The sequence below is a fragment of the Prevotella multiformis DSM 16608 genome (genome assembly GCF_000191065.1).
Lineage (GTDB): Bacteria > Bacteroidota > Bacteroidia > Bacteroidales > Bacteroidaceae > Prevotella > Prevotella multiformis.
The window spans coordinates 1,360,497-1,415,048 of record NZ_GL872283.1 but is presented as its reverse complement, the minus strand read 5'-3'; the positions used below and the strand labels follow the sequence as shown (position 1 = coordinate 1,415,048).

Annotated in this window: 66 protein-coding genes and 3 tRNA genes (1 of these 69 cut by a window edge); 51 read left to right on the top strand and 18 right to left on the bottom strand. The window is 50.0% G+C overall.

The genetic code is table 11. The features are described from left to right. From rplD to HMPREF9141_RS11095, 30 genes are all read left to right on the top strand, one after another. Nucleotides 1-235, top strand: the end of a protein-coding gene (gene rplD / locus HMPREF9141_RS11240) for a 50S ribosomal protein L4 (protein ID WP_007368880.1). It extends 395 nt beyond the left edge of the window; the window shows 235 of its 630 coding nt (coding positions 396-630); its start codon lies off the left edge, out of view; its stop codon occupies nt 233-235. Between the two features lie 22 nt (nt 236-257). Beyond that, on the top strand, nt 258-602 hold the full coding sequence (gene rplW / locus HMPREF9141_RS11235) for a 50S ribosomal protein L23 (protein WP_007368879.1): 345 nt from the start codon (nt 258-260) through the stop codon (nt 600-602). 7 nt (nt 603-609) lie between these two features. After that, nucleotides 610-1,437, top strand: a complete 828-nt coding sequence (gene rplB / locus HMPREF9141_RS11230) for a 50S ribosomal protein L2 (RefSeq protein WP_007368878.1) — start codon at nt 610-612, stop codon at nt 1,435-1,437. A 22-nt stretch (nt 1,438-1,459) separates the two neighbouring features. Continuing rightward, entirely contained in the window at nt 1,460-1,729 is a 270-nt protein-coding gene (gene rpsS / locus HMPREF9141_RS11225) for a 30S ribosomal protein S19 (RefSeq protein ID WP_007368877.1), read from the top strand. A gap of 36 nt (nt 1,730-1,765) precedes the next feature. Then, nucleotides 1,766-2,179, top strand: coding sequence for a 50S ribosomal protein L22 (gene rplV / locus HMPREF9141_RS11220; protein ID WP_004352772.1), 414 nt, complete (start codon nt 1,766-1,768; stop codon nt 2,177-2,179). A gap of 8 nt (nt 2,180-2,187) precedes the next feature. After that, nucleotides 2,188-2,916: a 30S ribosomal protein S3 gene (rpsC, locus tag HMPREF9141_RS11215; protein ID WP_007368876.1), complete on the top strand. Its 729-nt coding sequence runs from the start codon at nt 2,188-2,190 to the stop codon at nt 2,914-2,916. Nucleotides 2,917-2,930: 14 nt separating this feature from the next. Beyond that, the gene (gene rplP, locus HMPREF9141_RS11210) at nt 2,931-3,359 is read left to right on the top strand and encodes a 50S ribosomal protein L16 (RefSeq protein WP_004335808.1); all 429 of its coding nucleotides are present in this window, start codon (nt 2,931-2,933) and stop codon (nt 3,357-3,359) included. Nucleotides 3,360-3,364: 5 nt separating this feature from the next. Further along, complete coding sequence (gene rpmC, locus HMPREF9141_RS11205; RefSeq protein WP_007368875.1) at nt 3,365-3,559, top strand: 50S ribosomal protein L29; 195 nt, start codon at nt 3,365-3,367, stop codon at nt 3,557-3,559. 2 nt (nt 3,560-3,561) lie between these two features. After that, entirely contained in the window at nt 3,562-3,828 is a 267-nt protein-coding gene (gene rpsQ / locus HMPREF9141_RS11200; RefSeq protein WP_004361615.1) for a 30S ribosomal protein S17, read from the top strand. Nucleotides 3,829-3,830: 2 nt separating this feature from the next. After that, entirely contained in the window at nt 3,831-4,196 is a 366-nt protein-coding gene (rplN, locus tag HMPREF9141_RS11195) for a 50S ribosomal protein L14 (RefSeq protein ID WP_004352833.1), read from the top strand. Nucleotides 4,197-4,217: 21 nt separating this feature from the next. Further along, nucleotides 4,218-4,535, top strand: a complete 318-nt coding sequence (gene rplX, locus HMPREF9141_RS11190; RefSeq protein WP_040554868.1) for a 50S ribosomal protein L24 — start codon at nt 4,218-4,220, stop codon at nt 4,533-4,535. Further along, a complete protein-coding gene (gene rplE / locus HMPREF9141_RS11185; RefSeq protein WP_007368873.1) occupies nt 4,535-5,089 on the top strand; it encodes a 50S ribosomal protein L5 in 555 nt (184 codons plus the stop codon). Before rplX ends, rplE begins: the two co-directional genes overlap by 1 nt. A 5-nt stretch (nt 5,090-5,094) precedes the next feature. After that, the gene (rpsN, locus tag HMPREF9141_RS11180; protein ID WP_007368872.1) at nt 5,095-5,397 is read left to right on the top strand and encodes a 30S ribosomal protein S14; all 303 of its coding nucleotides are present in this window, start codon (nt 5,095-5,097) and stop codon (nt 5,395-5,397) included. A gap of 124 nt (nt 5,398-5,521) precedes the next feature. Beyond that, nucleotides 5,522-5,917, top strand: coding sequence for a 30S ribosomal protein S8 (gene rpsH / locus HMPREF9141_RS11175; protein WP_007368871.1), 396 nt, complete (start codon nt 5,522-5,524; stop codon nt 5,915-5,917). 14 nt (nt 5,918-5,931) lie between these two features. Then, entirely contained in the window at nt 5,932-6,498 is a 567-nt protein-coding gene (gene rplF, locus HMPREF9141_RS11170; protein ID WP_007368870.1) for a 50S ribosomal protein L6, read from the top strand. Nucleotides 6,499-6,519: 21 nt separating this feature from the next. Continuing rightward, on the top strand, nt 6,520-6,864 hold the full coding sequence (gene rplR / locus HMPREF9141_RS11165; protein WP_007368869.1) for a 50S ribosomal protein L18: 345 nt from the start codon (nt 6,520-6,522) through the stop codon (nt 6,862-6,864). Nucleotides 6,865-6,870: 6 nt separating this feature from the next. Next, nucleotides 6,871-7,383, top strand: a complete 513-nt coding sequence (rpsE, locus tag HMPREF9141_RS11160; protein ID WP_007368868.1) for a 30S ribosomal protein S5 — start codon at nt 6,871-6,873, stop codon at nt 7,381-7,383. Between the two features lie 19 nt (nt 7,384-7,402). Then, nucleotides 7,403-7,579 carry a 50S ribosomal protein L30 gene (gene rpmD, locus HMPREF9141_RS11155; RefSeq protein ID WP_007368867.1) on the top strand — a complete coding sequence of 59 codons (177 nt, stop codon included), beginning with the start codon at nt 7,403-7,405 and terminating at the stop codon, nt 7,577-7,579. Nucleotides 7,580-7,606: 27 nt separating this feature from the next. Further along, nucleotides 7,607-8,053 (top strand): 50S ribosomal protein L15, encoded by a 447-nt coding sequence (gene rplO, locus HMPREF9141_RS11150; protein ID WP_007368866.1) that lies wholly within the window; start codon nt 7,607-7,609, stop codon nt 8,051-8,053. 4 nt (nt 8,054-8,057) lie between these two features. Beyond that, nucleotides 8,058-9,398 (top strand): preprotein translocase subunit SecY, encoded by a 1,341-nt coding sequence (gene secY, locus HMPREF9141_RS11145; protein ID WP_007368865.1) that lies wholly within the window; start codon nt 8,058-8,060, stop codon nt 9,396-9,398. A gap of 16 nt (nt 9,399-9,414) precedes the next feature. Beyond that, the gene (gene map, locus HMPREF9141_RS11140; RefSeq protein WP_007368864.1) at nt 9,415-10,215 is read left to right on the top strand and encodes a type I methionyl aminopeptidase; all 801 of its coding nucleotides are present in this window, start codon (nt 9,415-9,417) and stop codon (nt 10,213-10,215) included. 9 nt (nt 10,216-10,224) lie between these two features. Then, nucleotides 10,225-10,443 (top strand): translation initiation factor IF-1, encoded by a 219-nt coding sequence (gene infA / locus HMPREF9141_RS11135; RefSeq protein WP_004352768.1) that lies wholly within the window; start codon nt 10,225-10,227, stop codon nt 10,441-10,443. Nucleotides 10,444-10,456: 13 nt separating this feature from the next. Beyond that, the gene (gene rpmJ, locus HMPREF9141_RS11130) at nt 10,457-10,573 is read left to right on the top strand and encodes a 50S ribosomal protein L36 (RefSeq protein ID WP_007368863.1); all 117 of its coding nucleotides are present in this window, start codon (nt 10,457-10,459) and stop codon (nt 10,571-10,573) included. A 97-nt stretch (nt 10,574-10,670) separates the two neighbouring features. Next, entirely contained in the window at nt 10,671-11,051 is a 381-nt protein-coding gene (gene rpsM, locus HMPREF9141_RS11125) for a 30S ribosomal protein S13 (RefSeq protein WP_025067926.1), read from the top strand. Between the two features lie 20 nt (nt 11,052-11,071). Beyond that, nucleotides 11,072-11,461 carry a 30S ribosomal protein S11 gene (gene rpsK, locus HMPREF9141_RS11120; protein WP_007368862.1) on the top strand — a complete coding sequence of 130 codons (390 nt, stop codon included), beginning with the start codon at nt 11,072-11,074 and terminating at the stop codon, nt 11,459-11,461. A 36-nt stretch (nt 11,462-11,497) separates the two neighbouring features. Then, nucleotides 11,498-12,106: a 30S ribosomal protein S4 gene (gene rpsD / locus HMPREF9141_RS11115; protein ID WP_007368861.1), complete on the top strand. Its 609-nt coding sequence runs from the start codon at nt 11,498-11,500 to the stop codon at nt 12,104-12,106. Between the two features lie 13 nt (nt 12,107-12,119). Further along, nucleotides 12,120-13,118 carry a DNA-directed RNA polymerase subunit alpha gene (locus tag HMPREF9141_RS11110; protein WP_004383889.1) on the top strand — a complete coding sequence of 333 codons (999 nt, stop codon included), beginning with the start codon at nt 12,120-12,122 and terminating at the stop codon, nt 13,116-13,118. A 50-nt stretch (nt 13,119-13,168) separates the two neighbouring features. Beyond that, a complete protein-coding gene (gene rplQ / locus HMPREF9141_RS11105; protein WP_007368860.1) occupies nt 13,169-13,678 on the top strand; it encodes a 50S ribosomal protein L17 in 510 nt (169 codons plus the stop codon). A gap of 240 nt (nt 13,679-13,918) precedes the next feature. Beyond that, nucleotides 13,919-14,788: a hypothetical protein gene (locus HMPREF9141_RS11100; protein WP_040554862.1), complete on the top strand. Its 870-nt coding sequence runs from the start codon at nt 13,919-13,921 to the stop codon at nt 14,786-14,788. A 12-nt stretch (nt 14,789-14,800) separates the two neighbouring features. After that, on the top strand, nt 14,801-15,082 hold the full coding sequence (locus HMPREF9141_RS11095; RefSeq protein ID WP_007368858.1) for an STAS-like domain-containing protein: 282 nt from the start codon (nt 14,801-14,803) through the stop codon (nt 15,080-15,082). Nucleotides 15,083-15,461: 379 nt separating this feature from the next. On the opposite strand, the gene HMPREF9141_RS11090 is transcribed toward HMPREF9141_RS11095, so the two are convergent. From HMPREF9141_RS11090 to HMPREF9141_RS11065, 7 genes are all read right to left on the bottom strand, one after another. Next, a complete protein-coding gene (locus HMPREF9141_RS11090; protein ID WP_007368857.1) occupies nt 15,462-17,654 on the bottom strand; it encodes a DUF2357 domain-containing protein in 2,193 nt (730 codons plus the stop codon). 10 nt (nt 17,655-17,664) lie between these two features. Further along, nucleotides 17,665-19,386: an McrB family protein gene (locus HMPREF9141_RS11085; RefSeq protein WP_156792455.1), complete on the bottom strand. Its 1,722-nt coding sequence runs from the start codon at nt 19,384-19,386 to the stop codon at nt 17,665-17,667. Beyond that, nucleotides 19,379-20,560, bottom strand: a complete 1,182-nt coding sequence (locus tag HMPREF9141_RS11080; RefSeq protein WP_007368855.1) for a DNA cytosine methyltransferase — start codon at nt 20,558-20,560, stop codon at nt 19,379-19,381. Before HMPREF9141_RS11080 ends, HMPREF9141_RS11085 begins: the two co-directional genes overlap by 8 nt. Then, a complete protein-coding gene (locus tag HMPREF9141_RS11075; protein WP_007368854.1) occupies nt 20,553-21,719 on the bottom strand; it encodes a DNA cytosine methyltransferase in 1,167 nt (388 codons plus the stop codon). The genes HMPREF9141_RS11080 and HMPREF9141_RS11075 overlap by 8 nt, the downstream gene beginning before the upstream one ends. 2 nt (nt 21,720-21,721) lie before the next feature. Beyond that, nucleotides 21,722-21,880, bottom strand: a complete 159-nt coding sequence (locus HMPREF9141_RS13610; RefSeq protein WP_007368853.1) for a hypothetical protein — start codon at nt 21,878-21,880, stop codon at nt 21,722-21,724. Continuing rightward, a complete protein-coding gene (locus HMPREF9141_RS11070) occupies nt 21,867-22,094 on the bottom strand; it encodes a helix-turn-helix transcriptional regulator (protein WP_007368852.1) in 228 nt (75 codons plus the stop codon). Before HMPREF9141_RS11070 ends, HMPREF9141_RS13610 begins: the two co-directional genes overlap by 14 nt. Nucleotides 22,095-22,219: 125 nt before the next feature. Beyond that, nucleotides 22,220-22,417 (bottom strand): hypothetical protein, encoded by a 198-nt coding sequence (locus HMPREF9141_RS11065; protein WP_007368851.1) that lies wholly within the window; start codon nt 22,415-22,417, stop codon nt 22,220-22,222. A 17-nt stretch (nt 22,418-22,434) separates the two neighbouring features. On the opposite strand from HMPREF9141_RS11065, the gene HMPREF9141_RS11060 reads away from it, so the two are divergent. Next, a complete protein-coding gene (locus tag HMPREF9141_RS11060) occupies nt 22,435-23,283 on the top strand; it encodes a YMGG-like glycine zipper-containing protein (RefSeq protein ID WP_007368850.1) in 849 nt (282 codons plus the stop codon). Between the two features lie 211 nt (nt 23,284-23,494). Here the strand turns inward: HMPREF9141_RS11060 and HMPREF9141_RS11055 are convergent, their stop codons facing one another. Beyond that, the gene (locus tag HMPREF9141_RS11055) at nt 23,495-24,616 is read right to left on the bottom strand and encodes a 5-methyltetrahydropteroyltriglutamate--homocysteine S-methyltransferase (RefSeq protein WP_007368849.1); all 1,122 of its coding nucleotides are present in this window, start codon (nt 24,614-24,616) and stop codon (nt 23,495-23,497) included. A gap of 161 nt (nt 24,617-24,777) precedes the next feature. Between HMPREF9141_RS11055 and HMPREF9141_RS11050 the strand changes: the two genes are divergently transcribed. The 14 genes from HMPREF9141_RS11050 to HMPREF9141_RS10990 all read left to right on the top strand — a co-directional run bounded on the left by HMPREF9141_RS11050 (nt 24,778) and on the right by HMPREF9141_RS10990 (nt 32,664). Next, nucleotides 24,778-25,251: an Lrp/AsnC family transcriptional regulator gene (locus tag HMPREF9141_RS11050; RefSeq protein ID WP_040554860.1), complete on the top strand. Its 474-nt coding sequence runs from the start codon at nt 24,778-24,780 to the stop codon at nt 25,249-25,251. A gap of 216 nt (nt 25,252-25,467) precedes the next feature. Next, entirely contained in the window at nt 25,468-26,268 is an 801-nt protein-coding gene (locus tag HMPREF9141_RS11045; protein ID WP_007368847.1) for a MotA/TolQ/ExbB proton channel family protein, read from the top strand. 52 nt (nt 26,269-26,320) lie between these two features. Continuing rightward, nucleotides 26,321-26,836, top strand: a complete 516-nt coding sequence (locus HMPREF9141_RS11040) for a hypothetical protein (RefSeq protein ID WP_007368846.1) — start codon at nt 26,321-26,323, stop codon at nt 26,834-26,836. Continuing rightward, nucleotides 26,833-27,375 (top strand): ExbD/TolR family protein, encoded by a 543-nt coding sequence (locus HMPREF9141_RS11035; protein ID WP_007368845.1) that lies wholly within the window; start codon nt 26,833-26,835, stop codon nt 27,373-27,375. The genes HMPREF9141_RS11040 and HMPREF9141_RS11035 overlap by 4 nt, the downstream gene beginning before the upstream one ends. Further along, complete coding sequence (locus tag HMPREF9141_RS11030) at nt 27,372-27,848, top strand: ExbD/TolR family protein (RefSeq protein ID WP_007368844.1); 477 nt, start codon at nt 27,372-27,374, stop codon at nt 27,846-27,848. The genes HMPREF9141_RS11035 and HMPREF9141_RS11030 overlap by 4 nt, the downstream gene beginning before the upstream one ends. Before the next feature lie 141 nt (nt 27,849-27,989). Then, a complete protein-coding gene (locus tag HMPREF9141_RS11025) occupies nt 27,990-28,496 on the top strand; it encodes an Lrp/AsnC family transcriptional regulator (protein WP_007368843.1) in 507 nt (168 codons plus the stop codon). Between the two features lie 81 nt (nt 28,497-28,577). After that, nucleotides 28,578-28,730 carry a hypothetical protein gene (locus tag HMPREF9141_RS13465; RefSeq protein ID WP_156792454.1) on the top strand — a complete coding sequence of 51 codons (153 nt, stop codon included), beginning with the start codon at nt 28,578-28,580 and terminating at the stop codon, nt 28,728-28,730. A 265-nt stretch (nt 28,731-28,995) separates the two neighbouring features. Then, nucleotides 28,996-29,490: an outer membrane beta-barrel protein gene (locus HMPREF9141_RS11020; protein ID WP_169309947.1), complete on the top strand. Its 495-nt coding sequence runs from the start codon at nt 28,996-28,998 to the stop codon at nt 29,488-29,490. A gap of 116 nt (nt 29,491-29,606) precedes the next feature. Next, nucleotides 29,607-30,215, top strand: a complete 609-nt coding sequence (recR, locus tag HMPREF9141_RS11015; protein WP_007368840.1) for a recombination mediator RecR — start codon at nt 29,607-29,609, stop codon at nt 30,213-30,215. An 8-nt stretch (nt 30,216-30,223) separates the two neighbouring features. Beyond that, complete coding sequence (locus HMPREF9141_RS11010; RefSeq protein WP_007368839.1) at nt 30,224-30,682, top strand: hypothetical protein; 459 nt, start codon at nt 30,224-30,226, stop codon at nt 30,680-30,682. Further along, nucleotides 30,679-31,884 carry a glycosyltransferase family 2 protein gene (locus tag HMPREF9141_RS11005; RefSeq protein ID WP_007368838.1) on the top strand — a complete coding sequence of 402 codons (1,206 nt, stop codon included), beginning with the start codon at nt 30,679-30,681 and terminating at the stop codon, nt 31,882-31,884. Before HMPREF9141_RS11010 ends, HMPREF9141_RS11005 begins: the two co-directional genes overlap by 4 nt. Before the next feature lies 1 nt (nt 31,885). Then, the gene (locus tag HMPREF9141_RS11000; RefSeq protein ID WP_007368837.1) at nt 31,886-32,404 is read left to right on the top strand and encodes a GNAT family N-acetyltransferase; all 519 of its coding nucleotides are present in this window, start codon (nt 31,886-31,888) and stop codon (nt 32,402-32,404) included. 89 nt (nt 32,405-32,493) lie between these two features. After that, nucleotides 32,494-32,567, top strand: a tRNA-Asp gene (locus HMPREF9141_RS10995). A 23-nt stretch (nt 32,568-32,590) separates the two neighbouring features. Beyond that, nucleotides 32,591-32,664: transfer RNA gene (locus HMPREF9141_RS10990), tRNA-Asp, on the top strand. A 289-nt stretch (nt 32,665-32,953) separates the two neighbouring features. Here HMPREF9141_RS10990 and HMPREF9141_RS10985 read toward each other — a convergent pair. The 5 genes from HMPREF9141_RS10985 to HMPREF9141_RS10965 all read right to left on the bottom strand — a co-directional run bounded on the left by HMPREF9141_RS10985 (nt 32,954) and on the right by HMPREF9141_RS10965 (nt 36,458). Continuing rightward, nucleotides 32,954-34,471 (bottom strand): glycoside hydrolase family 10-like protein, encoded by a 1,518-nt coding sequence (locus tag HMPREF9141_RS10985; protein ID WP_007368836.1) that lies wholly within the window; start codon nt 34,469-34,471, stop codon nt 32,954-32,956. Between the two features lie 156 nt (nt 34,472-34,627). After that, entirely contained in the window at nt 34,628-35,062 is a 435-nt protein-coding gene (locus tag HMPREF9141_RS10980; RefSeq protein ID WP_040554857.1) for a hypothetical protein, read from the bottom strand. 25 nt (nt 35,063-35,087) lie between these two features. After that, a complete protein-coding gene (locus HMPREF9141_RS10975; protein WP_007368834.1) occupies nt 35,088-35,480 on the bottom strand; it encodes a hypothetical protein in 393 nt (130 codons plus the stop codon). Nucleotides 35,481-35,552: 72 nt separating this feature from the next. Beyond that, nucleotides 35,553-36,101, bottom strand: coding sequence for an RNA polymerase sigma factor (locus tag HMPREF9141_RS10970; RefSeq protein ID WP_083809451.1), 549 nt, complete (start codon nt 36,099-36,101; stop codon nt 35,553-35,555). A gap of 45 nt (nt 36,102-36,146) precedes the next feature. Next, entirely contained in the window at nt 36,147-36,458 is a 312-nt protein-coding gene (locus HMPREF9141_RS10965; protein ID WP_007368832.1) for a T9SS type A sorting domain-containing protein, read from the bottom strand. A 957-nt stretch (nt 36,459-37,415) separates the two neighbouring features. On the opposite strand from HMPREF9141_RS10965, the gene HMPREF9141_RS10960 reads away from it, so the two are divergent. Next, nucleotides 37,416-39,116, top strand: coding sequence for a putative transporter (locus tag HMPREF9141_RS10960; protein ID WP_007368830.1), 1,701 nt, complete (start codon nt 37,416-37,418; stop codon nt 39,114-39,116). A gap of 420 nt (nt 39,117-39,536) precedes the next feature. Here HMPREF9141_RS10960 and HMPREF9141_RS10955 read toward each other — a convergent pair whose 3' ends face one another. From HMPREF9141_RS10955 to HMPREF9141_RS10945, 3 genes are all read right to left on the bottom strand, one after another. Beyond that, complete coding sequence (locus HMPREF9141_RS10955; protein WP_040555083.1) at nt 39,537-40,643, bottom strand: glycosyltransferase family protein; 1,107 nt, start codon at nt 40,641-40,643, stop codon at nt 39,537-39,539. Nucleotides 40,644-40,845: 202 nt separating this feature from the next. Beyond that, complete coding sequence (locus HMPREF9141_RS10950) at nt 40,846-41,832, bottom strand: glycosyltransferase family 2 protein (protein WP_083809450.1); 987 nt, start codon at nt 41,830-41,832, stop codon at nt 40,846-40,848. Continuing rightward, entirely contained in the window at nt 41,781-42,677 is an 897-nt protein-coding gene (locus HMPREF9141_RS10945; protein WP_007368826.1) for a glycosyltransferase family 2 protein, read from the bottom strand. The genes HMPREF9141_RS10950 and HMPREF9141_RS10945 overlap by 52 nt, the downstream gene beginning before the upstream one ends. 57 nt (nt 42,678-42,734) lie before the next feature. Between HMPREF9141_RS10945 and HMPREF9141_RS10940 the strand changes: the two genes are divergently transcribed. The 4 genes from HMPREF9141_RS10940 (at nt 42,735) to HMPREF9141_RS10925 (ending at nt 53,204) form a co-directional block, all read left to right on the top strand. After that, nucleotides 42,735-44,240, top strand: coding sequence for an oligosaccharide flippase family protein (locus HMPREF9141_RS10940; RefSeq protein WP_007368825.1), 1,506 nt, complete (start codon nt 42,735-42,737; stop codon nt 44,238-44,240). After that, nucleotides 44,227-45,219 (top strand): glycosyltransferase family 2 protein, encoded by a 993-nt coding sequence (locus HMPREF9141_RS10935; RefSeq protein WP_007368824.1) that lies wholly within the window; start codon nt 44,227-44,229, stop codon nt 45,217-45,219. The genes HMPREF9141_RS10940 and HMPREF9141_RS10935 overlap by 14 nt, the downstream gene beginning before the upstream one ends. 912 nt (nt 45,220-46,131) lie before the next feature. Continuing rightward, nucleotides 46,132-50,460 (top strand): choice-of-anchor J domain-containing protein, encoded by a 4,329-nt coding sequence (locus HMPREF9141_RS10930; RefSeq protein WP_257009603.1) that lies wholly within the window; start codon nt 46,132-46,134, stop codon nt 50,458-50,460. A gap of 188 nt (nt 50,461-50,648) precedes the next feature. After that, nucleotides 50,649-53,204, top strand: coding sequence for a C10 family peptidase (locus HMPREF9141_RS10925; protein ID WP_007368822.1), 2,556 nt, complete (start codon nt 50,649-50,651; stop codon nt 53,202-53,204). Nucleotides 53,205-53,364: 160 nt separating this feature from the next. Here the strand turns inward: HMPREF9141_RS10925 and HMPREF9141_RS13460 are convergent, their stop codons facing one another. Then, nucleotides 53,365-53,631: a hypothetical protein gene (locus HMPREF9141_RS13460; protein WP_007368821.1), complete on the bottom strand. Its 267-nt coding sequence runs from the start codon at nt 53,629-53,631 to the stop codon at nt 53,365-53,367. A gap of 423 nt (nt 53,632-54,054) precedes the next feature. On the opposite strand from HMPREF9141_RS13460, the gene HMPREF9141_RS10920 reads away from it, so the two are divergent. Then, a tRNA-Ser gene (locus HMPREF9141_RS10920) sits at nt 54,055-54,142 on the top strand. Between the two features lie 196 nt (nt 54,143-54,338). Here the strand turns inward: HMPREF9141_RS10920 and HMPREF9141_RS13720 are convergent. After that, on the bottom strand, nt 54,339-54,552 hold a 214-nt coding region (locus HMPREF9141_RS13720; protein ID WP_007368818.1), incomplete at its 5' end, for a hypothetical protein.

The following is a 54,552-nucleotide window of genomic DNA, read 5'->3' as shown; positions in this document are numbered from 1 at the left end:
CGCTCCGAAGACGAAAGATTTCGTAAATATTGCAAAAAATCTGAAAGTCGACGGCAAGAAGATACTTCTTCTTTTGCCAGGAGTAGAGAAAAACGTATATTTGTCGGCTCGTAATCTGCAGAAGACAGAGGTGATGACGGCGGCGCAGGTCAATTCATACAAGATTCTGAATGCTGACGTGCTCGTTGTCACCGAGAACTCTCTGAAGGTCATCGACGGAATCTTAACCAAGTAATAATTAGGAGACAAGAAGAATTATGGGATTTATCATTAAACCGATGGTCACCGAGAAGATGACCAAGTTGACAGACAAGTCTTCTGAGGATAAGGTCGTAAAGCACAAGGGCGAAAAGAGAACTATTCCGGCTCAGCCTAAGTATGGTTTCATCGTAAAGCCTGAGGCCAACAAGCTTGAGATTAAGAAAGAAGTTGAGGCTCTGTACAACGTTACAGTAGTAAGTGTGAATACCGCCCGTTATGCCGGCAAGCGTCAGGCGCGCTATACGAAGGCGGGTCTCGTGAAGGGACAGAAGAACGCCTTCAAGAAGGCTATCGTCACTTTGAAGAATGGCGATTCAATCGATTTTTACAGCAATATTTAAATAAAAAATGGCAGTACGTAAGTTAAACCCGGTTACACCGGGACAAAGACACAAGGTTATTGGCACGTTCGAGGAGATTACTGCATCCGTGCCAGAGAAGTCTCTCGTTTACGGTAAACGCTCTACCGGCGGTCGAAACAACACCGGTAAGATGACTGTCCGCTATATGGGCGGCGGCCACAAGAGGAAGTATCGTCTTATCGACTTCAAGCGAGAGAAAGATGGTGTTCCAGCTGTAGTGAAGACAATTGAGTACGATCCTAACAGGTCGGCCCGCATTGCGCTGTTATACTATGCTGATGGTGAAAAACGTTACATTATTGCTCCTAACGGACTGCAGGTGGGCGCGACACTGATGTCAGGTGCTGAGGCAGCACCTGAGGTCGGCAACGCCCTTCCGCTGGCCAACATTCCTGTCGGTACTGTAATTCACAACATCGAGTTACGTCCGGGTCAGGGTGCATTGCTTGTTCGTTCGGCTGGTAACTTTGCTCAGCTTACTTCTCGTGAAGGCAGTTATTGTGTCATCAAGCTCCCTTCTGGCGAAACCCGCCAGATCCTGTCGGCTTGCAAGGCAACTGTCGGTAGTGTAGGCAACTCTGACCATGCGCTTGAGCAGTCTGGTAAGGCTGGTCGCTCCCGCTGGCTGGGTCGCCGTCCTCACAACCGTGGTGTAGTCATGAACCCTGTTGATCACCCGATGGGTGGTGGTGAAGGTCGTCAGTCCGGTGGCCACCCGCGCTCACGCAAGGGCTTGTACGCAAAGGGTCTCAAGACTCGTGCACCTAAGAAGCTTTCAAACAAGTACATCATTGAGAGAGCTAACAAGAAGTAATCAAAGTAATTAAGAGTAAATTATGAGTCGTTCATTAAAAAAAGGTCCATACATCAACGTATCACTCGAGAAGAAGATTCTCGCCATGAAGGAGAGTGGTAAGCAGAATGTCGTCAAGACATGGGCCAGAGCATCAATGATTTCCCCTGATTTCGTGGGTCACACTGTTGCAGTTCATAACGGAAACAAATTTATCCCTGTTTACATTACTGAGAACATGGTAGGTCACAAGCTCGGAGAGTTCAGTCCTACACGCCGTTTCGGTGGCCACTCCGGTAATAACAAGAAGTAAGCAGGTCATCATCCATTTTGTAAATAGAAAAATATAATGGGAGCAAGAAAACATATAAAGGCTGAAGCTCGTAAGGAAGCTTTGAAAAGCCAGTATTTTGCAAAGCTCAAGGACTGTCCTTCTTCTCCGCGCAAGATGCGTTATGTCGTTGACATGGTTCGCGGGATGGAAGTAAATCGTGCCCTTGGCGTGCTGAGATTCTCCAAGAAGGCAGCTGCCCAGAACGTTGAGAAACTTCTGCGTTCAGCTATCAACAACTGGGAGACAAAGAATGACCGCAAGGCTGAAGACGGTGAACTCTATATCTCTAAGGTCTTCGTTGATGAAGGCGTTACGATGAAGCGCATGCGTCCTGCACCGCAGGGCCGTGGCTACAGAATCCGCAAGCGTTCTAACCACGTCACACTCTTCGTTGACTCGAAGGCTGACGCTAATAATGATGATAAATAAACAGTAGAATGGGACAGAAAGTTAATCCAATCAGCAACCGTCTTGGCATCATCCGCGGTTGGGAGTCAAATTGGTTCGGTGGCAAGAACTTCGGGGACAATCTCGTAGAGGACCGTAAGATCCGTACTTACCTGAACAAGCGTCTGGAGAAGGCCAGCGTTTCCCGCATTGTCATCGAGCGTACGCTGAAGCTCGTCACCATTACTATTTGTACCGCTCGCCCGGGTATCGTCATCGGAAAAGGTGGTCAGGATGTTGATAAGCTCAAGGAGGAACTGAAGAATCTCTTCAAGAAGGAGATTCAGATCAATATCTTCGAGGTTAAGAAACCTGAACTTGACGCAAACATCGTCGGTAACAACATCGCCCGTCAGGTAGAGGGGAAGATCGCTTACCGCCGTGCCATCAAGATGGCAGTGGCCAACACTATGCGCGCCGGTGCTGAAGGTGTCAAGATTCAAATCACAGGTCGTCTGAACGGCGCCGAAATGGCGCGTAAGGAAATGTTCAAGGAGGGGCGTACCCCGCTGCATACATTCCGTGCAGACATCGATTATTGTCAGACAGAAGCCCTTACTAAGGTCGGTCTGCTGGGCATCAAGGTGTGGATCTGCCGTGGTGAAGTCTACAACAAGGTTGACCTCACCCCTAACTTCGCCCAGGAGAAGAACAGCGGCCGCTCCAACAACGGTGGCCGTTCTGGAAGAGGTAATCGCAGAAGAAACAATAACCGTTAAAAGAAGAAGCTATCATGTTACAGCCAAAAAGAGTAAAATATAGAAGACCTCAGGACGGACGCGGCAACAAAGGCAACGCCCACAGAGGTACACAGCTGGCTTTCGGCTCATTCGGCATCAAGACGCTTGAGGCAAAGTGGATCGACAGCCGTCAGATCGAGGCTGCCCGTGTAGCCGTGAACCGCTACATGAACCGTCAGGGCCAGGTCTGGATACGTATCTTCCCTGACAAGCCTATCACCCGCAAGCCGGCCGATGTCCGTATGGGTAAAGGTAAGGGTGATCCCGCAGGATGGGTCGCACCGGTTACGCCGGGACGTGTTCTCTTTGAAGTAGAGGGCGTAAGCTTTGACATTGCGAAGGAGGCTCTCCGCCTCGCTGCACAGAAGCTGCCTGTGAAGACTAAGTTTATTGTTAGACGTGATTTCGATAAAAACGCTTAAGAAAGATGAAGATTAAAGAAGTAAGAGACCTCGATACCAAGGACTTGGTAGAGAAGATTGAGAATGCTGAGGCAGCGCTCACGAAGATGAAGCTGAACCATCAGATCACTCCGCTTGGGAATCCATCTCAGATTAAGACCGCTCGTCGTGATATTGCACGTATGAAAACAGAACTTTCCCAGAGAGAACTTAACAAATAACAATGGTCCAGATGGAAACAAGAAATTTAAGAAAAGTAAGACAGGGTGTCGTTATCAGCAACAAAATGGATAAAACCATCGTTATTGCGGCTAAGTTCAAGGAGAAGCACCCGATTTATGGTAAGTTTGTCCAGAAGACAAAGAAGTACCATGCACATGACGAGAAGAATGAGGCGAATGTAGGGGATACAGTGCTGATCATGGAGACTCGTCCTCTTTCCAAGACAAAGAGATGGAGATTAGTTCAAATCGTAGAAAAAGCTAAGTAATTATGATACAGACAGAATCAAAACTTACAGTATGTGATAACAGCGGCGCCCGTGAAGCCAAGTGCATTCGTGTGCTGGGGGGGACAGGCCGTCGTTATGCAAGTGTTGGTGACGTTATCGTAGTTGCTGTACAGAACGTCATCCCGTCAAGTGAATTGAAAAAGGGTGCAGTATCAAAGGCTTTGATTGTACGCACAAAGAAGGAGATCCGCCGTGCGGACGGCTCATACATCCGTTTTGATGACAATGCGTGTGTATTGCTGAACAATGCCGGCGAAATCCGCGGCAGCCGTATTTTCGGTCCTGTGGCCCGTGAACTGCGTGCAGTGAACATGAAGGTCGTTTCTCTTGCACCTGAGGTTCTTTAAATGATTAAATTGAATAATAAAATGGCAAAATTCCATATAAAGAAAGACGACCAGGTCATTGTCCTTGCCGGTGCAGACAAGGGGAAGACCGGTAAGGTGCTCAAGGTCATCGCAGACAAGGAGCGTGCTATCGTTGAGGGCGTTAATATGGTCTCGAAGAGCACGAAACCTTCTGCTGCTCATCCGCAGGGTGGAATCATCAAGCAGGAGGCTGCAATTCATATCTCAAATTTAAGTCTCATCGATCCGAAGAGCGGCAAGGCCACACGTATCAAGATTGAACGTGAAGGCAAGACTGTTAAGCGCATCGCTAAAAAGTCAGGGGAGGAAATCAAGTAATGAATACAGCTCAGTTAAAGAAGCAGTACAAGGAGCAGATCGCTCCGGCTCTGCAGAAGCAGTTCAACTATTCTTCAGCGATGCAGATTCCTGTCCTGAAGAAGATTGTCATCAACCAGGGACTGGGTGATGCAACGCAGGACAAGAAGCTCATTGAAGTCGCTGTCAACGAGATTTCTTCCATCACGGGCCAGAAGGCGGTCGCAACCTATTCGAAGAAGGATATTGCGAACTTCAAGCTGCGCAAGAAGATGCCTATCGGTGTCATGGTGACCCTGCGCCGTGAGCGCATGTATGAGTTCCTCGAGAAACTTGTCCGTGTCTCTCTGCCGCGTATCCGCGACTTCAAGGGTATCGAGAGCAAGTTCGATGGACGTGGAAACTATACGCTTGGCATCACCGAGCAGATTATTTTCCCGGAGATTAATATCGATCAGGTTGACCGCATCCAGGGGATGAACATTACCTTCGTCACATCGGCTAAGACCGATGAGGAGGGTTTTGCTTTGCTGAAGGGCTTCGGACTTCCATTCAAGAATGCTAAAAACGATTAATTGATATGGCAAAAGAATCAATGAAAGCTCGCGAGGTAAAGCGTGCAAAACTGGTTGCACGCTATGCCGAGAAACGCGCAGCTCTGAAGAAGATCATCGCTACTTCAAAGGATCCTGAAGAGGCTTATGAGGCAGCCCGCAAGCTGCAGTCTATTCCGAGGAACGCAAACCCGATCCGTCTGCACAACCGTTGCAAGATCACCGGTCGTCCGAAGGGATACATGCGTCAGTTCGGCCTCTCTCGTATCCAGTTCCGTGAGATGGCCTCACAGGGACTGATTCCGGGCGTGAAGAAGGCAAGCTGGTAATCAAATATTTCGATGCGGATAGTGAATTGTAATTTATATTTTGTACCTTTGCAGTTCATTATCCGCTTTCAAGCGATTTTTAATATTGTCGGGGTGGTCCCGATTAATTAAACTTTTATATTTTATGACAGATCCAATAGCAGATTATCTGACAAGACTCAGAAACGCGATCATGGCTCATCACCGTGTCGTTGAGGTTCCTGCGTCTAACTTGAAGAAGTCTATCACCAAGATTCTCTTCGAGAAGGGTTACATCCTGAACTACAAGTTCGTGGAGGACGGCCCCCAGGGTTCCATCAAGGTCGCACTGAAGTACGATCCTGTAACGAAGCAGAGTGCAATCAAGAAACTGAAACGCGTTTCTACCCCAGGTCTTCGCCAGTATACGGGCTACAAAGACATGCCGAGAGTGATCAACGGACTTGGAATCGCTATCCTTTCCACGTCTAAAGGTGTAATGACTGACAAAGAGGCTGCTGCTGAGAAGATCGGCGGTGAGGTTCTTTGCTACATTTATTAATTGGAGGATTGAATATGTCAAGAATAGGAAAATTACCAATTAGTATCCCAGCAGGTGTTACAGTAGCTCTCAAGGAGGGTGTCGTTACTGTGAAAGGTCCCAAGGGCGAACTTTCCCAGAAGGTTGATCCTTCCATCAAGACGGTCATCGCGGATGGGCAGGTTTCGTTCGAGGTCGACGAAAACAGTCCGGTAAATTACAAGCAGAAGCAGGCGTTCCACGGTCTCTACCGCTCACTTGTCAACAACATGGTTGTAGGTGTCAGCGAGGGCTACAAGAAAACAATGGAACTTGTCGGTGTCGGCTACCGTGTCTCGAATCAGGGCAATCTGGTAGAGTTCTCTCTTGGTTACACGCACCCGATCTTCCTCCAGCTTCCTTCAGAGGTGAAGGTTGAGACGAAGAGCGAGCGTAACCAGAATCCTCTCATCACGCTTGAGTCAGCCGACAAGCAGCTGCTTGGTCTTATCTGTGCAAAGATTCGTTCTTTCCGTAAGCCTGAGCCTTATAAGGGTAAGGGTATCCTGTTCCAGGGTGAGGTTATTCGCAGGAAGTCTGGTAAGACAGCTGCAGCTAAGTAACTTTAATACATCATTACGATTATGACAACAAAGAAAGAACAAAGAAGAATTAAGATAAAATTCCGCATTCGTAAGAGTGTGAACGGTACTGCAGAGCGTCCTCGTCTGAGCGTCTTCCGCAGTAACAAGCAGATTTATGCACAGGTGATCAATGACCTGACGGGTACGACCCTTGCTTCTGCTTCTTCACTCGGTCTCGAGAAGATGGCCAAGATTGAACAGGCAAAGAAGGTCGGTGCGCTTGTAGCTGAGCATGCCAAGGCTGCCGGTGTTGAGAAGGTTGTTTTCGACCGTAACGGTTATCTCTATCATGGCCGCGTACAGGCTTTGGCTGACGCTGCACGTGAGGGGGGGCTTAATTTCTAAACGATTATGGCAATGAATAGAGCAAAAGTAAATAGTGACGTTGAACTGAAAGACCGTCTGGTTGCTATCAACCGTGTAACGAAGGTTACCAAGGGTGGTCGTACTTTCACATTCGCAGCTATCGTCGTTGTAGGTGACGGTAAAGGCGTTATCGGCTGGGGTCTTGGTAAGGCTGGCGAGGTTACCGCCGCCATCCAGAAAGGTACTGACTCTGCAAAGAAGAATCTTGTGAAGGTTCCTGTACTGAAAGGAACTGTTCCTCATGAGGCGGAGGCGCGTTTCAGCGGTGCCCATGTTCTCCTCAAGCCGGCCGCTGCCGGTACGGGGCTGAAGGCCGGTGGTGCTATGCGTGCCGTTCTCGAGAGCGCAGGCATTACAGATGTGATTGCAAAGTCCAAGGGGTCTTCCAACCCCCACAACCTCGTGAAGGCTACGATCGCCGCCCTCTCTTCTATGCGCGATGCGTATACGATTGCTGGTGAGCGTGGTATCAGTATGGACAAAGTGTTTAACGGTTAATCATAGGGAGGTATTTTTTATGGCAACGATTAAGATTAAGCAGGTTAGAAGCCGTATTGGCGCTCCTAAAGACCAGAAGAGTACGCTGCTAGCATTGGGGCTTCACAAGATCTCCCAGATTGTTGAAGTAGAGGACACTCCAAGCCTCCGCGGCATGATCCGCAAGGTGCACCATCTGGTATCAGTAATTGATTAATGAATCTTTTAAAAGAAAACAGTAATTATGAAATTAAATAATTTGAAACCAGCTGCAGGCTCTACCCATTCACGTCGCCGTATCGGACGCGGCCCCGGTTCGGGACTCGGCGGTACGTCTACCCGTGGTCACAAGGGTGCGAAGGCCCGTTCTGGTTACAAGAAGAAGGTCGGCTTCGAAGGTGGTCAGATGCCTCTGCAGCGCCGTGTTCCGAAGGGTGGCTTCAAGAACATCAACCACAAGGAGTATTTCGCTGTAAACCTCTCGACGCTTCAGGCACTTGCCGAGAAGAAGAATCTTACCAAGATCGGAATTGAGGAGTTGAAGGCCGCAGGGCTGACCAGCGGAAAGGAACTCGTCAAGATCCTCGGTAATGGTGAACTGAAGGCGAAGCTGGAGGTTTCGGCCAACGCTTTCTCCAAGTCTGCTGAAGAAGCGATCAAGGCAGTAGGTGGTAACACAACTATAATCTAAGTTAATGAAAAAGTTTATTGAGACACTGAAGAACTGTTGGAAGGTTGAGGATCTGCGTCAGCGGCTCCTCATCACCATTCTGTTCACGGCTATTTACCGTTTTGGCTCGTTCGTTGTGCTTCCTGGCATCAACCCGGCTCTTCTGGAAAAATTGCAGTCACAGACAGCAGGCGGCCTTATGTCGCTTCTGGACATGTTCTCCGGTGGTGCATTTTCCCATGCGTCAATCTTCGCATTAGGAATTATGCCATACATCTCAGCTTCTATCGTCATGCAGCTCCTTGCCGTCGCCGTACCTTATTTCCAGAAGATGCAGCGCGAGGGTGAGAGTGGACACAAGAAGATCAACTGGTATACGCGTGTCCTGACAGTAGTGATCCTACTGTTTCAGGCACCGTCCTACCTGATGAACCTGAAGATGCAGGCTTCCGGCGCACTGGCGACAGGTGTCAGCTGGACGACCTTCATGATTCCTGCGACGATCATTCTGGCGGCAGGGTCGATGTTCATTCTCTGGCTCGGTGAGCGCATAACGGATAAAGGTGTCGGCAATGGTGTTTCGCTGATCATTATGATCGGTATTATCGCACGCCTGCCTCAAGCCTTCATACAGGAGGTGAGCAGCCGCTTTACGGCGATTACCAGCGGCGGTCTCGTCATGTTCATCGTCGAGATCGTCATCCTTTATGCTGTTGTATGTGCATCAATCCTTCTCGTACAGGGTACCCGCAAGGTGCCTGTGCAGTATGCTAAGCGTGTTGTCGGCAACAAGCAGTACGGTGGGGCACGTCAGTATATTCCTTTGAAACTGTTTGCGGCGAATGTGATGCCGATCATCTTTGCACAGGCATTGATGTTTATTCCGTTGGCCGTTGTCCAGTATTCGACTGACAACACCAGTTCTGTCCTCCAGTCTCTTATGAACACGAAGAGTCTGGCGTACAACTGTGTTTACGTGCTTCTTATCGTGGCCTTTACGTATTTCTACACGGCGATTACATTGAACCCGACCCAGATGGCTGAAGACATGAAACGGAACAACGGTTTCATTCCCGGTGTCAAGCCCGGAAAGGACACGGCTGACTACATCGACACGGTGATGACCCGCATTACGGGTCCGGGGTCTTTGTTCATTGCTTTCATTGCCGTTATGCCGGCATTGGCAGGCCTCTTGAATGTGCAGGACGCTTTCGGCCAGTTCTTCGGCGGTACGTCATTACTGATTCTTGTCGGAGTGGTGATCGACACCCTCCAGCAGATCGAGTCACATCTGATGATGCGCCACTATGACGGACTTCTCAATTCCGGTCATACACGTGGTAACGGCGGTGTTGCTGCCTATTAGATCTTTATCTTGAGGAATGAACATATTTCTGAAGACGGAAGATGAAATTGAGCTCATGCGTGACGCCAACCTGCTGGTCGGAAAGACCCTGGCAGAGGTTGGCCGTCATATCAGGCCTGGTGTAACGACGCTCCAGTTAGACAGAATAGCTGAAGCGTTCATCCGTGACAATGGGGCTGTTCCTACTTTCAAGGGCTTTCCTAATCCCTACGGGTCTCCTTTCCCCGGCAGTATCTGTTCCTCCGTCAACGATGTCGTGGTACACGGCGTTCCCAGTGATGAGGTGGTCTTGAAGGACGGTGACATTGTCTCTGTTGACTGTGGGGCTTTACTTCAGGGGTTCAACGGTGACAGTTGTTATACTTTCTGTGTCGGGGAGGTCAGTGATGACGTCAAGCGTCTGCTTCGCGTCACGAAGGAATCCCTCTACAGAGGCATAGAGGCTGCACAGGCCGGACACCACGTGGGAGACATCGGACAGACGGTCCAGGATTACTGTCAGGAACGGGGATATGGCATTGTCCGGGAGCTGACAGGTCATGGAATCGGTCGTGAGATGCACGAGGATCCGCTCGTCCCCAACTATGGCAGGCGGGGGAGCGGCACATTGCTCAAGGCGGGTATGTGCATCGCCATTGAACCGATGGTCACGATGGGCAGCCGGGAGATTGGTATCCTGCCTGACCGCTGGAGCATCGTCACACGTGATCACCGTCCGGCGGCTCACTTCGAGCATACGATTGCCATCAGGGCGGGGAAGGCCGACATTTTATCTTCTTTCGATGAAATAGAACATTTAGAAGGACAAAATTTTTAGACATAGAATATGGCAAAGCAGACTGCGATAGAGCAGGACGGGACAATCCTTGAAGCACTTTCAAATGCGATGTTCCGTGTAGAATTGGAGAATGGCGTTGACATCACCGCTCATATTTCCGGTAAGATGAGAATGCACTACATCAAGATCCTTCCCGGTGACAAGGTGAAGGTCGAGATGAGTCCATACGACCTGACTAAGGGTCGAATCGTTTTCAGATACAAATAAACAACATAGAGATATGAAGACAAGAGCATCATTAAAGAAGCGTTCAGCCGACTGCAAGATCGTTCGCCGCAAAGGTCGTCTGTTCGTGATCAACAAGAAAAACCCTAAGTTCAAAATGCGTCAGGGCTAAGTTAAAAAAGCGTAAAGGATAAGCCTTTTCGCAATTAATGCTTACCTTTGTATGCTTTTTAGCGAAAAAAGACATTTATTTAATCAATTATCAAACAATGGCAATAAGAATTGTTGGAGTAGATTTGCCCCAGAATAAGCGTGGCGAAATCGCATTGACCTATATCTACGGTATCGGTCGAAGTAGTTCAGCAAAGATATTGGATAAGGCTGGTATCAACCGTGACCTGAAGGTCAGCGAGTGGTCTGATGACCAGGCAGCCAAGATCCGTGAAATTATCGGTGCTGAGTTCAAGGTTGAAGGTGATCTCCGTTCAGAGATCCAGATGAACATCAAGCGCCTCATGGATATAGGCTGCTATCGTGGTGTAAGACATCGTAATGGTCTTCCTGTTCGCGGTCAGAGTACCAAGAACAATGCTCGTACCCGCAAGGGAAAGAAGAAGACTGTTGCTAATAAGAAGAAGGCTACTAAGTAATTCTAAGGAGGAAATTAATTATGGCAAAGAAATCAGCAACATCTAAGAAAAGAAATGTAAGGGTTGATGCACTGGGTCAGCTCCACGTACACAGCTCATTCAATAACATCATTGTATCTTTGGCTAACAATGAGGGTCAGGTCATCTCCTGGTCTTCGGCTGGTAAGATGGGATTCCGCGGATCAAAGAAGAACACTCCTTACGCTGCACAGATGGCGGCAGAGGATTGCTCGAAAGTAGCTTTCGATCTCGGTCTTCGCAAGGTTAAGGCATACGTGAAGGGTCCGGGTAACGGTCGTGAGAGCGCTATCCGTGCGGTGAACGCAGCAGGTATTCAGGTGACTGAAATCGTTGACGTAACTCCGTTGCCACACAACGGCTGCCGTCCTCCAAAGCGTCGTCGTGTATAATCACATCTTATAACTTTAAAAGAATTCATATTAATTATGGCAAGATACATAGGTCCAAAATCACGAATCGCCCGCCGTTTCGGTGAGCCCATTTTCGGCGCAGATAAGGTATTAGCTAAGAGAAACTTCCCTCCAGGGCAGCACGGCAACAACCGTCGCCGCAAGGTGTCTGAGTATGGTGCTCAGCTCGCAGAGAAGCAGAAGGCGAAGTACACTTATGGCGTTTTGGAGCGTCAGTTCCGTAATCTATTCGACAAGGCTGCCAAGGCTGATGGTATTACCGGTGAGGTTCTTCTCCAGAGCCTCGAGAGCCGTCTGGACAATGTCGTGTTCCGTCTGGGCATCGCTCCTACCCGTGCAGCAGCCCGTCAGCTCGTCAGCCACAAGCACATCGTCGTCAACGGTAATGTAGTGAATATTGCTTCTTATCAGGTAAAGGCCGGTGACGTTGTCGGCGTTCGCGAGAAAGCCAAGTCGCTGGAGGTCATCGAGGCTGCTTTGGCTGGTTTCAACCACAGCAAGTATCCTTGGCTCGAATGGGATGAGAATGGCAAGTGCGGTAAGTTCCTTCACCGTCCGGACCGTGCTGACATCCCGGAGAACATTAAGGAGCAGTTAATCGTTGAGTTGTACTCTAAACAATAAAATCATTGAATTAATGGCGATATTAGCATTTCAAAAACCTGATAAAGTAGTGATGCTGGAGGCCAATGACCATTTCGGCAAGTTCGAATTCCGTCCTCTTGAGCCTGGCTTCGGTGTTACCATCGGTAACGCCCTCCGCCGCATCCTCCTTTCATCGCTGGAGGGTTTTGCTATCAATACCATCCGCATTGCTGGTGTAGAGCACGAATTCTCTTCAGTTCCCGGTGTAAAGGAAGATGTCACCAACATCATCTTGAATCTCAAGCAAGTTCGATTCAAGCAAGTAGTAGAAGAATTCGAGAATGAGAAAGTTAGTATCACCGTAGAGAATTCTACCGAATTCAAAGCAGGTGATATCGGTAAGTATCTGACTGGATTTGAAGTGTTAAACCCTGATTTGGTGATTTGTCATTTAGACTCCAAGGCTTCTATGCAGATTGATTTGACCATCAACAAGGGACGTGGCTACGTCCCTGCTGAGGAGAATCGCGAGTTCTGCACTGATGTAAACGTACTTCCAATCGATTCCATCTACACCCCGATCCGTAACGTCAAATATGCCGTTGAGCCCTATCGTGTCGAACAGAAGACCGACTATGACAAACTGGTTGTTGAAGTTACGACCGATGGTTCCATCCACCCGAAGGATGCACTGAAAGAGGCAGCGAAAATCCTCATTTATCACTTCATGTTGTTCTCCGATGAGAAGATCACGCTTGAGAATCCGGATCAGGAGGGCAACCAGGAGTTTGACGAGGAGGTGCTGCATATGCGCCAGCTGCTGAAGACCAAGTTGACTGATGCCAGTCTCAACCTGAGTGTCCGCGCGCTTAACTGCCTCAAGGCTGCTGACGTGGAGACGCTGGGCGACCTTGTACAGTACAACAAGACGGATCTCCTGAAGTTCCGCAACTTCGGCAAGAAATCGCTTTCTGAGCTTGATGATTTGCTCGAGAGTCTGAATCTGTCGTTTGGAACCGACATTACAAAGTATAAACTGGATAAAGAGTAGTTGACAAGTTAACGAGTTGACGGCTTTGTCCACAACAGGTAAAAAACAAAATGAGACATAATAAGAAATTCAACCATTTGGGTCGTACTGCTGACCACCGCGCAGCACTGCTTGCAAACCTTGCAGTTGCGCTGATCCAGCACAAAAGAATCACTACGACCCTCGCCAAGGCAAAGGCTCTGAAGAAGTATGTAGAGCCGCTGATTACACGTTCCAAGAACGATACAACCAATTCACGTCGTGTTGTATTCCGTTATCTTCAGAACAAGGAGGCTGTTACCGAACTCTTCAAGGAGATTTCTGTCAAGGTAGCTGACCGTCCGGGCGGTTATACACGTGTCATCAAGCTCGGTACCCGTCAGGGTGACGCTGCTCAGATAGCATTCATCGAGCTGGTCGACTATGACGAGAACATGGCCAAGACTCCGAAAGCTGAAGCCAAGAAGACCCGTCGTAGCCGTCGTTCTGCAAAGAAAGCTGACGCTTCTGTTGCAGAAGCACCTGTTGCAGAGGCTTCTGAAACTAAGGAGAATGCAGCTGAAGAGGCAAAGGCTGAATAATCCGAATAGATTTTTCTCTATAATAAAGAACTCCCGGTACTTTAAGTGCCGGGAGTTTTTGTTTGCATTACTTACATTTCCTATTGGATTGTGCATTTAAATACTAAAATGTGAAAGCTTATTTTTATCTTTTTCTTTTGTTTTCTTTTTCCCTTTTTCGGCCACAATAGAATATTCCTTATTTTGATATTTTTGTGTGTATATTTAGATTTTATTGTTATCTTTGCAAAAACGAGTGTTATGCATCAAGATTATAATATCCTTTTTACAACGGTTGATAAGAGTTTGTGGTTAGGTTTGATTGCAGACTCTCATCATAAGTATTGTTGTCAAGGAAATAATCGTTGTGTTTATATATCGTTTGCCAAGGAAATATCTGTCGATGGTCTGACACCAATGCATTTGGTTACGCTTGCATGTCTTATTCAGTTTTTGACAGATAATGAATGGAAATCATACCTTACAGCCAATAATGATGCTGTAGACAATTATATTTATAATGAATTGCATTTCTCTGAATATTGGTCGGGACAAAAGAATCATGTTGCAACATCTTGTTCTCCTCATATTTTCAATTTGTGGAGGATAGTTGACCAAGAGAAAGATTTGTATGCAAAAGAAGTTGAGCAGTATTTTAAGAACAACTATTTTCAGAATAAGGATTTAAGTTCTATCAGTCTTAGCTTGACAGAAGCTTTCTATAATGTGTTTGATCACGCTTCGGCTAATAATAATGCCTTTTCTTTGATCATGTATGATGAAAAGAAGCAGGTGTTGTATGCAGCTATATCTGATTTCGGAGTAGGCATTGCTAATTCTGTTCGTAAATATTTACCATCTATTGATGATGATAGAACAGCTTTATTAAAGGCTGTTGAAAATAACTTTACGGTCAAATCAACTGGAAGAAACAAGGGGAAGGGACTTGATAATATATTGTCCTGTGCAGATGTCTGCCGGATTTTTAGTGGAAACGGCTTGCTTGTAGACAATAATGGGGATCGTAGGTGTTATGATGTTGATTTCTTTTTTCCAGGAACATTGTTATACTTTGAAGTCAATCTTGCTCGGATGGAAGAGGAAGAAATTCTTGATATGTTTGTTTTTTAATAGGTTTAAATTATGTGTATTGTAAATGTAAGAGATATTTTGATTTCTCATGCTAATTTGCCAGATGCCGGTGCAAAATTCTATAAGATAATCGTGTGTGCAATTACCTCAGGGGATAAAGTTGTAGCGGATATGGATGGAGTCAGTTCTTTGCCTTCCATCTTCTTAAATGTATCTTTGGGTAAAATCATTGATGAATATGATATGGATACATTGAAGCAACATGTCAGTTTCAGTAATATTACACGTAGTCAAGCTGAACGTCTGAAGGACTATTTAATACGTTACAATTAAAAAGAAGTATCAAAATGTTACTTCCTTTTCACTATATAGGATACCAATTATACCTGTTTCTTAAGTTGTTGAATTTTTCCTACTTCAGCATCCTTGACACATACCCATTGTGGCGGAACCATTTATGCGCCCAGTTGGGTACCATGAAGATATAGGCGGAGATGTCCTCGTGCGGGGCACAGTCGAGTTGGTTGCCGATGATGTCGGTGGCTTCTTGTACAGATGTTCTGTATAGCCGTGCCAGCTCTTCACGTATGAGGGTATAGGTGAGATGCTGCGGATAGCTGCTGCGTTGATGGGTTGACCGTCTAATAGCCGTAACAGTTCCTCTTTAGAAGGTATTTCCTTTTTATTTCAAAATAAGAAAATTACTGCGAACTTACTTGTTTGTTGCCATACATTCCTCCAACTTTTCAAAAGTCGTATCAACAAACGTGTAACCAATCATTCTTGTTGTATCTATTGGCTGAAGGTTCGCATATTGTTTGCGGACATACTTAAGCTCAAAAGCCAAGCGGAGAGCTTTGCTATCGGCATCGTCCTCGTCTGTTTGCTTTGCTTCTTTACTTGTAATAGTCCGCACCTTGGTAATCTCATACACATCACGCACTCCTTGCCCTTTGATGTAAGGCATGAAGAAATGTAGGTCTTGCAAGGCGATGGTTGTCGGGAACTGCTTTCCTGTATAATACAAGGTCGCCGTTCCGTCAGCGAACGCTTGATATTGTATATTGTCCTCTTTCACCAATCCTATAAGCACACGGTTGCCAACTTCCACATACGTACCCTTTTGCGGTATGACATGGGCAATGGTCTCATAGGACTTGGTTTGGATGAGTTCTTCAATGAAATTTTCCAAGAGTTTTCTGTTCTCCACATCCTTAGGGCGAAGAGGAAAAGCACCAATGTTCACTTCCTTGATGGTCTTGTAGAACTTCGATACAGCCACGCCATCCGGATCGCCGTCACCAGGGAAGAGAATATAACCGCCTATGACCTCTTTCTTCAAGGCATTGGCATCATAATCCTTGTAGTATATGGCATCACGATAGCGGTGCATTTGATTGATGGCATCCTCTGGTGGTGTATCCACACCATTGTCCCTGCCATCAATGCGATACTTCGCATCAAAGAGATAGGTCATTTTCATGCCTTGCTGCAAGTCGTTCTTGGTAAGCTGCAACACAATGTCTGGTTTCTGTGGCACGGTCGGCACTACCAGATTTTTCATGCCCACATTGTCGTTTTCTTTATCGGCATTCTTAGGATTATAGACCAGCTCAGCCAACTCTATGCCATCCTTGCGGAACAATATGCGTGAGTGTTCACCTTTCCCAAGTTCCCATGAGAAAATACCGTTCATCTCCATGCGGTTGCGGTGCTCCACATCTTCATCTTCCAGGTGCAGCTGCTCTTTGACGATATGGCTTACTTCTATGAAACACCATATCTCATACAGCGTGGCTATATCCTTTGTCTGCAAGCGATACAGACCGTCATTCAGGGAGTAGGCTCTTCTTAGCAAGTTCCATGTGCGGTACACCAGGCTATAGCCCGTCGCCTTTTGCAGCACCATGCTCTCCTGGCTCATTCCCTTAAACCGTCCTATGGTCCGGAAGAACGGATGATGTTGCAGTCGCTTCAATGTTTCCGAGGTCGCAAGCATGGCTGCTTTCATCGTGTCGGATGCAGTCCTTACGGCCTCAATGCGTTGACGCAGTTTCTCATACCGCTTGCTTATCTGATGAAGGGCAAACTTCAGAAAGCGGTTCTCTTGCGTGTCGTTCGACTGTATCTGTTGCTCCACACGATAGAGATATGCTGGTTCTCGGCGGTGTTCTGCCAGCCTGTTCTCAATGTTATGGGAAGTTTGTTTCAGCTTGTCAGCTCTCAGATATACTTCCTCACCATGAAGTCTGTGGCGAGGGCGGTCTATGATGCTTTTGCAAGCTTTTATGAATTTCTGTTGCTCCCCCTCAAACACGCTCCACCAGACGATGTCGGGATGCTCTCCGTTTTGGTCGGGAGAAAAACCATGAAACGTGCGCCGCATATAGTCCAATGACAACATGCGGTATTCCCGCTCAATATCCTCCACGATGACACGCCAATGTTCATGATAATCGAGCTTTGTGCTCAGGACTTCAAAGCCGAAACGGAATGTCCTTGTCTCTTTGCCTACCTTATATATAATCTGTATCTCGCTCCGCCCAATCTCGTTTCTGTAGTTGACAACCCCAGCCAGGATGTGACGACGAAAGCTAAATCGGTCATTGTCGTTTTGCAGGATGGAACCAAACTGGGCGTCATTCACATAGTCTTTGAATTCTATCCAAATGGGATAGTCCATGTTGTCGAAGAATGTGGCAGGGGCTGAAACGCCTTGTTCGATGTCTGTCTCATGGTCGGCATCCATTGTCCGTTTCACCGACACTACACCTTCCGACCAAGAGTAAGTGGAGTAGAGTTTGTCCTCGCCCACGTTACTCTTGGCCTTGTTCCAAATGCCGTCGAATTTCGTACATTCGACAATCATCGTGAAATCCTTATGATCAACTGTCAATAGTTCCATCTATACCTTGTCAGCTCCAAAAACTTGTATAACCCGAAACAAGTTTGTCTTTCATTTCCTTCAGCTTTGCCAATGATATGGACTTTACGGTATTCTCTTCTCCCGACACTTCTTTCAATCCTTCTTCAATGGTCTCGGTTAGGCTGTCAAGGAGCTTGTCGCTGACCTTTGTATCGTCACCCTCAATGCGTGACAGTACTTTCATGCTGGTAATCTCGTCCAAAGCACGGGCCACGACATACCCTTGTGGAAGTTCCTCATCATTTTCTCCCTTCTTGTACGGTAAGTTGTTCACCACATAAAGCAAGAACTCATTGCGTGTACGATAGGCAATCTTGAAGGGTGTACCTTCCAAGACAGAATTAACCGCATCAAGATAAGTCAGCACAGTCTCACAGACCTCCTTGTTGGCTGCATATACATCCACACCATCAACGGCATAGCCTATAAGTTCTGCCTTGTCGAGTTTGCCTATTGGCTCATTGCGCTCGGTCAGACCTCCGTGCAAATCTACCTCGTTCATTTCAATGCTCATGGCGCGGTCAAGCACCTTGCGGGAGAAAGAGAACGTAGTTTCGTCCATATTCACTGTGCCTACGACTATGAGGTTTTGAGGAATGCAAATGCCTTGCTCGTTGAATTGCTTGCGAATATCCTCGTCTGATGTCAGCGAAGCAGTCAGATTAAAATACCATTCTTCGTCGGCCTTTTCAACTATAGGGTCTGTTGTCACTGTGCCATCCTCATGGCTCTTGCGTGATTCTATCACGCTCAGATATTCGGCAAAATACTGCTCTACAGGGGCAAGATTCATCTCGTCCAGGCACAAGAAGTATGGAGTTTCAGTGTTTTCCCATGCTTTGGCGATGAATTTCAAGAACTCTCCTGCCACAAACTCTGCCTTGCCGCTGACACGGCTCACATAACCAATCAAATCGCTTGAGTCATGCCAATTGGGCTTCACCTGTACCATTTGGAAATTCTTGGGCTTTTGCGCCTTGTATTCGTCTGTACCTTCGTCCCAACAAGCCCTTGCCAACTCTCGTACTATTCGGCTTTTGCCAGTGCCGGAGATTCCTGCAAGCAAAAGGAATGGCTTGGACTTGATTGCGGTAATGTAGGGGCGGTACTTGTTTGTTAGACTATTAGTAACTATCTTTTGCTTCCTATTTTCTACATCAAAATTCTTAAAGAAAGCCTCTTTGTCATTTCTGTTAGGCATCTGTCTCATATAATCCTTATAATTTGTTTCCAATTTAGCAAATCCATCCTTGACAACAATAACTTTAGAATAATTATTAAGAGCATTTGTCATTATGTCCATGTTACCCATAGGGTCATGAAAAATATTAGTCAAAGCATCTTTTAAATTTGCCGAAGAATTGTGTTGTTCTAAATATTTTATAAGTTCCTCTACAACGTAAACTGGCTCTGACAATCCATTTAAACTTTTTGTAAATGGATTTGGAGCATAATAACATTGTATCCAATGTTCCAAATATTCCTCGGCTTCATCTTCCGTGATAGAATGTGTAAACCGTGGAGTATATTTATCTTGGTCTTCAAGATATAATCCTAACTGACACGCCAATTGATAAGCGGTACGGAAGAAATCGTTCCCCATATGAAGTCTGAATTCTTCGGCGCTCATTTGTTCATGAGGTAGCTGTTGTACAAACTCACAAACTGTTTTTGGTGTGGCATTTCGCCATCTACATATTATATCAGCCATTATGTCCGTATTTTGTTATATCAATTTGTTTCAATAATGCCATTAGAACATCAACTATAATGCTATTGCCTGCTTGTTTGTAAGTTTCTATATCAGAGCAAACAATTTTGAAAGTATCATCAAATCCCATCAAACGAAGACATTCACGTGGTGTTAGTTTGCGAAACCTACCATATTGAACGTCTATCATAGTGGCATCAACTTCTTCCATCATTTCGCTCTTTTCACCACATGGTCTTATTGCATATCTTTCGGAATGATTATCTTTGAAATAACTTTCCTCATAATCTTTCAAGGCGAAAAGATACTCATCAGTTTGAGGTGTTTTGGTGTCGTCTTTCATTTTAGGATGAAAGACAAAGTCGCCATGCCAGTTAAACTGCTGATTCCTTTTTTGGCACAAGAGAATATCTCCGTTGATTTGGGTGTAACTTTTTTGGTAATTTATACTTCTTGTTATAAAGTTTACTCCTTTTTGCCTAAGCAAATATCTTTTTTCAAATTTTTTCTGAAGATAATCATACACTGTTTTCACCAAAGGTATTGGTGCTGGATATTTGAAATCTGTCTCTTTCTTAAATCCAATACAATATATGCGGTCACGACTTTGTGGTACACCATAATCTTTGCCATTTAAAACCTGATAGTACACATCATAATTGCAATCATCCTCAAAAGTTTCTTTTATAACTTTCCATGTTTTACCTTTGTCATGACTAAGCATTCCTTTTACATTTTCAAAGATAAAGACTTTAGGTTTACACTCTATAACTATACGGGCAAATTCACGAAACAATGTACCTCGTGTATCTTCAAATCCTCCGTGCTTTCCACGTAAAGAAAAAGCTTGGCATGGTGCTCCACCCACAAACAAATCAACTTTGCCTTTGTATGGCTTTGCATCGAAGTCATGCACATCTGTATGCCATTGAGCTTCAGATATTGGATAATTTGCGAAATATGTTTTTTTGCAGTTCGCATCAATGTCTCCAGCAAACTGTATTTGGCATTTAAGACCTAAACGATGCATGGAATGTTCTATAGCGCCAATACCACTAAAAGATGTGGCAAGCCTTATGGTTCTCTCGGGATGAGAGAACTCATGAAGACGCCAATCCGTTTTAGAATCAATATTGGCTCTCGTGTTTTGTATGTTAGAATATATATTATTCATTTTCTATTCCATATTTCGTTATATCCATCTGTTTCAGCAATGCTATAAGGACATCAACAACGATGCTGTTTCCTGCTTCCATATATGCAGATGTATTGCTTACTGCTATTTTGAAATCATCCTTAAATCCCATAAGACGTAAGCATTCTCTTGGAGTGAGTTTTCTCAAACCATTAACACCTTTATCTTTTTTGTATGTAACATAGTTGTCTACACCAGCACGATGCATTTTATGCATCGATTGTAACAGTGGACGAGCTATATCCAAATCTGTCTTTATTGGTGTTTTAAATGTTTTTGTACCAGGACACAATACATACTTTGCAACTTTTTTTGAAAGATAATATTTATCATCAATTTCTCTCACAGGGAAAATGAAATCATTGAATCTCTCCGATGCAGATCCTCCAATTATAGCTTGGCGATGTTCTTCATTTGAAGTCAACACCTTAACACCTTTATCCTTCTCGAAATATTCACTGTTTGTGTAATCCTCTAAAAAATCATACATTTTATATCTGAGAGGAATTGGGGCAGGATATTTGAATTTTGTCTTTTTCTTAAAACCGACACAATATAAACGTTCCCTTGTCTGCGGTATACCATAATCTCTTGCGTTAAGAAGTTGGTAATGCACATCATATCCACAATAGTCCTTGAACGTATTGTATATTACCTCCCATGTGCGACCCTGATCATGCTTAAACAATCCCTGCACATTTTCAAATATAAAAACCTTTGGCTGACACTCTTTTACAACCCTTGCAAATTCTCTAAACAGCGTACCTCTTGTATCATCAAATCCTCGTTGATCTCCAACGATAGAAAACGCTTGACAAGGTGCCCCACCAACAAACAGGTCAACCTTGCCTTTGTACGGCCTTGCATCTAAATTTTGTATATCCGTGTGCCATTGTTCTTCCGATATTTTGTAATTTGCAAAGTATGCTTTTTTGCAGTTCGCATCTATATCCCCTGCAAATACAATCTCGACATTCAGATTCAATCTTTTGAATGCGTGTTCTATTGCTCCTATACCACTAAAAGATGTTGCAAGGCGAATAGTCCTATTTGGATAAGAAAACTCTCTATCCACCCACGAATCACCTTGCAAGTCTAAATTAGCTTGCGTGTTCTGTATGTTTTTATTCTCCGTCATTGTTATTTCTCACCCCAGTCTTTCAAATTATCTCTCGCTACTGATAAAAAATTGATTTCATCAGCAACATCCTCCTGCGAGAAGTTTTCCGAGAGGGTTGAAATAACCTCACTAATTTTATTTATCTGCTCAAAGAGTAATCTGTTCTTATTCTGTTCCATCTTTCTTAAATTCTTCGAACCTTACCAAGTCTGTCAGTTCTACATCTAATATTTTTGCAATCTGCATCAGATTGCCTAAATCTGGCTGACTTGAATTGGTACACCATTTAGATACAGTTGTTTGGTCTTTACCTAACTGTTCAGCCAACCATTTGTTCGTCCGTCGCTTTTCTGCAAGAACTACTTTTAGCCTATTTAAATTTTTACTTGCCATATAGTAATCGTTTCTCTTGGCAAAGATACGTTTTTTTTCCCATATAAAGAATGTCTTGATAAAGTTTATAGGATATTCGCAATAAAATGAATTATATTCTATTATTAAATTTGCAATTCTTGTTCTTAGGCTGATGCACTGCTACAAAAGTCCGTTTTTATCAGTGCCTGGTACTCCTGTTCCCAGCCGTTGGGAACAGGTGTACCCATCGGTTGGGAATCGTATTCCCGGTCGGTTGGGAAGTGCAGTTTTAGGGTTTTCCCCTTGTCTGGTAGGGAAATGGCTTTGCGGATATGGGAGAAAATAGCTACCTTTGTGAACATAAAGTAATTTGTAAGTTATGAAGAAGTTGTTTATTCTACCAGTTTCGGCAACTGTCCTGCTGAGCAGCTGCGGGACGTATGCCGGCTCGGGAGCGATGACCGGCGGATCGCTGGGCAGTGTGCTGGGCAGTGCCATCGGCGGTATTGCGGGCGGCGCACGCGGTTCGGATATAGGGACGATTGTCGGCATGGCGGGCGGTGCCATTATCGGTGCTTCGGCAGGTGCAAAGGCCGACCAGCGTGTGCAGGACGAGGTACACGACCGTTATGAGAAGGTGCAGCAGCGCAAGGCCCGTATGCAGCGGAGCCGTACGGGGCGGGATGATTACAGTCAGACGGACGACTACGCCCTGTCCGGCAGACGTGACAGCAGCGGATTTGATGCGACGAACTCCGGCGACGACCGCCTCTACGACTTCCAGGGCAGCGACTATACAGGCGATTACAGTGCCGCCCAGCCCAAGACAAAGGCTCCGGCGGAGTCGAGTGTGGAGGATCTGGCCGGAAGTTACCGCTATACGCCTAACATCGAGATCCTGAATGCCCGCTTTGTGGATGACAACCAGGACGGTGTGCTCTCGCGCAATGAGGTCGGAAAGATCATCTTTGAGGTGATGAACCGCGGGGAGAAGCCTGTCTATGATGTTCAGCCCTCGGTGCTGGAGACGACAGGCAATCCGCACATCTACATCAGTCCTTCCATTCATGTGGAGAGCATCGCCCCCGGCAAGGGCATCCGCTATACGGCGCTCGTCAAAGCCGACAGGAAACTGAAGGCCGGGAGGGTCGCATTCGCCTTGACGGTCCTGCAAGGACAGAAGAGCATCAGCAAGGTGACGGAGTTCAATATAAGAACGGGGAAGTGAGTAGATGAGTTGACAGTCGACGGGTTGACAAGTTGGCTGACAGGGTTGTGTGACGGCGGCTGTTTAAAGCCAGCCTTGAGATGTGTCGGGATTTCCGACTAAGTTTTTCTGTGCGGTTCTGATGGCGGACAACCGGAACGGCGTATGAACGGAATGAGGGCGTACCCGGCAGACTGTCGGGCACGCCCTCAATGTGTTTCCACGGGTGTCTTTATTTCCACACGTCGGCGGCGATCTTCTGCACGAGGTCGATCTTTGCCCACTGTTCCTCCTCGGTCAGTTTGTTGCCGATCTCGCAGGAAGCGAAGCCGCACTGCGGACTGAGGCAGAGGTTGTCGTGGGCGACATACAGTTCGGCATCTGCAATGCGTGCCTTGACCTGCGCTTCGTCCTCCAGCTCCGGCCGTTTGGTCGTAATCAGTCCCAGTACGACTTTCTTGTCGGCAGGCACGTATTCCAGCGGTTCGAAACCTCCGGAACGTTCGTCGTCGTATTCCAGATAGAAGGCATCGACATTCTCCTGTGCGAAGACGAACGGTGCCACCGGGTCGTAAGCCCCCCGGCAGGCGTAGGTGGAATGGTAGTTGCCCCGGCAGATATGGGTGGTGAAAGCGATGTCGGCCGGTTTGCCTTCGAGTGCGAGGTTGTTTATCTTCAGGTATTTCTCCGCCTCGTTCTCCAGGGTGGCGTGGTCGCCCTCGCGCGCCTTCCAGTAATCCTTGTCGACGATCATTCCCCATGTACAGTCGTCGAACTGTATGTTGCGGCAGCCTGCGGCGTGGAGGTCGGCTATTACCTGCCGGTAAGCCTCGGCGATGTCGTGCAGGAGCAGGTCGAAGTCGGGGTACACCGCCTCCGTGTTCTTCGTGTTGTCGCCCCGGTAAAGCTCGGCGAGCAGCTGCGCCGGAGCGGGGATTGTCTGGCGTGCGGTGGTGCCCTCCTCTTCAAACTGCTTGACGAACCTGAAGTGCTCGACGAAGGGGTGGTTCTCTCCGCTGATGCGTCCTGTCAGGCGGATAGAGCCTGGTGTCGTCTCCTCGCCGTGGAACTGATAGCCGTGTTCGAGTTCTATCTCCTCGATGCCGTTGAATCCCCACATGAAGTCCAGGTGCCAGTAGCTTCTCCGGAACTCACCGTCGGTGATTACTTTCAGGCCGTGCGCTTTCTGTTTGGCAATCAGGTCGGTAATCAGGCGGTCTTCCACGGCTTTCAGCTGCCGGCGGTCTATCTTTCCTTCTGTAAACTGTTTTCTTGCCTCCTTCAGTTCTGCCGGGCGGAGGAAACTGCCCACGATGTCGGCACGGTAAGGTGCGTTGGATGGAATGTTGCTCATATATCTTCTGTTCTTTTGTTTTGTTCCTGACGGATTGTGGGTGCAAAGTTATGCAAAAGATAATTCTCCTCAAAATATCCTGCATTATTCAGGAAAATATGCTACCTTTGCCATGTTTTTATGCAATCTGGCAGAATATTATTCTGCAAAAAGTGGAAGAAATGGAGCATACAACCAGTCTGGACGAGACAGACCGCCGGATTCTGAAAATCCTGCAGCAGGACTCCCATCTGACGGTGAAGGAACTGGCGGCACGGGTACACCTCTCTCCGTCGCCGGTCTTCGAACGACAGAAGCGGCTGGAGCGGGAAGGCTACATCGAGCGGTACATGGCGGTCGTCGATGCCCACAAGGTGGGGAACGGTATCATGGTGCTGTGCAACATCCGGCTGAAGCAGCACTCGCAGGGGCTGATCCAGGAATTCATGGACGTGGTGCAGGGCATTGACGAGATTACGGAGTGCTATAACACCAGCGGCGATTACGACTTCCTCATCAAGGTGTATGCGCAGGATATGAAGAGCTACCAGCAGTTCATGCTCAACACGCTGGGCAAGATCGACTGCATCGGAAGCCTGCACAGCATCTTCGTCATCGACGAGACAAAGAACACGCATGGCGTGCCGATACCGTAGGAGGATGCGGGGGGGGCGCGCGGCTTCGTAGGACAAGCCGTTCGGGCTTTAAAATCTTTTAAAGCACAAAGGCTTGGCTGTTATTACATTTTTATATACCTTTGCGCAGATTATCAGGAGGCTGGCTCTGCCCGGAGAGCGGGCAGTCGTCTCTTTCATCACTGAACAGGCGCTGATGCCTGCATAAATCAAGGAGACCGTAACAGGTTCAGAAATATGAGGAAATTAATCGGATTGTCCGCCATCATAACCATGCTCGTTTTCTTTTGTCCGGCAGCCGTTTCAGCGCAGGCCGCTGCCGATACGCTGTCGGATGCGGCGCTGAACGCTACGGGTGTCGCCGATACGGCTGCCGTGCAGAAGCCTTCGGCAAAGGATGCCGGTTTCCACCAGTCGTTGAAAAGGAAATTCATCGAGGGCAATGCGGGCTTCATGTCGCTTGTCGCACTGGCGCTGGTGCTGGGTCTGGCGTTCTGTATAGAGCGCATCATCTATCTGAGCCTGTCGGAGATCGATGCCAAACGGTTCGTGGGCAGGCTGGAAGACATGATAGCCGCCGGAGAGATAGAGCAGGCCAAAAGGCTGAGCCGTGACACGCGCGGTCCGGTGGCATCCATCTGTTATCAGGGGCTGTTGCGCATCGACGATTCCATCGAGAACATCGAGCGGAGCGTCACCTCCTACGGCAGCGTGCAGAGCGCCAACCTCGAGAAGGGCTGCTCGTGGATCACGCTCTTCATCGCCATGGCGCCTTCGCTCGGTTTCCTCGGGACGGTCATCGGCATGGTGATGGCGTTCGACCAGATACAGGAGGCCGGCGACATCAGCCCTACGATCGTGGCTGCCGGCATGAAGGTGGCACTGATAACGACCATTTTCGGTATCATCGTGGCTCTTGTGCTGCAGGTGTTCTACAACTATATTCTCTCGAAGATCGAGCACATCACGGCGCAGATGGAGGAGTCGGCCATCTCGCTGCTGGATGCGATCATGAAGTATAAGTTGTCGGCGAGTTGACAAGTAGACAAGTTGGCGGAGGGATTGTTTTTTTATGAATTGACAGCGTGAGATGAAAAAGAGAAAAGGATGGGCAAAAATGGATGAGGAACGCATATCACAGCGGATTCTCTATGTGACGGTGGCCCTTTCGGCCGTTGTCTTTCTGGCGTTCTATCTCGTCGGGTTCGACGTGCCCTATGCGGCCGACCCGTCTTTCAAGGCTCCGTTGCTGACCGATGTCCTGCTCGGTTTTACAGGACTTCTGTTTGGACTTGCGCTGCTCGTTTCCATTGTCGCCGTCGTGCGTGGAGTGCGGAGGGCGAACCGCCGTGAGGGGATGACGAACGGCATTCCCGCACGGAAGATCGCCTGCATCACGTACGGCGCAACCCTGTTGATCCTGGTTCTGACCTTTGTGTTCGGATCCGCGCAGTCGATGAATGTCAACGGACAGCGCTTCTCGGACACTTTCTGGCTCCGTCTGTCGGACATGTTCGTCAACAGTTCCCTGCTTCTGCTTGTCCTGGCTGCAGGTGCCGTGGTATTCGGCGCTACACGTTATTACAGAAAGGAGCGCAGGAAATGATGTTCCGAAGAAGGGAGAAACGGAAAGTCCCCGGACTGAACACGACCTCGACAGCCGACATCTCGTTCATGCTGCTGATACTCTTCCTTGTCGCCTCCTCCATGGATCTCGACAAAGGACTGGCCCGCCGGCTTCCGGCCATCGACAAGACGAAGAAGACCGCCTTGGCGGTGGACAGCAGAAAGGTCATCCGGCTTGTCATCGGTGCAGACGACAAGGTGACGCTCGACGGCAGGAGCGTCACGATGAGAGCGATACGGCAGCAGACGACGACGTTCGTCAAGACGAACGGGAAAGGGCATCTCATCCAGCTGCAGACCGACCGCAAGGCATCGTACGACACTTATCTCCATGTGCAGGATCAGCTGGCGGCGGCCTACAATGCCGTCCGCGACCAGCGGTCGTCCAGCCTGTTCGGCAAGCCCTTTGAACAGTGCAGCCGGGAACAGCAGACCCGGATTGCCGACGAGGTGCCCGTCCGCATATCCGAAGTATATGCCGCCGCCGCAGGGAAGACCGGGAAAGGGGGTGGGCGATGAGACTTTATCGGAACAGAAACCACGATATTCCCGCATTGAACACGGCCTCACTGCCCGACCTGATCTTCTCGATCCTCTTTTTTTTCATGCTGGTGGTACACATGAGGAAGGCGACGGTACATGTGAAGTATCAGGTGCCGACGGCGACGGAGCTCTCAAGGCTGTACAACAAGTCGAGCGTGCAGTACATCTACATCGGCCGTCCAGTCAACAGGCTCGGGCAGGTAGACGGAAAGGAGACAGTCGTCCAGCTCAACGACCACCTCACTTCGATACCCGAAATAAGGAACTATCTGATCCGCCTCTCTGCGGCTCTCCCCCCTGAACAGCGGCGGCAGCTCAGTGTGAGCATCAAGGCCGACCGCCATGTCGACATGGGAACCATCATGGACCTGAAGCAGGCACTGCGGGAGGCGAATGTCCTGAATGTCAACTTCACGGCGGTCATGGACAGGAAGGGGCAGACGGAGTGAGGCGGACTTTCCATGTGCCGGAAGACCAAAAAGTAAGCAAAATAATCGGAATGGGTTGTAATTTGTTGTAAAAAAGCGGATTGCCTTTTGCTGATTAAAAGAATTTTAGTACCTTTGTAGACGATATTACAATTGTATAGAATGGCACATAGAAGTTTAGATCATCTTGACAAGAAGATTCTGCGCCTTATTGCCGAGGATGCCCGTATCCCGTTCCTTGAGGTGGCACGTGCGTGCAACGTCAGCGGCGCAGCAATTCATCAGCGTATTCAGAAACTTACAAACCTTGGAGTCCTGAAAGGCTCGCAGTTTATCATTGACCCAGAGCGCATCGGTTATGAAACCTGTGCATTTATCGGCTTAAATCTTAAGAACCCGGAGAAATTCGATGATGTGGTAGAGGCTTTGCGGCGGATACCGGAAGTTGTCGAATGCCATTACACGACAGGCGAGTACGACCTCTTCCTGAAGATGTATGCTTACAACAACCATCATCTGATGGCGATTATCCACGACAAGCTGATGCCGCTCGGACTGTCGCGCAGTGAGAGTTCCATCTCTTACAATGCCGTCATCGACCGTGCCTTGCCTATTGACGGCATGAAGGTGGCAGACTCCGTCCTGGAAGAAGACGAGGAGGAGGAGTAGCGCGTTCCGTTGCCGTCCGCATGGCGGTACGTCGGAAGAGGAGAGCACATGGAACGTGTGCCTTCCGGAATGCATGAAATCATGGACGTACGCATTGTGCGTCCATTTTCTGTTGACAGGCCTTCTTCTTTCTCATGGCTGCGAAAGGATGTCGGGCGGGAGCGGTTGCGGCGGTCGTCGCCGAGGGCGTGCGGGCTTGTCATTGAGTGCCGTTCCATGGGCGGTCTGCCGTGAAGGACATGCCGTGCTGCCGAAAGCTGACGTGACCTGCCGGAGGGCATGGGGGCTTTCCTTTGCCGGAACCGATGGGGAGTGCCCTGTCCAATGGAGATGATGTACAGGGTTTCATGCCTGCGCCCGCTGATTTCTTAATAAATTACAAAGCCCGTCCTTTTGCTTTCTCAATCCAAATTTTATCTTTACCTTTGTCTGAAAATGTTGACATGCCCCCGTGGTGCAGTCTGTCAATCCTTAGTATTCATTTATTTCAGATAATATTATGTTCAGAAGATGTATGCTGCTGGTTGCAGCAATGGTGGTAAGCCTCTGTGCTTCTGCACAGTTCCAGGAGGGGAAAGGCTATTTAGGCGCTTCCCTTACAGGTCTTGACCTGCACTATAACGGTCAGGACGGATTCAATGTCGGTATAGAAGGCAAGGCCGGTTACTTCCCCTGGGACAACATCATGGTGCTTGCCTCTTTCGATGCCGTACACGATGGTTCCAAGACAGTTGCGGATCATATCACCGTGGGCGTCGGCGGCCGTTACTATATCACGCAGAACGGGCTTTACCTCGGTGCAGGCGTGAAACTTCTCCATGCCAACCACAGCTACAACGACCTGATGCCGGGTGCGGAGGTCGGTTATGCTTTCTTCATCAACCGTTCGGTGACGATCGAACCGGCACTCTACTATGACCAGTCGTTCAAGAAGTCGGACTATTCGACGGTGGGTCTGAAAGTAGGACTGGGAATCTATCTTTTCGATGACTGACAAGCGGGAAGACGGCGACAGAGAATAGAAGGGGGGCCGTATCAGGCAGGGGCTTCCCGGCCGCTTCTCATCCTTTCTTCTCCTGTCTCCGGTCTCTTTTCCGCAAGATTATATCCATGCAGCAATATCCTTCCCAACTTCTGGAACGGGCTGTCGAGGCTTTCTCCTGTTTGCCGGGGGTAGGGCGGAAGACGGCCCTGCGCCTTGTACTGCATCTGCTCCGCCAGTCGGATGATGAGGTGGATGGCTTTGCCGATGCCATCTCGCACGTGAAGCACGATGTGAAATACTGTAAGGTGTGCCATAACATTTCCGACTCCGATCTGTGTTCTATCTGTGCCGATCCGCGGAGGGACGCTTCGCTGGTCTGCGTGGTAGAGAACGTGCAGGATGTGATGGCGATAGAGAACACGCAGCAGTTTCACGGACTTTATCATGTGCTGGGGGGAGTCATCTCGCCCCTGGACGGCATCGGGCCGCACGACCTCGAGATCGAATCGCTTGTGAAGCGTGTGGAGAAAGGCGGTGTGAGGGAGATCATCCTTGCCCTGTCCAGTACGATGGAAGGCGATACCACCAACTTCTATATCTCGAGAAAGCTGAAGGGGAAGGACGTGAAGCTGTCGGTTATCGCCCGGGGCATATCCGTCGGCGACGAACTTGAATATACGGACGAGGTGACGCTGGGCAGAAGCATTCTGAACCGCACACCTTTTGAAACTTAATCACGACAATGGAAAGAACAAGGAAAATACTTCTTTCGGAATTGGCCGGTTCCTGCCTGCTGGCACTGCTGCTGGTGGCGGTGTACGAGTCGGAACTTCTCCTGCCCGGCGGCTGGGCGGATGCCGGCGGCGGGACGGTGGTCGTCCTGCAGTTCCTGATGCAGTTTCTAACGCTTGTCACGATTCCGCTGGCACTCTTCCTGTTCAGAATCAGTTCCGTGAAGGATGCTTTGTCGGGAGATGAACGTCATGGCTTCCGGCACCTGCTCTTCTGGGGGAGCGTCCGGCTGATGATGCTTTGTGTACCGATGGTGCTCAACCTGTTCTTTTATTATGCCTTCGGAGACATTACAGGGTTTTTCTATCTTGCCGTCATCCTTGCATTGAGCCTGTTCTTTGTCTACCCAGGGAAGAAACGCTGTCAGCATGAGTGCCGTTTGGATCAACCGGTGGAAGGGAACGAATGAAGCTGAGTGTAGTCATCGTAAATTACAACGTCAAGTACTATCTTGCACAGTGCCTGCACAGTCTTTACAAGGCACTGGAGGGGATTGAGGCTGAGGTGTTCGTCGTAGACAACCATTCCCGTGATGGTTCCGTGCCTTATCTCCGCAGCCGTTTTCCCGGTGTCCATTTCATCGCCAGCTCGCATAATCTGGGCTTCTCGAGAGGCAACAACATTGCCCTTCGTCAGTGTACGGGTGAATATGTGTTGCTGCTGAATCCTGATACGGTCGTAGGAGAGGAGGTGATACGGTCGTCCGTCGCCTTCATGGACGGTCATCCTTCGGCCGGAGCGCACGGCGTGCAGATGCTCGACGACCGGGGACGCAGGGCGTTGGAGAGCCGTCGCGGCCTGCCGTCGCCTCTGGTCGCCTTCTACAAGATGATGGGGCTCTGCCGGCGGTTTCCCCACCATGAGATCTTCGCACACTATTATATGGGCGGTCTCTCGTGGGATGTGCCGGGACGGATAGAGGTGGTCAGCGGGGCTTATTGCTTTCTGCGGAGGTCTGCCTTGGAGCAGGTGGGACTGCTGGATGAAGACTTCTTCATGTATGGTGAGGATATTGACCTGAGCTACAGACTGCTGAAGGCCGGTTATGAGAACTGGTATCTCCCGGTGCAGATTCTGCATTACAAGGGAGAAAGCACCCAGAAGTCCAGCTTCCGGTACGTACACGTCTTCTACGATGCCATGCTTGTTTTTTTCCGTAAGCATTACGGTGGAATGAATGTCCTGTGGCGGTTGCCCGTCAGGGCGGCCATTTACGTGACAGCATTCGGCTCGCTGGCAAAGGCGACCCTCGATGTTGTCCGCCGGAAGATGGGATTCCGGAACAGCGCCGCAGCTGCTTATCCATATTATATATTCGTGGGAGGAGAGCAGATGGTAAGGTGCTGCAGGCAGCTTGCGGCCGACAACGCACTGTCGGGCGAGTACCGTCAGGCGGGCAGGGAAGTCCTGACAACCCTCCACGCCGGTCTGGCTGAGGCGCAGCAGGGGCAGGACAGGCCGGTGTGCATCGTGTATGATGCCGGACTGTTCAGCTGTCAGGACGTCTTGCAGGCCTTTTCCCAGCATCCGTCTGACAATGTCCACATCGGATTCTATCATGTACGTGAAAACTGCATCATAACCATGAACGAAGTAATAGGAGGAACGTGAAATGGAAAGAAAACAGGAAGCAGGTGTCATCCTGCGGGCCATGGAGCCTGAAGACCTTGATATGCTGTATCATATCGAGAACGACCGCAGTCTGTGGAACATAGCCTCGACGAATGTCCCTTACAGCCGCTATGCGCTGCATAACTACATTGCGGATGCAAAGAACGACATCTATATGGACGGTCAGATACGTATGATGATTGAGAACCTGGCGCACGAGGTAGTGGGGGTGATCGACCTTGTCGACTTCGACCCCAAGCATCAGCGGGCTGAACTGGGCATCATCATCATGAAACGTTTCCGCCGGCGAGGGTATGCGCAGGCTGCCATAAGCAGTCTGATAGAATATGCCCGCAAAGTGCTGCATCTAAGACAGATTTATGCTGTGGTAAGCGTCAGCAATGAAGTTTCACAACGCTGTCTCGCTTCACTGGGCTTCATAGGGGACAGTGTATTGAAGGAATGGATCTATTGTGACGGGCACTATCAGGATGCGCGAGTGATGCAATTTTTTGTTTAAAAAGCGTATCTAATTTTTGGCGGTATAGAAATTTATTGTTACCTTTGCACTCGCAAAACGGAAAAGGGGTGCAGTCCACCTGTTTATCTGGTGTGTTAGTTCAGTTGGTTAGAATGCCTGCCTGTCACGCAGGAGGTCACGAGTTCGAATCTCGTACACACCGCCGAACCTTTATCCGTAATGCAGGGTGTGTTAGTTCAGTTGGTTAGAATGCCTGCCTGTCACGCAGGAGGTCACGAGTTCGAATCTCGTACACACCGCTTGAGCCTTGGTATATGCCAAGGCTTTTTTATGGTGTTTTGTGAAGACTGCTTGTGGTGAAGAAGGCCATCAGCGGTCTTGTGGAATAGGTGTCCTCTACTGGTTTTCAATACGGATATCTCTGCAAATGTGTTCAGACGGTTTGCAGGAATAGCCGTCATTGGCTTGTTGGCAATATGCGTATTCCGGCAGAGGTGACGTTCTGTTCTCCTATAACAGACGGCCGGGGAATGAGCCGTCAACTGCTGTGACGGCCGGTCGGGAATTGAGCAATAAAAAAGGTGAAGCCTACAGCTTCACCTTTTTCTTCTTTCCGGCACTCTCATTGCTCATTCGGTCGAGTGCGGTAACCACATATGTGTATTTGTCCTTTCCCTCCTTGTAGTTGAGCCGGAGCCTGTTGTCATACGGCATACCGACAATCTTGGACGGATCGTCCGTGTTGATCGGCTCACCGGGCAGGAAGCGGTAGACGACATAGCGGTGGGCTTCGTCTTTCCAGTCTTTCCCTTTCGGTGCTTTCCATGTAAGGTAATATCCGTCATGCTCCCGCTTCGCCTTCACCTTCTTCGGTTTCCCCGGCGCATCATCGTCGATGAAAGGCATAAGCGGCTGCAGGGCCGGATAGCGCCAGTAGTCTGTTCGCAGAAGTGTACCGTAGTTGCCGGGGTTGTCTACTGCTGCTTTCGCATACCACAGGACGGTGCCCTGTACATTCGCCGACTGCCGGTGCAGCCGGTGCTTGGCAGGGAGCTGATGGGAAGCGGGATTCTGCGGGTCGGCATATTTGACAGTGCGAAGGACATCCTCCCCGATGAACAGCGGCCGGTTGCCTGCATGGCGGTTCCACCAGCCGATAAGTTCCCGGTAATCGGCGGCACGATTGCCGATTTCCCAATAGATCTGTGGTACGCAATAGTCTATCCAGCCGTTGTTCACCCATTTGAGCACATCGGCATAAAGGTCGTCATAATTCTGAAGGCCGTTTGTCCGGCTGCCGTTCCTCGGATCACTCTTCTGGTTGCGGTAGATGCCGAACGGCGACACACCGAACTTCACCCACGGCTTCCGCCGGTGTATCGATTCGCCCAGCTGCTTGATGAAAAGGTCTACATTGTCACGCCGCCAGTCCTTCACATTGGTAAATCCACGCCGGTCACGCAGATAGTCGGACTGGTCCGGGAGGGATTGTCCTGCCGCCGGGTAGGGATAGAAGTAGTCATCGATGTGAAGTCCGTCGATGTCATACCGGCTGACAAGGTCGTCCACCACCTTGCAGATGTAATCGCGGTTCTCCGGCAAGGCAGGGTTGAGGATATAAAGTCCGTCGTAGGAGAAGATGCGCTCGGGATGGGTGACCGCAATGTGGTTTGAAGCCAGCTGGCTGGTCGTCTTCGTCTTGGCACGATAGGGATTGATCCAGGCATGGAGCTCCATACCTCGTTTGTGGCACTCGTCTATCATCCATTGTAACGGATCCCAGTAAGGAGAAGGCGGCATGCCCTGCCGTCCTGTAAGGAACTTGCTCCATGGCTCGTATTTGCTCGGATAGAGTGCGTCACACTCTGCACGAACCTGGAAGATAATGGCATTCACACCGTCTTTCTGCAGTTCGTCCAGCTGGTACCGCAGTGTACGTTGCATTTCCTGTGTGCCGATGCCTTGGAACTGTCCGTTCACGCATTGAATCCATGCACCGCGAAATTCCCGTTTCTTAGGCAGGCTTTTGCCGTAGACAGTATTGCCCGCACTGATGAAGAGTACGGTGGCGATCAATAATCTCAAGAGAGAATGAATGGTTCTCATTTGTTCTGTAGTTTTTTTTAGAGAAAGCCGGAGAAGGGGAAGTGGTAGAAAGGTACGCCGTCATTCTGTTCGGTCCCGCATCCTGTCTGGGGTATCTATCTTCTGCTTCCTTCTTCTTTTTATCTTCCTGTTTTCTACTTTACACCTTTTCCCCTTTTACTTTTTTGCTCTGCCTTCCTCCGCCATCCTGCGGAATGTCTGCCGGTGGAATTTCCGTTCGGCTTCCAGCACCTCCAGCAGCTTCCTGCCGGGGATGACTTTCAGCATTTCCTGATGGTAACGCTGTTCCACCTGTCTGAGCTGTATTTCAAGTCCGTCGGCCTTTTTAATCATTTCCCGGGCTTCTCTGTCGGATGCCGGCTTCGCCTTGTGAAGGCTTCGCAGGCGGTCGAAGACCGGTCGCTGCTTTGCCATCATCTCGTCATAGATGGGAAAGAGGCGTGCCGTCTCCTGCCTGTTCAGTCTCACTTCCGCCTTGATGAACCGGTGCAGTTCCGCCTTGAATCTGTCAGGGTCAAACCTCCTCTGTGCGGTCATCTGGACAAAGGAGAGAAGGGCGCAGACTGCCAGGACAATTCTTCTGTATTTCATATTCCTTATTATGTGACACCGTTTGCTAATCATCCGCCATGTAGGCATACATGTCGTCTTCGTCCATCATGATATAATCAGCAGCTGCGTCGAAGCCGTCCCCGGACGCATCCGTCCCGCTGACGGAAGTCGCCGTCCTGATGTCCGGCTCCTGCCTATTGTGTCCTTGCGGTGTGGAGAACATCGAATAGGAAAGGAAGCCTACCAGCACCACCCCGGCTGTCATTGCCGCTACCGCCCATGGGCGCAGCCGCCGGATGCGTATCCGACGAGGGGCCGGGACGTTCTCCTTCCCTCTCTGTTCTTCTGTCGCCAGTTGTCCCATGATGCGAGAAGGAAGCCCGTCGAAGTAATCCTCCGGGACGGTGAAAGGTCGTCTGTTCCCATCATCCGTTTGTAGCCGCTGTTCTGAATCCATAGAAGTTTATGTTCTTAGATATAAGTTAGACTTGGGGAAAACGGAATCGTTTAATCCGCATGGGCCATAAGATTACCCATGTCGTTTCACGTAGTCTGTGATTTTCTGTACGGCTATATGGTAGGAAGCTTTCAACGCCCCTTCGCTCGTTCCCAGCACTTCGCTTATCTCCGAATATTTCATCTCGTCATAATACCTCAGTGTGAAGACCGTGCGCTGTACATCCGGCAGGCCGGCAATCGCTTCCTGCAGCAGGGCCTGGCTTCTGTCGCCGTCGAAATACGTATCGGCAAGGAGGCGGTTGGCGACGGACAGGTCGGCATCTGCACTCGCAAGTACCGCCGTCCTCTCATGACGCAGGAAATCGAGCGACTCGTTGACGGCTATCCTGTACAGCCACGTGGACAGTCTGGATTTCCCCTCGAAGGACGGCAGGCTCTTCCATGCCTTGAGAAACGTGTTCTGCAATACATCATCGGCATCGTCATGTGTCAGGACAATGCTGCGGATCTTCCAGTACAGCGACCGGCTGTACTGACTGACGATTATGGGAAAGACTTTCTTCCGTTCTCCGGGACTCGCCAGCAGGCGGGTCATTTCAGTCTCATCGGGAGGAGACACGGTCTTTCAGAAACGAGTTCATATTGCCGGGCGTATCGTTACACCTCAACGGATAGCCACCTTGCGGACCACTTTGCCCACTTTGACGATGTAGCATCCTCTGGGCAGACTGAGCGTATAACGCCTGTCGTTTCCGTCAACCTTCACGCTCATTACACGCACCCCGGTCACATTGTAGATAGAGAGCAGTTCGTCCTCTGCGCCCACCACGTGCAGCACATTGCCCGTGACAGACACCGTGACCGTCTGGAAATCCTGGTCGATGGTCTCCGTCTCCATACGGGGCTGTATGGCGGCAGTCGCTCCTGACGAAAACAGCAATGTGAACAGGAAAGGAGTAAATATCTTTTTTATCATAGACGTACGCTTTTTGATTATCCAACTACAAAGATAACAACTTTCGGAGTACGTACACTTACTTTATTGTCTCGACGGCAGGTTTTTAATATAAATTAAGATATGAGGGGCTGCGGTTTCAAAGGAGATTTCATGGGGGAGGGACATCTGTTTCCGCATCCTTCCGAGGGGAGCGCAAGACGGAGAGGCTGTTTTTCGGTGCTTCCGTTAAATACATAGATCGGAAATAGAATGAAGGCTTATGCACCTGCAGGGTATGACCATCCAAAATCAGATGGTTTTACAAAGGAGGATAAACTACAAGATAAGACGCAGAAAAGGTAGATCGATTCTGTGTCTGTCCATCAGCATGTCTTTCCGTATTCTACAAACAACTTATTCCCATATCATCGGTGTTTGTAAACCATTTTCATGCAACCCAAGCTGACACATGCTCTTTTAGCTTCTAAAAGATGCCTGATTGACTTGCAATGGATGCCCTTTTGATGTCTAACTAACGCTCTTTTGAAGTCCAATCAAGCACCTTTTAAGAACGCATTAATAATCAGCTGATTGACTGCTGGTTACAAACTTGCTTTTTGCACGTGTTTTTATATTTCCAGATGATGTGTTTGAGATTGGTGTAATGACTTTTCAAAACATTATCTGTATTCTCAACGTATTAAGAAGGAAAGGCTTTTGTATCGGAGGATGATAACAGGATAGACAGGTTGACCGTCTTGGCAATGTTTTTTGATAAATAACTTCGGTCTTCCGTTAAAGCTATACGGAAAGCATCCACGCATTTAACGGAAGAACATGTTTTTTCCCCTGCTGTTCAAAAAATGATTGACAAAGATTGGTTTATGTGCCTTTTAATCCTTACCTTTGCAGGCAATAAGCTGTGTTCCTCCCATTGAGGGTACGCTTTCTCCGCACTTGCTAATCTTTATCTTGCAGACAATATAGTTAATACTTATGGACTGGTTAATTGACATTTTCAAAGCAGAGCAACAGGACACCGTAGCGCATATCGTGCTGCTTTATTCCATTGTGATCGCCTTAGGCGTGTACCTCGGGAAAATCAAAATCGGTGGCATCTCCCTCGGCGTTACTTTCGTGCTCTTCGTCGGCATCATTGCCGGACACATTCATTTTACGGGACCGTTGCCCGTGCTGAACTTTCTACAGGACTTCGGTCTGATTCTTTTCGTCTTCATGATCGGTCTGCAGGTCGGGCCGGGCTTCTTCGAGAGCTTCGGAAAGGGCGGACTCAAGCTGAACCTTCTCTCGACGGCGGCCATCCTGCTGAATATCCTCGTGATGTTCGCCTGCTACTTCGTTTTCTTCGACACTGCCGACGACAAGAACCTGCCGATGATGGTGGGTACACTTTACGGAGCCGTGACGAACACGCCGGGTCTCGGCGCTGCCAACGAGGCATTGCACAGCGTCTTCAGGGACGGCATGAACTTCGACATCGCCTCGGGCTACGCCTGCGCCTATCCGCTCGGTGTGGTAGGCATCATCGGCGCAACCATTGCCATCCGCTACATCTGCAAGGTAGACCTCAAGGGCGAGAACGACAAGCTGCTTGCGGAAGAGGCGGAGAATCCGAATGCCAAGCCGCACATCATGTACCTGAAGGTGGCCAATGCCTATATTGCCGGCCGTAAGCTGAAGGAGATTTCAGAGTTCCTCAACCGTGACATCGTCTGCACGCGTATCATGCACGACGGCGTGATCACTGTCCCCACACGCGATACCGTCTTCGAGATGGATGATGAGATCCTCATCGTCTCTGCCGAAGCCGATGCCAAGGCCATCCAGGCCTTCATCGGCCCGGAGATCTCCGTCGACTGGCACGAGGAAGACCAGCCGAAGAAGATGATCAGCCGCCGTATCGTCATCACCAACAGTTCGATGAACGGCAAGACGCTCGGCAAGATGCACTTCAGTTCCGTGTACGGCGTGAATGTCACGCGTATCAGCCGTCAGGGCATGGATCTCTTCGCAGGGCGCAACCTCCACTTTACCGTCGGCGACCGTATCGTGGTTGTCGGTCCGGAGGAGAATGTAAACCGTGTTGCCGAAATGATGGGTAACTCGGAAAGACGGCTGAACGCACCGAACATCGCAACCATCTTCATCGGTATTCTCTTCGGTATTCTCTTCGGCAGTCTGCCGATCGCCATTCCGCAGATGCCGGTGCCCTTGAAGCTCGGTCTGGCCGGCGGCCCGCTGATCATCGCCATCCTCATCGGCCGTTTCGGCTACCGGATACACCTCGTCACCTATACCACCACCTCTGCCAACATGATGCTGCGTGAGTTCGGACTGGCGCTCTTCCTGGCATCCGTAGGCATCAAGGCCGGCGCCGGATTCTGGGAGACAGTGGTACAGGGCGACGGTCTGAAGTTTGTCTACACGGGTTTCCTCATCACGATCATCCCCATCCTCATCATCGGGACGATTGCCCGCCTCAAGTACAAGTTCAATTACTTCACCATCATGGGCATGCTGGCCGGAACCTATACCGACCCCCCCGCACTGGCCTACGCCAACTCTATCTGCGCCGGCGAAGCACCTGCCATCGGCTACTCGACGGTCTATCCGCTCAGTATGTTCCTCAGGATCTTTACCGCGCAGCTGATAGTCCTCTTCTTCTGCCGGATGTAGAGAGTTTTTCCTCATTTTTCAGAGGGGAGGCGTAAGCAGCCAATCCTGAACAGAGAAGGCTCTCCTCTGAAGTACGGCGACATTGGAAGGCTATGAAAAGAACCCTGTCAATCCTCTCAAACAGAGGCTGACAGGGTTCTTTGGTGTTTGAACAACGACAAGGGAACTCCAGACCTACAATCTCAGGGCCGTACACACGGAAAGGGAACGATCGGAGGAAACCTCCGCCCCTCCTGTCCTTGTTTTTCATGCTTGCTGTCCGACGAATATTTTCCGAATAAGTCGGCCATTCCTCCTGCCCTCTGCTTTTGCAGGGTCTCTTCCGCCACCTCTTCCGGCTGCATGGCCTGTTTCAGTCCATCAGGGAGGAAACGGCTGTCCGGCTAACGACTTCCGCCGATCCTGTCTTCAGGAGCCGGTCTAAAGACCGTCTTGCAGCGACCGGTAAAAGGCCTCGTACTGCCCGGCCACCTTGATGTGGTCGTGGTGCTTGCGGACGTAGGCGTAGCTCTGGCGGCGCAGCCGGGGGATGATTTCAAGATGATTGACGAGCCCGGTAAGCTCGGCGACACAGCTCTCGTAGGTCGGCAGGACGTTGATGATGGGGCGGAGCGTGGGTTCGTGGATGATTTCATAGTTCTCCGGCTCACCGCCGCCGATACAGATGATGCCGTGTGCCATGGCTTCGAGGGGATTCATGGACGGCGTATAGCTGTAGAGCTGGTCCATGATGGCATCAGAGCCGAGCATCGTGCGTACGTATTCGTCAAAGGGCAGGCCTGTTACAATCTGGAGGTTCAGCTTGTCAGGGTATTGTCTTTTCACGGTTTCGGCTGCCTGCAGCATGATGTCCGTCCCCTTGTAGGCCGAGCGGTCCTTGCTGATTCCGATAAAGAGGTTCAGCTTCTCCGGCGTTTCATCAGCGATGACCGGAGCTTCTCCCACGATGATGGGGAAGGGGATAAAGGTCGTCTTTTCGGGGAAACACGGTTGGTAACATCGCCAGTACTCGTAGAGACCCGTCACGATTCCGTCACATTGTTCAGCCATCAGCCGGTTCAGCTGTTCTTTGTCCGTGCCCGTCCAATCCTCTCTCTCGGCGATCGCCTCCTTGTTCCGGCGCAGCTCGCCTCCGATGTTGAAGTCGCTGTAACGCAGCGGCATTGTCGTCGAGCAGGTGTGTGCCCAGTAGTAATCCATTCCGAAACCACACAGGACGGCCTTCCTGTTATGCTTTTTCAGGTAACGGAAGAGCGGAAAGAGGTGTTCCGCCTTCAGTTCAAAGAACAAAGGATTGATGAACTGTACGACATCATAGCCTCGCAGACGGGGCAGCAGGGCATAAATCTTTGCCATCAGAAGCATGCCGCCGATCTTCCCCGGCCGTCTGGAAACGTTAATGTCACGTGGGTAATTCTTCCAGAAGTCTCCGTTTGATACGACCGTCACCGTATGTCCCAGCTCGCGCAGACCACGTGCCAGCGTATTGTGTACATTACTGTATTCGCCTAAGAGAAGAATCTTCATGCGCTTGATAGTCCTTTCTATCTGTTCCACTGTATCAAGTATCTTGATGATTCTCCTCTGTACTTTGGGTTTTAGTACTTTGAAGAAGTCCTCAAAATAGTCTTTATAGGTTATGCCCTCTCTGTATTTTCTGGCAAAAGTAACTTATACATTACATTCATGCAAGTTTCGCGAGGTGATTTTAGGATCAAGGATTATTCTTTTAGCCCTTGTTGAGTCTCAACGCCATCATCAGCATCTTGCGCCCGAAGGCTGAGTTCGTCATCTTCCGGAAGTACCTGTATTTGGCCGTATAGTCCTTGTCGGGCAGGGGGAAAAGCCTGCGTCGGGACAGGCGTTGCAGTACGTGGTTGAGGTGTGTCTCGTCCTTCGTCAGTGTCATTACATTATATATATGGTCCATCGTCAGCTGGGCAATCCGTCTGTCCATGGCGATGCGCTCCTTGACAGGGAGATAGTCCGCCTTTTCTTTCAGACGGTAGATCACCTGTTCGGCATCCGACAGACGGCGCATCTTCCATCGCCTGTCTGTTCTGTGGGTGATGGAATCCTTGCGGATCCGGTAATGGTAGGCCTTCCCTTCGGTGACATACAGGTTCTCCACGCGCAGCATCAGAAGGGGCGTAAACTCCTCGTCCTCGTGCAGCGTGTCTTTGGTGAAGCGGAGGTCGTGCAGGATAGTCTTCCGGAAGAGATAGGTCCAGGCACTGGCGCGCAGGTTGTGGTGTGTCATGTATTCTGTACCGGTCACCGGGCCTTCTGCCTCCGGCTGGGGGACGGAGCTGGTGGAGCTTGTCGCACGGAAGAGCACCATGTCCGCCTCACGGTAACGGATGATATCAAGGCACTGTTCGTAGGTGCTTGTCAGTAGGAAGTCATCTGCATCGACGAACTGGATGAAGTTCCCCTCCGCCGTCTCTATCCCCCTGTTCCGTGCCCGGCTGAGTCCCTGGCCGGGCTGCCGCACGTAGATGATTCCGGGAGAGAGACCGATCAGCTCGTTGACAGGCGACACCTCCGATCCGTCATCCACGACGATGATCTGCCGCTCTGTCTCGTTGAGGCTCAATGCCAGAATGCTCCTGACGCATTCCTGGAGCATGGCAATCGGCTCATTGTGGTAAGTGACGATGAAACTTACGAGCGGTTTCTTTTCCTTATCCTGTGTATAAACTGGTTGAGTTGGCATAAGCGCTTGATTCCTATTAAGTGGAGGACAAAAAGTTTCAGAGTTCCTTTGTAAGGCAGGACGGGCAGGACGGGGTCGGCGTGCGTCGCCTCGTAGACATCCATCTGTATGTTGAGCAGGGCCTGATAGTATTCCGGCGTCAGCTCACCCCATAGCTTGAGATGCTTGAGATGCGCTTCCAGCAGGTCGTTCAGCTCCTTTCCTCCCGCCCGTGCCGTGATTCCCCTGTCGTTCTGACAGTAGTAATACAGTCCCATGGAGGTTGTTGCCACAAGCCTTGCACGCTGCAGCAGGAGGGGATAGGTGTACGCATCCTCAAACGCCTTTCCCTCGGGAAACCGTATGCCAGCGAAGAGCTCACGACGGTAGAGCTTGTTGCAGGCGTATGTGTGGAGGTGAGCTCCGCAGAGCCAGTAGTCACGGATGGAACCGACTACGGCATCAGGGAAAGTCAGCAGATGCTGTTTTGTCGGATGTCCGTAATGTTCCATGACGGGATATTCCAGAATGTCATAGGTGGAATGTCCGTCAAGTACAGCCAGCAAGGCTGAATATGTACCTTCGGCAACAAAGTCGTCCGAGTCGGCAAAGGTGATGTACTCTCCTGTCGCCGCTTCTATTCCTGCGTTTCTTGCTGCAGAGAGTCCCTTGTTGGCCTGGCAGATAAGCCGGCAGCCAGTCCTCCCAGCTGTCATCTGCTCTGCAATCTGTCCCGAGGTATCCGTCGATCCGTCGTCAACGATGATCACTTCCATCCTGTCGTCCATCTGTCCCAGTACACTCTCCAGACAGCGTCTGAGTGTATCTTCAACGTTATAGATGGGTATGATGATGGACAGTTTCATGCAATCATTGTTTGATGCAAATATAATAAAAAACTTTTATATCCGTTAGATAATACGATGAAAAAAGACACCCATACGGATGGTTATCTGCATATTCTGAAGTACATCAGCCTCTTTGGCGGTGTGCAGGGCCTCAACGTGCTGATAGGTGTCGTCCGCAACAAGTTCGTGGCCATATTGCTTGGGCCGCAGGGAGTCGGTCTTATCTCGCTGTTCAACTCCACGACAAAGCTCATCGGCGACTCCACCAACTTCGGTCTTCCGATGAGTGCCGTGCGCAATATATCAGAGGACTACGACCGGCAAGACAAGGAAAAACTGACGGAGGATATCGCCCTTGTCCGTTCGTGGAGCCTGCTCACAGCCCTGTTGGGTCTGCTGGCCTGCATCGTGTTCAGTCCTCTGCTCAGCAGATACACCTTCTCCTGGGATGGGCATACGCTGCACTTCATCTTTCTTTCTCCCTGTGTGTCACTGGCTGCTTTGAGCGGCGGCGAGCTTGCCATCCTCAAGGGTGTACGCCGTCTTCGTTCGCTGGCCTCCGTCTCAGTGTATAACGTGCTTGGTGCATTGGTCCTGACCGTTCCGCTTTATTATTTCTTCGGCAATGCAGCCATCGTCCCCTCTTTGGTCTTGATGGCATTGGTGCAGATGGTTCTCACAGCCATGGTCTCTTGCCGACTTTATCCTTTCCGTGTCTCTTTCCGCAGGCCGTTTCTGGCCAAAGGGTGGGGTATGATCCGTCTGGGAACGGCATTTGTCCTTGCCGGTATCCTCGGGTCGGGTGCGGACTTCATTATCCGGAGTTACCTTAACAATGTGGCGGACATTGAGGCGGTCGGTTTCTACAATGCCGCTTTCATGATGACAATGGTCTATTCCGGGATGGTTTTCTCAGCCATGGAGACCGATTATTTCCCTCGGCTGTCAGGTGCAAGCAGCCTGAATTTTACCTTCAACCAGATTGTCAACCGTCAGATAGAAGTCACACTCCTGATCATCTCCCCCCTTCTGACGCTCTTTCTGTTGTTCCTGCCCCAGCTGACAGTCTCCCTTTATTCCGGCAAATTCCTGCCCGCCCTCAGTATGGCACAGGTGCTGGTCCTTGCCATGTACGTACGGGCAATACGTCTGCCGGTAGAGTATATCCCTTTGGCGAAAGGCGACTCGCGCTCTTACCTGCTTCTCGAGTCTTTGTATGATGTGTGCCTTGCCGCACTGGTAATAGTCGGCTTCAGGCAATGGGGTGTTTTCGGTGCCGGTGCCGGTGTGGCTGCGGCAGGAATCTTCAGTTTTGTTTTTGTTTATGTCTATGCTCGTTTCCATTATGGTTACCGGCAGTCTTCTTCTGTGTTGCGCTGTGCCGCTGTCCAGCTGTCAATCGGTTTCTTTGTGTTCCTTTGTGTCCGCTCTGACAGCGGTTGGTTGCGGTGGGGGCTTGCTGCCGCACTGTGTGTCGTAAGCATGATGGTTTCCTTTCGTGTGTTGAAGTCGAAGACTGGGCTGTGGAATGTCTTGATAAGTAGATTGAAGAATAAGTTTATCCGTCATGCCAAAGATTAGTGTGCTCGTCGCCGTCTATAACACAGCGGAATACCTTCCTCATTGCCTTGATTCGCTGTTGAACCAGACACTGAAAGACGTTGAGGTGGTCTGCGTTGATGATGCCTCGACGGATGACTCTCTGGATATCCTGCATCAGTATGCGGCCCGCGACACACGTCTCAAGGTGATAGCACTGGATGAGAACCGGGGACAGGCTCATGCGAGGAATATCGGACTGTCTTGTGCAACGGGAGATTACATCGGCTTTGTAGACAGTGACGACTGGCTGGGGCCGGATGCGCTGGAAAGGGTATGCGAGGCTTTCTGCCAGACAGAGGTCGACTGTGTGTTGTTCCGTCTGTTTTGCGTCTATGCGGACGGGCATCAGGAGGAGTATTCCATGCCTCATTTCAATATGATGAATGGCGAGGAAGCCTTCCAGCAGAGTCTGACCTGGAGCATTCACGGTTGTTACGTTGTGCGCAGTACACTCCACAAAGCGCATCCCTACGATGAGTCGCAAAGGGTATACAGTGATGACAACACCACGAGAATCCATTATTACTATTCACGTAAGGTGGCCCTTTGCGACGGCGTTTATTATTATCGGCAGCAGGCTGCGTCGGTCACGCATCAGGCAAGTGTCCACCGCTTCGATTTCCTTCTGGCCAACGAGAGTATGCGGCACCAGCTCGTCGATATAGGTGCGTCGAATGACGACCTGCATTGTTATGAAACGGTACGGTGGCTCAATCTGGTCGGAGTCTATCTCTTCTATTATCTTCACCGCAGGGAACTCTCCGCAGCAGACCGCCGGAAGGGGAGGGAAATCATGCGTCATGTCTGGCAGACTGTCAACCTGAAACAGGTGCAGCCCTCTCTTAAACGTAAATTCGGCTATATGCCTCTGCGCTGTTCATGGCTGCTCTTCCGCCTGCAGGAAGAACTGTACTTCCTGCTCCGTGGTTTTGCCGGGCGCAATAAGGAGACTGTTTAATCGTGACGAGCACCTGTGTTCTTTTGCAGGGCTCTCAATTCTGTTGTCCCGGTGTCTGGTACTCCTGTTCCCGATACCTGGTACTCCTGTTCCCAGTACCTGGTACTCCTGTTCCCGGCATCCGGTACTCTTGTTCTCAATTGTCAATCCGGCACTTTCCATTCCTCTTTATCTTCAGAATCGAAAGTGTGTCCCTACAGTTTAGTTGCGCATGAACTTCTGGCGCAGCCTCATATCCCCATATTACACCTTATTATATAGGCGGGACTATATGTAGGCAGATTTCTGTCCGGGGAGGCACATTCCTACGCAATCAAAAGTGTCTTGTCCTGAATCCACATTGAGTCAGAATTTGTAGGTTGCTGTCACTGCTGTCATGTAATGGGGTGTTGCAAGTGGCTTGTAAAGTGGCATTTGTGTGAAGTGTTAAAAATGACAGCAACTGAAAACAGAAATAAAACAGAGGATGTGGTTCGTCAACACGTCTGTCCGTAGGGCATTCCATAATAGAATCGTTTTTTTTGTTTGAGAAGTAAAACACGTTTGTCCCAATCATGAAAAATAGTTGGGTGTCTCTCTTCCGCTGAATATTCGCCCGTCCCCGACTATCGGATATCCTGCCAGATGCGAATAAAAACGATATAAAATTGCACGTTTTCTTGTAAACGTGCACAAATATTAAATAATTTAGAAATAAATCGTAATATTATTTGGAGGTATTGAGGAAAAATTAATATATTTGTAATCGAAATCTTTCATAGGTTTAAAAACTTTTTTTATTAATTAAACCCGTCAGATATGAGTAAAAGATTTACCAAACTAATTGCAGCTTTTGCCGCGACAATGACAATGCTGCCTGCATCCGCGCAAGTGATGCCAGAAAACCAAGTGCCTCTTACTCCTTCCAGAATTTTGCCTGGACAGAAGACGGCTCAACAGAAGGTTGATCCGCTGAAGGCTTTCCCGACACTGTTGGCGAAGACGCTGCCACGAGACGTCAAATCGCCGTTCAGCAGTCCGACGATTGCCATCCGCCCTGCGGATCTGAAGAACCTGGTGACGGTCAATCCAGACCTGACCATGTGGGGAAATCTCCTCACCAACAGTTTCATGGGCATGTATTCGTTCCACCCGGTGGCAAACCTCAATTTCGAACAGCTCTCCGACTACAAGAAAGGCTATTTCAATGGCGGAAGCGGAATGATAGACGGAGTGCTTCACGGCATATACCTCGATACGAGTTATGCTCCTTATGGTATTCTCCTGCTCTCGCATTATGCATTCGACACAGAGACCTGGCAGTTGGAAGAACAGCCCAAGAGCGTCAGAGACTACAGTCTGATCGCTACCGAAACGGCTACTGACCCGACGACGGGAGAGGTGTTCGGAGAATTCTACACCGCCGACCTGAAGAATTTTGAGTGGGGTGTCATAGACTACACCACCTTGACGCGTACCACCATCGCTCCTGCCCAGCACACCTATGTGGCACTGGGTATTGCCAATGACGGTTTCGCCTATGGTGTCAGCAAGGAAGGTGACTTTTACCAGATTGACCGTTCGACAGGTGCTGAAACGAAGAAGGGCTCTACCGGTATAGAGATTGCCGATGCCAAGGGACAGTACTACACCCAGAGCGGCGAGTTCGACGTACGGACCAACGAGTTCTTCTGGGCTTCGACCGATAAGGACGGAAAGTTTCAGCTCTATACGGTCGACTTGGGCGACGGACACGTGACACCGGTCGGCGGCTATACGGAGCCGGCGATGCTCGTGGCACTCAACTTCCCGGCAGTGGCGACGGCCGCCGGAGCACCGGCAGCAGCCAGTGACCTCAAGGCCGATTTTGCCGGCGGTGCGTCCAGCGGAAAGGTCTCATTCAAGGCTCCTGACAAGAAGTATGACGGAAGCAGCCTGACCGGCAACGTCTCATACAAGGTGTTCGCCAACGGTAAAGAAGTGGCGGACGGGGCGGCTGAAGCTGGAAAGAAGGTTGAGGCCAATGTGACGGTCAGCGAAGGAGTCGTTAATTTCATCGTCTTCTGCAGCAATGATGCCGGCAAGGGTCCGCGCGTCAGACTGACCACTTATGTCGGTTATGACGTGCCCGATGTCGTAGGCAACCTGGCAATGGACCTTGATGAAACCGGTAAGGCGACCGTTACCTGGGAAGCACCGAAAGAAGGTCTGCACAAGGGTTACATGGGGCCTCTCACCTATGATGTCTTCCGTAATGTAGGCGAAGAAAGTACGAAGGTGGCCGAGGGTATCTCTGCAACTTCTTTCAGCGAAGTAGTCCCGAAGGGTAAGCTGTCGGCTTATTCCTATTCCGTACAGGCCATCAACGGGCCGAAGCGGAGTGCAATCGCGACCAGCGATGGAAAGATCTTCGGCAATGCACTCGAAGTGCCGTTCTTCGATGATTTCCCGACTGCCGCAAGCTTCAAGCTCTATACGGTTATCGACGTGAACGAGGACAAGAGCACATGGGGCTGGAACAGTTCCAAGGGCGGCTCTTGCGTATATCGTTACAACAAAAAGAATGATGCTGATGACTGGCTGATCTCACCGCCGATTCAGATGAAGCAGGGCAAGGCCTATAATGTATCGTTCAAGGCTGCGGCTGGGTTGAGCATGTTCCCGGAGCGTCTGGAAGTGAAGTGGGGTAATGACAAGACCGTTGAAGCAATGGAGAAGGAAATCCTTCCGGCAACGGATATTGCAAATGTCAAGTACCAGGAATTTACCAAACGGATAGAACCGGCTGCGGACGGAAACTACTACATCGGTTTCCATGCCATTTCCAAGGCCAATGAGTTCAGACTCACCCTTGACTCTCTCTCTGTGGAAGTCGCTGCCGAAGCAAAGGCACCGGCCATGGTGGACAACCTGACGGCTGCTGCCGATCCGACAGCTGCACTGAAGGCTACGCTGAAGTTCAATGCACCGACCAAGGCTGTCGACGGCTCGGCGCTCACGGACCTCACGAAGATCGTCGTCAGCTGTGGAGAACGTGTCGTGAAGACCATCACAGCTCCGGCACCGGGTTCGGCACAGGAGGTAGTTGACGAGAATGCCGTAAACGGCGAGAACACTTATACGGTTGTCGCTTACAATGCCCACGACTTCGGTCTGAAGGCATCTGTCAAGGTCTATGTAGGACAGGATGTTCCGGTACTGGGCAAGATCAAGACGACCGACCAGACAACGGCTGTCAAGCTCGGCTGGGAGGTTCCGACAGGTGTACACAAGGGTGTCATTCTTCCGGCAGAGGTGACCTATAATATCCATAGCGTCACCGATGACGGCAAGCTGGGCGACAAGCTCGGTTCGGTCAAGGGTTCGACGGGATATACCGTCAGTGACCTGAACACCAACGAAGGCAAGCAGAAGTACCAGCACTGGGCTGTGAACGCGGAAAATGTGGCTGGTACGAGCGGATGGGCAGCCGGCGCGCTGATTGTCGGCGCACCTTATACGCTGCCGTTCCACAACAGCTTCAAGGACGGTACCGTAGAGGAGAAGTTCGTAGGTCTCGAACGCACCAGCGGCAAAACATCATGGGCGCTTACCAATGATGTGTCGTCCGACGACGATAACGGTTCGCTGATCTTCCTCCCGACAAAACCGGGTGTATCGACCATCGTCATGGGCAAGACAACCTTGCAGGGTGCGTCGAACCCGAGACTCATCTTCGACTATCGCGGCGATGGTGAGGCCAAGGAGAAAGTGGAGATGCGCTTCCAGAAGAAGAACGGAGAAGTGACGGAGCCTGTATGGACTAACGCAGGCGTTGCCAACGACGGCAAGTGGAAGAACTATATTGTGGATATTCCTGCCGAACTGGCTAATGAGGAATATGTCCTGCTGCGTGTTGTCGGTATCGCCGATGAGATTTCGGAAGATGCCGTATATGTTGACAACATCAACATCGCCGACCCGTACCAGAAGGATGCAGGTGTGGAACTGACGGCACCGGAGAGCCTCAAGAAGGGACAGACGGCCAAGCTCAGCGTCAAGGTGACCAACCTCGGTCTCGACAAGTTGGAGAAAGCCAAGGTTGCCCTTACGGTCAACGACAAGGTTGTCAAAGAGGAAACCCTCGGAAAGAGCCTTTCTTTCATGCAGAACAGCGTGCTCTCTGTTGACTACAAGACGACCAGTATGGACGCTTCAGACAAGCTCAGCGTGAAGGCGACGGTTAATTTGGACGGCGATCTCGAGCCGGACAACAATGAGGCGACCGCTGATGTCTCCCTTGAGACACCAGATGTCAAGGCTCCGCAGAACCTCCGTGGAGAGAAGAGCGGTTCAGCTACTGCTGTGAAGTTGGCTTGGGATGCACCGGCAACGACGATAACCAGTGTCACTGACGACTTCGAGAGCTATGAGGCATGGGGTACCAGCTTCGGCGACTGGACAACGGTTGACAACGACCATGGACGTGCGGGAAGTCTCACTCAAGGCACACAGTATCAGCACCAGGGTGAGGAGTTCGCATTCCTCAACTGGCAGCCGTCTGACCTGTTCAAGTCTGGACAGGGGCTTGATCCACACTCCGGCACCAAGGCTGCCGTAGCAATATATCAGATTGATGAATCGGGTAAGAATTTCGTTGATGCCGACAACTGGCTCATCAGTCCGCAGCTTTCCGGCAAGGCGCAGACCGTCAGCTTCTGGGTCAACAATCTCAAGGCTACGGACGGCAGCGGTGCAGAGAGCTTCGACGTGCTGTCTTCAACAAGCGGCAGTGATCCCGACAGCTTCGTAAAGATAGGCGAAACACATGTACAGGATGCCGCTCAGTGGACGGAAGTAAAGGTCGACGTGCCCGAGGGGACGAAGTACTTTGCCATCCATCACATTACGTCCAAAGACAAAGCTTTCATCTTCATGATTGATGATGCCAAGTTCGAGGCCGGTTCAGGGCCTGTTTCCTACAACATCTATCGTGACGGAGAGTTGATCGGAAGCACCAGCAAACTTGTCAGCGACGACCTCAAGGCACCGGACAACAAGGAGCACAAGTACTGTGTGACGGCTGTCTATGCCGACGGCTCAGAGTCTGCACCTGCGGAAATCAGTGTGGCAACAGCCATCCAGCGCATCAATGCTGACGGCGAGACGGTTTACGATGTCTACACCATCGACGGCAAGCAGATAATGAAGGGCGTTAAGAGCCTGCGTTCGTTGGCAAAGGGCGTCTATATCATCAATGGCCAGAAGACCGTTATCAAGTGATGAATAAGCACCGATTCTTATTAGAGAATTGACTACAAACGGAGTCAGAACCCATTCTGCAGGGCTCTGACTCCGTCTATGCGTTTTTATATCAACAAACCGAATCGTGCCGGCTTTGCCGGAAATCAGCTTCCGGGGAGGTGTTCCCCGACTGCCGGGAAAGGCGGGCACAATCCAAATCATTCAGTATGATGAACTTTAGAAAACGATTCTCCATAACACTGCTGCTGGCGATGGGTATGCTACTGTCGCTCTCTGCAGCACCAAGGACAAAGGCTGCCATCAAGGCGGCGGCGGAGCAGGTGTTCAGCCAGTCGCCGACACTGCGGATGACCCGTGCGCACAAGGACGACCTCAGACCGCTGCTGAAAAACAGCGCATACACCGTCATGGGCTATAAAAAAGGCGGTTTCGTCATCGTAAGTAACGACGACCTCGTGCCGGCCGTCATCGCCTATTCGAACAGTACGTTCGACAAGAATACGAAGAACGAGGGCTTCAAATGGTATCTCGCTGCTGCTGAAGAAGCGATCAACGGGATCGTGAAAAAGGGCGTGCCCCGCAAGATAGTCCCCCCCGACAAGAACAAGTATAAAGAACAGATTCCTGCCCTTGTCACGTCGCGTTGGGGACAGGAGAAGCCTTACAACGACCTCTGTCCACTGGCGACCTCCTCCGGTACCGGCAGCTGGCAGGGATATGGCGGTACGGGAAGAGCCGTGACCGGATGTGTCGCTACCGCCATGGCACAGATCATGTACTACAACGGTTATCCGCAGTGTGGTACGGGTACACACTCCGTGAATGTCAAGCAGGCTGACGGAAGCATGAAGAAAGTGACCGTCAACTATGATGAGAGTGTCTATGACTGGGGAAACATGATCGACAGCTACAAAGGAAAGTACAATACGGCACAGGGCAACGCTGTGGCAAAGCTGATGCTCGACTGTGGTGTGGCTGCCGACATGATCTATGCCACTGACGGATCGGGTACTTACACGGAAAACGCCTGTGAAGGACTCAAGCGCAACCTGGGTTATCCCGAGACGACACAGATGCTTCGGCGCGGCCGTTATAGTGAGGAGAAATGGATGGACATCATCTACAATGAACTGAACGAACGCCGTGCCATCTTCTATACAGGCGTGGATCGCGGTAACGGCGGTCATGCCTTTGTCCTTTGCGGATATGATGCCACCGGCAAGGTGTGGATCAACTGGGGATGGGAAGGTTCTTCAGACGGATACTATGACATCAGTCTCCTGAATCCCGGCTCCTTTAAGTTCTCGGAAGGGCAGGACATGATCATCGGCTTTGAAGGCATACGGGGTGAGCTGGTCGAGGATACGGTTCATGTCAGTGAACCGGGCAAACTGGCATCGCTTGTCGAGGACTCTCTTTATGAAAGAATCTCCAAATTGAAGGTGACCGGGCAGATCAATTCGACGGACCTGCGTACCATCCGGCAGATTGCTGGATGCGGCGTGGACGGAACGGTGGTGCGCAGTTCGCTGACGGATCTTGACCTTGGCGATGCCGAGATTGTCGGCGGTGGCGAACTTTACCTTGCCGGTGGTGTACGCACCTCCGCAGGCAAGAAGCATGGGATACCCGAAAAGGCGTTTTATGGCTGCCGACGGCTGCACAAACTTGTCCTGCCCAAGACGACGACCGCCATTGGCGACGGGGCACTGGGAGGCATGCCGCGCCTCGAGACGGTGTCCATACCGACCGGGGAGGACTGTGATTATGTCTTCGACGGACAGGTGCTTATGACAAAGGATGCAAAAGAGATTATCTCTGTAATGCCTTATAACACCGACGGCTTTACGGTCGGGAAGGGGATAGCCAAAATTCATAACTATGGTTTCTCCGGGTGCAGCAATCTGACGAAAGTCATACTGCCGGCTACGGTCACGGACATCGGCGACGAGGCTTTCGCCGGTGCCAGCAGCCTTGCTGTAATCCGCATCTATGCCAAGAACGTACCGACATTGGGACGCAAGGTCTTTTCCGACCTCAATAGAGAGTCCGTCAAGCTGCAGGTACCTTCCGGCACAAAGATGCTCTACAAGCGCAGCGGTCAGTGGAAGGACTTTAACATCGTTGAGTTCGGCACGACCATCAAGGCACGCAACACAGTCCGGACGTATGGTAGCGAGAACCCGAAGCTCGGCTGGCAGATGAAAGGCGACTTTGTCGAGGGTCTGCCTGTGCTGACCTGTGAAGCCAAGCCTGCATCGCCGGTAGGCAAGTATGTCATCAAGGTCGGGCGCGGGACCATCACGGAAGAGCAGGTTGAGTTTGTCGACGGTTCTCTGTTTGTCCAGAAGGCTACGGCCAACCTCAGGGCGAAAGACGTGACTGTCGGGATAAAGCAGAAGCCTGTCTTCGATTACACGGTGGATGGACTGCAGAACGATGAAACGACCGTAGAACTGACCGAAGCTCCTGTCTTCACCGTCAAGGATCACGAAGGGAAGGTGGTAACCTCCTTCGATGTTGCCGGAGAGTACACGATTGAAGTCAGCGGAGGACTGTCCGAGAACTATCTCTTCAATTATTTCCCGGCGAAGCTCACCGTCAAGAATTCGTCAAATGGCATCGTAGACATCAGCCAGGATGCGGATAGTTATGAAGTCTATACATTGGACGGTGTCCATATTGCCAAGGGAGCAGTCGACCTGAAGAACCTCCCCAAGGGGGTCTATGTCGTGAATGGGAAAAAGCGCATCGTCAAGTAGACAGGATGTGGCATAGCGACGGTTGACCCATCAGTTCTTAACGGGTAGGTCTTGAGGATTCCCTTTGATGGATTCTCGCTTTGAGGCTGTGTATTCTGCTTTCTCCTTCATTCGTGTAGTCTGCCATGCTCTTTTCGAGGGAGAAACCAAATGTACTCGTCTAAAGGCAGGAGAACCTCAAAGACAATCCTTGAGACCAGCCTGAAACAAAGGCCATATCCGGCTCTTCTATGGGTTGGGTATGGCTTTTTAAGTCAAGGTTGATGCGAATGACATGCTGAATATGGCTGTCCGGTAAACCCTGAGCAGCGGAGGTTTCCGTGTGTAAATTGTCTGTTGGAAGGCGAAATGCAACCCTCTGTTTCATCAGATATGTTGCGTCCGCTTCTGGCAGTGCCGCACCTCTTCCACTAAAGATTGCTCTCATCCGGACAACAGATTGTATGCGTGAGATCCATCAGCGTGCCCGGTGTCTGCCATCTGTGTGCCCGTTGTTTTACCAGCCACATGGAGGGCGCTGGTCATCAATACATCTGTGGAAATGGTCAGCCGTTTCTTCTCCTGTCGCTATAACATCTCTATGGCGAGAGCCGCATGGCCGGCTTATCGGGAAAGTTTACCGGACGGCAATATGTTCAAAAGGACGTCTACCTGTAACCGTTAATAGGACTGTCTGAAGCATATAGGTCTATAAAAGAAGGGACTCTGGTTGTTGGGCGGTGACTCCTTCTTCCCCGAAACTTTAAATAATCATAAAAAGGCGTATGATAGTATCTTCATAGGAAATAAAGTATTACCTTTGCACTCCGAAATAACATCTGTCTCTCTTGTAGAGGACAGGGAGGAACCGGGAAAGATGCTCGAGTGGTTGAAGAGGCACGCCTGGAAAGCGTGTAAACGCCTAAAGCGTTTCGGGGGTTCGAATCCCCCTCTTTCCGCAGTATCAGGCTTTTATAATTTTTTATCGGCTAAGAACGTTTAGCTATGACGGAACGGTTCTTTCTGGAATCATACGCTTATATTCAAGGTTGCATGCAAATAACCTGCAAATAAGCCCATTCTCTTGTGGCGGTATTTCTTTATTCTGATGCTTGTGCTTGTAGAAGGACAAGGCTATTTCCTCTGGGGGTTCAGTCATACATAAACGGATGGAAACACTGCTTCCAGTGAACCGTTGTTAACGACGTTTTCGCCGTCGGCTCCAGTCATACACAAAGGAATGGAGCACTGCTTCCCCCTTGGAGTCATTGTATTGCCCAGCCAATGGAGTGCAGGGAGATGGCTTATGTAGAGGTTCACGGGTCTGGGCAGAAGACCGTTGCAGTCTGGTCGGTTCTTGAGGGTCAGT

Excerpts from the sequence above, each read along its gene's own strand:
- rplW (WP_007368879.1), top strand. The coding sequence starts at position 258 with ATGGGATTTATCATTAAACCGATGGTCACCGAGAAGATGACCAAGTTG.
- rplB (WP_007368878.1), top strand. The coding sequence starts at position 610 with ATGGCAGTACGTAAGTTAAACCCGGTTACACCGGGACAAAGACACAAG.
- rpsS (WP_007368877.1), top strand. The coding sequence starts at position 1,460 with ATGAGTCGTTCATTAAAAAAAGGTCCATACATCAACGTATCACTCGAG.
- rplV (WP_004352772.1), top strand. The coding sequence starts at position 1,766 with ATGGGAGCAAGAAAACATATAAAGGCTGAAGCTCGTAAGGAAGCTTTG.
- rpsC (WP_007368876.1), top strand. The coding sequence starts at position 2,188 with ATGGGACAGAAAGTTAATCCAATCAGCAACCGTCTTGGCATCATCCGC.
- rplP (WP_004335808.1), top strand. The coding sequence starts at position 2,931 with ATGTTACAGCCAAAAAGAGTAAAATATAGAAGACCTCAGGACGGACGC.
- rpmC (WP_007368875.1), top strand. The coding sequence starts at position 3,365 with ATGAAGATTAAAGAAGTAAGAGACCTCGATACCAAGGACTTGGTAGAG.
- rpsQ (WP_004361615.1), top strand. The coding sequence starts at position 3,562 with ATGGTCCAGATGGAAACAAGAAATTTAAGAAAAGTAAGACAGGGTGTC.
- rplN (WP_004352833.1), top strand. The coding sequence starts at position 3,831 with ATGATACAGACAGAATCAAAACTTACAGTATGTGATAACAGCGGCGCC.
- rplX (WP_040554868.1), top strand. The coding sequence starts at position 4,218 with ATGGCAAAATTCCATATAAAGAAAGACGACCAGGTCATTGTCCTTGCC.
- rplE (WP_007368873.1), top strand. The coding sequence starts at position 4,535 with ATGAATACAGCTCAGTTAAAGAAGCAGTACAAGGAGCAGATCGCTCCG.
- rpsN (WP_007368872.1), top strand. The coding sequence starts at position 5,095 with ATGGCAAAAGAATCAATGAAAGCTCGCGAGGTAAAGCGTGCAAAACTG.
- rpsH (WP_007368871.1), top strand. The coding sequence starts at position 5,522 with ATGACAGATCCAATAGCAGATTATCTGACAAGACTCAGAAACGCGATC.
- rplF (WP_007368870.1), top strand. The coding sequence starts at position 5,932 with ATGTCAAGAATAGGAAAATTACCAATTAGTATCCCAGCAGGTGTTACA.
- rplR (WP_007368869.1), top strand. The coding sequence starts at position 6,520 with ATGACAACAAAGAAAGAACAAAGAAGAATTAAGATAAAATTCCGCATT.
- rpsE (WP_007368868.1), top strand. The coding sequence starts at position 6,871 with ATGGCAATGAATAGAGCAAAAGTAAATAGTGACGTTGAACTGAAAGAC.
- rpmD (WP_007368867.1), top strand. The coding sequence starts at position 7,403 with ATGGCAACGATTAAGATTAAGCAGGTTAGAAGCCGTATTGGCGCTCCT.
- rplO (WP_007368866.1), top strand. The coding sequence starts at position 7,607 with ATGAAATTAAATAATTTGAAACCAGCTGCAGGCTCTACCCATTCACGT.
- secY (WP_007368865.1), top strand. The coding sequence starts at position 8,058 with ATGAAAAAGTTTATTGAGACACTGAAGAACTGTTGGAAGGTTGAGGAT.
- map (WP_007368864.1), top strand. The coding sequence starts at position 9,415 with ATGAACATATTTCTGAAGACGGAAGATGAAATTGAGCTCATGCGTGAC.
- infA (WP_004352768.1), top strand. The coding sequence starts at position 10,225 with ATGGCAAAGCAGACTGCGATAGAGCAGGACGGGACAATCCTTGAAGCA.
- rpmJ (WP_007368863.1), top strand. The coding sequence starts at position 10,457 with ATGAAGACAAGAGCATCATTAAAGAAGCGTTCAGCCGACTGCAAGATC.
- rpsM (WP_025067926.1), top strand. The coding sequence starts at position 10,671 with ATGGCAATAAGAATTGTTGGAGTAGATTTGCCCCAGAATAAGCGTGGC.
- rpsK (WP_007368862.1), top strand. The coding sequence starts at position 11,072 with ATGGCAAAGAAATCAGCAACATCTAAGAAAAGAAATGTAAGGGTTGAT.
- rpsD (WP_007368861.1), top strand. The coding sequence starts at position 11,498 with ATGGCAAGATACATAGGTCCAAAATCACGAATCGCCCGCCGTTTCGGT.
- HMPREF9141_RS11110 (WP_004383889.1), top strand. The coding sequence starts at position 12,120 with ATGGCGATATTAGCATTTCAAAAACCTGATAAAGTAGTGATGCTGGAG.
- rplQ (WP_007368860.1), top strand. The coding sequence starts at position 13,169 with ATGAGACATAATAAGAAATTCAACCATTTGGGTCGTACTGCTGACCAC.
- HMPREF9141_RS11100 (WP_040554862.1), top strand. The coding sequence starts at position 13,919 with ATGCATCAAGATTATAATATCCTTTTTACAACGGTTGATAAGAGTTTG.
- HMPREF9141_RS11095 (WP_007368858.1), top strand. The coding sequence starts at position 14,801 with ATGTGTATTGTAAATGTAAGAGATATTTTGATTTCTCATGCTAATTTG.
- HMPREF9141_RS11090 (WP_007368857.1), bottom strand. The coding sequence starts at position 17,654 with ATGGAACTATTGACAGTTGATCATAAGGATTTCACGATGATTGTCGAA.
- HMPREF9141_RS11085 (WP_156792455.1), bottom strand. The coding sequence starts at position 19,386 with ATGGCTGATATAATATGTAGATGGCGAAATGCCACACCAAAAACAGTT.
- HMPREF9141_RS11080 (WP_007368855.1), bottom strand. The coding sequence starts at position 20,560 with ATGAATAATATATATTCTAACATACAAAACACGAGAGCCAATATTGAT.
- HMPREF9141_RS11075 (WP_007368854.1), bottom strand. The coding sequence starts at position 21,719 with ATGACGGAGAATAAAAACATACAGAACACGCAAGCTAATTTAGACTTG.
- HMPREF9141_RS13610 (WP_007368853.1), bottom strand. The coding sequence starts at position 21,880 with ATGGAACAGAATAAGAACAGATTACTCTTTGAGCAGATAAATAAAATT.
- HMPREF9141_RS11070 (WP_007368852.1), bottom strand. The coding sequence starts at position 22,094 with ATGGCAAGTAAAAATTTAAATAGGCTAAAAGTAGTTCTTGCAGAAAAG.
- HMPREF9141_RS11065 (WP_007368851.1), bottom strand. The coding sequence starts at position 22,417 with ATGTTCACAAAGGTAGCTATTTTCTCCCATATCCGCAAAGCCATTTCC.
- HMPREF9141_RS11060 (WP_007368850.1), top strand. The coding sequence starts at position 22,435 with ATGAAGAAGTTGTTTATTCTACCAGTTTCGGCAACTGTCCTGCTGAGC.
- HMPREF9141_RS11055 (WP_007368849.1), bottom strand. The coding sequence starts at position 24,616 with ATGAGCAACATTCCATCCAACGCACCTTACCGTGCCGACATCGTGGGC.
- HMPREF9141_RS11050 (WP_040554860.1), top strand. The coding sequence starts at position 24,778 with ATGGAGCATACAACCAGTCTGGACGAGACAGACCGCCGGATTCTGAAA.
- HMPREF9141_RS11045 (WP_007368847.1), top strand. The coding sequence starts at position 25,468 with ATGAGGAAATTAATCGGATTGTCCGCCATCATAACCATGCTCGTTTTC.
- HMPREF9141_RS11040 (WP_007368846.1), top strand. The coding sequence starts at position 26,321 with ATGAAAAAGAGAAAAGGATGGGCAAAAATGGATGAGGAACGCATATCA.
- HMPREF9141_RS11035 (WP_007368845.1), top strand. The coding sequence starts at position 26,833 with ATGATGTTCCGAAGAAGGGAGAAACGGAAAGTCCCCGGACTGAACACG.
- HMPREF9141_RS11030 (WP_007368844.1), top strand. The coding sequence starts at position 27,372 with ATGAGACTTTATCGGAACAGAAACCACGATATTCCCGCATTGAACACG.
- HMPREF9141_RS11025 (WP_007368843.1), top strand. The coding sequence starts at position 27,990 with ATGGCACATAGAAGTTTAGATCATCTTGACAAGAAGATTCTGCGCCTT.
- HMPREF9141_RS13465 (WP_156792454.1), top strand. The coding sequence starts at position 28,578 with ATGGACGTACGCATTGTGCGTCCATTTTCTGTTGACAGGCCTTCTTCT.
- HMPREF9141_RS11020 (WP_169309947.1), top strand. The coding sequence starts at position 28,996 with ATGTTCAGAAGATGTATGCTGCTGGTTGCAGCAATGGTGGTAAGCCTC.
- recR (WP_007368840.1), top strand. The coding sequence starts at position 29,607 with ATGCAGCAATATCCTTCCCAACTTCTGGAACGGGCTGTCGAGGCTTTC.
- HMPREF9141_RS11010 (WP_007368839.1), top strand. The coding sequence starts at position 30,224 with ATGGAAAGAACAAGGAAAATACTTCTTTCGGAATTGGCCGGTTCCTGC.
- HMPREF9141_RS11005 (WP_007368838.1), top strand. The coding sequence starts at position 30,679 with ATGAAGCTGAGTGTAGTCATCGTAAATTACAACGTCAAGTACTATCTT.
- HMPREF9141_RS11000 (WP_007368837.1), top strand. The coding sequence starts at position 31,886 with ATGGAAAGAAAACAGGAAGCAGGTGTCATCCTGCGGGCCATGGAGCCT.
- HMPREF9141_RS10985 (WP_007368836.1), bottom strand. The coding sequence starts at position 34,471 with ATGAGAACCATTCATTCTCTCTTGAGATTATTGATCGCCACCGTACTC.
- HMPREF9141_RS10980 (WP_040554857.1), bottom strand. The coding sequence starts at position 35,062 with ATGAAATACAGAAGAATTGTCCTGGCAGTCTGCGCCCTTCTCTCCTTT.
- HMPREF9141_RS10975 (WP_007368834.1), bottom strand. The coding sequence starts at position 35,480 with ATGGATTCAGAACAGCGGCTACAAACGGATGATGGGAACAGACGACCT.
- HMPREF9141_RS10965 (WP_007368832.1), bottom strand. The coding sequence starts at position 36,458 with ATGATAAAAAAGATATTTACTCCTTTCCTGTTCACATTGCTGTTTTCG.
- HMPREF9141_RS10960 (WP_007368830.1), top strand. The coding sequence starts at position 37,416 with ATGGACTGGTTAATTGACATTTTCAAAGCAGAGCAACAGGACACCGTA.
- HMPREF9141_RS10955 (WP_040555083.1), bottom strand. The coding sequence starts at position 40,643 with ATGAAGATTCTTCTCTTAGGCGAATACAGTAATGTACACAATACGCTG.
- HMPREF9141_RS10950 (WP_083809450.1), bottom strand. The coding sequence starts at position 41,832 with ATGCCAACTCAACCAGTTTATACACAGGATAAGGAAAAGAAACCGCTC.
- HMPREF9141_RS10945 (WP_007368826.1), bottom strand. The coding sequence starts at position 42,677 with ATGAAACTGTCCATCATCATACCCATCTATAACGTTGAAGATACACTC.
- HMPREF9141_RS10940 (WP_007368825.1), top strand. The coding sequence starts at position 42,735 with ATGAAAAAAGACACCCATACGGATGGTTATCTGCATATTCTGAAGTAC.
- HMPREF9141_RS10935 (WP_007368824.1), top strand. The coding sequence starts at position 44,227 with ATGCCAAAGATTAGTGTGCTCGTCGCCGTCTATAACACAGCGGAATAC.
- HMPREF9141_RS10925 (WP_007368822.1), top strand. The coding sequence starts at position 50,649 with ATGATGAACTTTAGAAAACGATTCTCCATAACACTGCTGCTGGCGATG.
- HMPREF9141_RS13460 (WP_007368821.1), bottom strand. The coding sequence starts at position 53,631 with ATGAGAGCAATCTTTAGTGGAAGAGGTGCGGCACTGCCAGAAGCGGAC.